Annotated in this window: 46 protein-coding genes and 3 tRNA genes (2 of these 49 running past the window's edge); 34 read left to right on the top strand and 15 right to left on the bottom strand. The window is 52.8% G+C overall.

Annotated elements, in window-relative coordinates; all coding sequences use genetic code 11:
* Positions 1-289 carry the 5' portion of a YfeC-like transcriptional regulator gene (locus tag ACN9MQ_RS16105; RefSeq protein ID WP_032678650.1) on the bottom strand. 104 nt of this gene lie to the left of the window's left edge, so only the first 289 of its 393 coding nucleotides appear in the window; the start codon lies at positions 287-289; the stop codon falls past the left edge of the window.
* Between the two features lies 1 nt (position 290).
* Positions 291-653: a YfeC-like transcriptional regulator gene (locus ACN9MQ_RS16100; RefSeq protein ID WP_014171072.1), complete on the bottom strand. Its 363-nt coding sequence runs from the start codon at positions 651-653 to the stop codon at positions 291-293.
* A 217-nt stretch (positions 654-870) separates the two neighbouring features.
* On the opposite strand from ACN9MQ_RS16100, the gene ACN9MQ_RS16095 reads away from it, so the two are divergent.
* From ACN9MQ_RS16095 to ACN9MQ_RS16085, 3 genes are all read left to right on the top strand, one after another.
* A tRNA-Ala gene (locus ACN9MQ_RS16095) sits at positions 871-946 on the top strand.
* Positions 947-988: 42 nt separating this feature from the next.
* Positions 989-1064: transfer RNA gene (locus tag ACN9MQ_RS16090), tRNA-Ala, on the top strand.
* A 213-nt stretch (positions 1065-1277) separates the two neighbouring features.
* Positions 1278-3467 carry a sensor domain-containing phosphodiesterase gene (locus tag ACN9MQ_RS16085; protein WP_025203504.1) on the top strand — a complete coding sequence of 730 codons (2190 nt, stop codon included), beginning with the start codon at positions 1278-1280 and terminating at the stop codon, positions 3465-3467.
* Between the two features lie 44 nt (positions 3468-3511).
* Here the strand turns inward: ACN9MQ_RS16085 and ACN9MQ_RS16080 are convergent, their stop codons facing one another.
* Complete coding sequence (locus ACN9MQ_RS16080) at positions 3512-4699, bottom strand: NupC/NupG family nucleoside CNT transporter (protein WP_014171069.1); 1188 nt, start codon at positions 4697-4699, stop codon at positions 3512-3514.
* A gap of 350 nt (positions 4700-5049) precedes the next feature.
* Here ACN9MQ_RS16080 and ACN9MQ_RS16075 point away from each other — a divergent pair, with 350 nt between their 5' ends.
* Positions 5050-6288 carry an Nramp family divalent metal transporter gene (locus ACN9MQ_RS16075; RefSeq protein WP_121339195.1) on the top strand — a complete coding sequence of 413 codons (1239 nt, stop codon included), beginning with the start codon at positions 5050-5052 and terminating at the stop codon, positions 6286-6288.
* A gap of 75 nt (positions 6289-6363) precedes the next feature.
* On the opposite strand, the gene ACN9MQ_RS16070 is transcribed toward ACN9MQ_RS16075, so the two are convergent.
* Positions 6364-6711, bottom strand: a complete 348-nt coding sequence (locus ACN9MQ_RS16070; protein ID WP_014171067.1) for a DUF2502 domain-containing protein — start codon at positions 6709-6711, stop codon at positions 6364-6366.
* A 127-nt stretch (positions 6712-6838) separates the two neighbouring features.
* Complete coding sequence (gene mgrA, locus ACN9MQ_RS16065; protein WP_426021538.1) at positions 6839-7837, bottom strand: L-glyceraldehyde 3-phosphate reductase; 999 nt, start codon at positions 7835-7837, stop codon at positions 6839-6841.
* A gap of 184 nt (positions 7838-8021) precedes the next feature.
* Between mgrA and ipdC the strand changes: the two genes are divergently transcribed.
* Positions 8022-9680, top strand: a complete 1659-nt coding sequence (gene ipdC / locus ACN9MQ_RS16060) for an indolepyruvate decarboxylase (RefSeq protein WP_106503383.1) — start codon at positions 8022-8024, stop codon at positions 9678-9680.
* On the opposite strand, the gene ACN9MQ_RS16055 is transcribed toward ipdC, so the two are convergent.
* Positions 9681-10916, bottom strand: a complete 1236-nt coding sequence (locus tag ACN9MQ_RS16055) for an ion channel protein (protein ID WP_020883101.1) — start codon at positions 10914-10916, stop codon at positions 9681-9683.
* 205 nt (positions 10917-11121) lie between these two features.
* Between ACN9MQ_RS16055 and glk the strand changes: the two genes are divergently transcribed.
* Positions 11122-12087, top strand: coding sequence for a glucokinase (gene glk, locus ACN9MQ_RS16050; RefSeq protein WP_014171063.1), 966 nt, complete (start codon positions 11122-11124; stop codon positions 12085-12087).
* Positions 12088-12119: 32 nt separating this feature from the next.
* On the opposite strand, the gene ACN9MQ_RS16045 is transcribed toward glk, so the two are convergent.
* Together ACN9MQ_RS16045 and ACN9MQ_RS16040 are read right to left on the bottom strand one after the other, a co-directional pair.
* Positions 12120-12851, bottom strand: coding sequence for a LytR/AlgR family response regulator transcription factor (locus ACN9MQ_RS16045; protein WP_025203509.1), 732 nt, complete (start codon positions 12849-12851; stop codon positions 12120-12122).
* 13 nt (positions 12852-12864) lie between these two features.
* Positions 12865-14562 (bottom strand): sensor histidine kinase, encoded by a 1698-nt coding sequence (locus ACN9MQ_RS16040; protein ID WP_025203510.1) that lies wholly within the window; start codon positions 14560-14562, stop codon positions 12865-12867.
* A gap of 385 nt (positions 14563-14947) precedes the next feature.
* Here ACN9MQ_RS16040 and alaC point away from each other — a divergent pair, with 385 nt between their 5' ends.
* Entirely contained in the window at positions 14948-16186 is a 1239-nt protein-coding gene (gene alaC / locus ACN9MQ_RS16035) for an alanine transaminase (protein WP_025203511.1), read from the top strand.
* Positions 16187-16238: 52 nt separating this feature from the next.
* On the opposite strand, the gene ypdK is transcribed toward alaC, so the two are convergent.
* From ypdK to ACN9MQ_RS16020, 3 genes are all read right to left on the bottom strand, one after another.
* Positions 16239-16310: a membrane protein YpdK gene (gene ypdK / locus ACN9MQ_RS16030; RefSeq protein ID WP_099458937.1), complete on the bottom strand. Its 72-nt coding sequence runs from the start codon at positions 16308-16310 to the stop codon at positions 16239-16241.
* Positions 16311-16664: 354 nt separating this feature from the next.
* The gene (gene lpxP / locus ACN9MQ_RS16025; protein ID WP_025203512.1) at positions 16665-17585 is read right to left on the bottom strand and encodes a kdo(2)-lipid IV(A) palmitoleoyltransferase; all 921 of its coding nucleotides are present in this window, start codon (positions 17583-17585) and stop codon (positions 16665-16667) included.
* A gap of 283 nt (positions 17586-17868) precedes the next feature.
* Positions 17869-18345 carry a WbuC family cupin fold metalloprotein gene (locus ACN9MQ_RS16020; protein ID WP_426021540.1) on the bottom strand — a complete coding sequence of 159 codons (477 nt, stop codon included), beginning with the start codon at positions 18343-18345 and terminating at the stop codon, positions 17869-17871.
* Positions 18346-18519: 174 nt separating this feature from the next.
* Here ACN9MQ_RS16020 and ACN9MQ_RS16015 point away from each other — a divergent pair, with 174 nt between their 5' ends.
* From ACN9MQ_RS16015 to ACN9MQ_RS15910, 22 genes are all read left to right on the top strand, one after another.
* Positions 18520-19188: a helix-turn-helix domain-containing protein gene (locus tag ACN9MQ_RS16015; protein ID WP_426021541.1), complete on the top strand. Its 669-nt coding sequence runs from the start codon at positions 18520-18522 to the stop codon at positions 19186-19188.
* 856 nt (positions 19189-20044) lie between these two features.
* Positions 20045-20545, top strand: a complete 501-nt coding sequence (gene tssB / locus ACN9MQ_RS16010; protein ID WP_025204527.1) for a type VI secretion system contractile sheath small subunit — start codon at positions 20045-20047, stop codon at positions 20543-20545.
* 33 nt (positions 20546-20578) lie between these two features.
* Complete coding sequence (tssC, locus tag ACN9MQ_RS16005; protein WP_426021542.1) at positions 20579-22126, top strand: type VI secretion system contractile sheath large subunit; 1548 nt, start codon at positions 20579-20581, stop codon at positions 22124-22126.
* Positions 22127-22144: 18 nt separating this feature from the next.
* Complete coding sequence (tssK, locus tag ACN9MQ_RS16000) at positions 22145-23482, top strand: type VI secretion system baseplate subunit TssK (protein WP_426021543.1); 1338 nt, start codon at positions 22145-22147, stop codon at positions 23480-23482.
* Positions 23479-24132, top strand: coding sequence for a type VI secretion system protein TssL, short form (tssL, locus tag ACN9MQ_RS15995; RefSeq protein WP_032678639.1), 654 nt, complete (start codon positions 23479-23481; stop codon positions 24130-24132). The genes tssK and tssL overlap by 4 nt, the downstream gene beginning before the upstream one ends.
* Before the next feature lie 3 nt (positions 24133-24135).
* Positions 24136-25860: an OmpA family protein gene (locus ACN9MQ_RS15990; RefSeq protein ID WP_426262654.1), complete on the top strand. Its 1725-nt coding sequence runs from the start codon at positions 24136-24138 to the stop codon at positions 25858-25860.
* Positions 25861-25864: 4 nt separating this feature from the next.
* A complete protein-coding gene (gene hcp / locus ACN9MQ_RS15985; protein WP_032678638.1) occupies positions 25865-26356 on the top strand; it encodes a type VI secretion system effector Hcp in 492 nt (163 codons plus the stop codon).
* 170 nt (positions 26357-26526) lie between these two features.
* On the top strand, positions 26527-29187 hold the full coding sequence (gene tssH, locus ACN9MQ_RS15980; RefSeq protein ID WP_426021545.1) for a type VI secretion system ATPase TssH: 2661 nt from the start codon (positions 26527-26529) through the stop codon (positions 29185-29187).
* Between the two features lie 4 nt (positions 29188-29191).
* Positions 29192-29824 carry a hypothetical protein gene (locus tag ACN9MQ_RS15975; protein ID WP_426021546.1) on the top strand — a complete coding sequence of 211 codons (633 nt, stop codon included), beginning with the start codon at positions 29192-29194 and terminating at the stop codon, positions 29822-29824.
* 551 nt (positions 29825-30375) lie between these two features.
* Positions 30376-32895, top strand: a complete 2520-nt coding sequence (locus ACN9MQ_RS15970) for a type VI secretion system Vgr family protein (RefSeq protein WP_426262653.1) — start codon at positions 30376-30378, stop codon at positions 32893-32895.
* 1 nt (position 32896) lies between these two features.
* Positions 32897-34903 (top strand): lipase family protein, encoded by a 2007-nt coding sequence (locus tag ACN9MQ_RS15965; protein WP_426021346.1) that lies wholly within the window; start codon positions 32897-32899, stop codon positions 34901-34903.
* Complete coding sequence (locus tag ACN9MQ_RS15960) at positions 34896-35687, top strand: hypothetical protein (protein ID WP_426021347.1); 792 nt, start codon at positions 34896-34898, stop codon at positions 35685-35687. The genes ACN9MQ_RS15965 and ACN9MQ_RS15960 overlap by 8 nt, the downstream gene beginning before the upstream one ends.
* Before the next feature lie 230 nt (positions 35688-35917).
* Positions 35918-36184 carry a hypothetical protein gene (locus ACN9MQ_RS15955; protein ID WP_426021348.1) on the top strand — a complete coding sequence of 89 codons (267 nt, stop codon included), beginning with the start codon at positions 35918-35920 and terminating at the stop codon, positions 36182-36184.
* 329 nt (positions 36185-36513) lie between these two features.
* Positions 36514-36780 (top strand): PAAR domain-containing protein, encoded by a 267-nt coding sequence (locus ACN9MQ_RS15950; protein ID WP_426021396.1) that lies wholly within the window; start codon positions 36514-36516, stop codon positions 36778-36780.
* A 3-nt stretch (positions 36781-36783) separates the two neighbouring features.
* Entirely contained in the window at positions 36784-37944 is a 1161-nt protein-coding gene (locus tag ACN9MQ_RS15945; protein ID WP_426262652.1) for a hypothetical protein, read from the top strand.
* A gap of 181 nt (positions 37945-38125) precedes the next feature.
* Complete coding sequence (locus ACN9MQ_RS15940; RefSeq protein ID WP_426021350.1) at positions 38126-41344, top strand: ImcF-related family protein; 3219 nt, start codon at positions 38126-38128, stop codon at positions 41342-41344.
* Positions 41344-42939, top strand: coding sequence for a type VI secretion system protein TssA (gene tssA, locus ACN9MQ_RS15935; RefSeq protein ID WP_426021351.1), 1596 nt, complete (start codon positions 41344-41346; stop codon positions 42937-42939). Before ACN9MQ_RS15940 ends, tssA begins: the two co-directional genes overlap by 1 nt.
* 19 nt (positions 42940-42958) lie before the next feature.
* Entirely contained in the window at positions 42959-44722 is a 1764-nt protein-coding gene (gene tssF / locus ACN9MQ_RS15930) for a type VI secretion system baseplate subunit TssF (RefSeq protein WP_044857139.1), read from the top strand.
* The gene (tssG, locus tag ACN9MQ_RS15925; RefSeq protein WP_426021352.1) at positions 44677-45780 is read left to right on the top strand and encodes a type VI secretion system baseplate subunit TssG; all 1104 of its coding nucleotides are present in this window, start codon (positions 44677-44679) and stop codon (positions 45778-45780) included. The genes tssF and tssG overlap by 46 nt, the downstream gene beginning before the upstream one ends.
* Positions 45761-46297: a type VI secretion system lipoprotein TssJ gene (tssJ, locus tag ACN9MQ_RS15920; RefSeq protein WP_252069884.1), complete on the top strand. Its 537-nt coding sequence runs from the start codon at positions 45761-45763 to the stop codon at positions 46295-46297. The genes tssG and tssJ overlap by 20 nt, the downstream gene beginning before the upstream one ends.
* A complete protein-coding gene (tssE, locus tag ACN9MQ_RS15915) occupies positions 46290-46742 on the top strand; it encodes a type VI secretion system baseplate subunit TssE (RefSeq protein ID WP_040018058.1) in 453 nt (150 codons plus the stop codon). The genes tssJ and tssE overlap by 8 nt, the downstream gene beginning before the upstream one ends.
* A gap of 104 nt (positions 46743-46846) precedes the next feature.
* Positions 46847-48238, top strand: coding sequence for a VasL domain-containing protein (locus ACN9MQ_RS15910; protein WP_426021353.1), 1392 nt, complete (start codon positions 46847-46849; stop codon positions 48236-48238).
* A gap of 308 nt (positions 48239-48546) precedes the next feature.
* On the opposite strand, the gene ACN9MQ_RS15905 is transcribed toward ACN9MQ_RS15910, so the two are convergent.
* Positions 48547-48621 (bottom strand) — tRNA-Arg (locus ACN9MQ_RS15905).
* A 75-nt stretch (positions 48622-48696) separates the two neighbouring features.
* Positions 48697-49626 carry a formate/nitrite transporter family protein gene (locus ACN9MQ_RS15900; RefSeq protein ID WP_250369150.1) on the bottom strand — a complete coding sequence of 310 codons (930 nt, stop codon included), beginning with the start codon at positions 49624-49626 and terminating at the stop codon, positions 48697-48699.
* A 315-nt stretch (positions 49627-49941) separates the two neighbouring features.
* On the opposite strand from ACN9MQ_RS15900, the gene mlaA reads away from it, so the two are divergent.
* A complete protein-coding gene (mlaA, locus tag ACN9MQ_RS15895; RefSeq protein ID WP_020883108.1) occupies positions 49942-50694 on the top strand; it encodes a phospholipid-binding lipoprotein MlaA in 753 nt (250 codons plus the stop codon).
* 63 nt (positions 50695-50757) lie between these two features.
* Here mlaA and fadL read toward each other — a convergent pair whose 3' ends face one another.
* Complete coding sequence (gene fadL, locus ACN9MQ_RS15890; RefSeq protein ID WP_020883109.1) at positions 50758-52086, bottom strand: long-chain fatty acid transporter FadL; 1329 nt, start codon at positions 52084-52086, stop codon at positions 50758-50760.
* Between the two features lie 372 nt (positions 52087-52458).
* Here fadL and ACN9MQ_RS15885 point away from each other — a divergent pair, with 372 nt between their 5' ends.
* From ACN9MQ_RS15885 to sixA, 4 genes are all read left to right on the top strand, one after another.
* Positions 52459-52743 carry a YfcZ/YiiS family protein gene (locus tag ACN9MQ_RS15885; RefSeq protein WP_014171053.1) on the top strand — a complete coding sequence of 95 codons (285 nt, stop codon included), beginning with the start codon at positions 52459-52461 and terminating at the stop codon, positions 52741-52743.
* 239 nt (positions 52744-52982) lie between these two features.
* On the top strand, positions 52983-54293 hold the full coding sequence (fadI, locus tag ACN9MQ_RS15880) for an acetyl-CoA C-acyltransferase FadI (protein ID WP_426021354.1): 1311 nt from the start codon (positions 52983-52985) through the stop codon (positions 54291-54293).
* Positions 54293-56440: a fatty acid oxidation complex subunit alpha FadJ gene (gene fadJ, locus ACN9MQ_RS15875; protein WP_426021355.1), complete on the top strand. Its 2148-nt coding sequence runs from the start codon at positions 54293-54295 to the stop codon at positions 56438-56440. Before fadI ends, fadJ begins: the two co-directional genes overlap by 1 nt.
* Before the next feature lie 209 nt (positions 56441-56649).
* Positions 56650-57135 (top strand): phosphohistidine phosphatase SixA, encoded by a 486-nt coding sequence (sixA, locus tag ACN9MQ_RS15870; protein WP_014171048.1) that lies wholly within the window; start codon positions 56650-56652, stop codon positions 57133-57135.
* Between the two features lie 48 nt (positions 57136-57183).
* On the opposite strand, the gene smrB is transcribed toward sixA, so the two are convergent.
* A protein-coding gene (gene smrB / locus ACN9MQ_RS15865; RefSeq protein WP_014171047.1) for an endonuclease SmrB crosses the window boundary here: on the bottom strand, positions 57184-57671 show its 3' portion. It continues 64 nt past the right edge of the window; 488 of the gene's 552 nt are visible here — the last part of the coding sequence; the start codon falls outside the window, past its right edge; its stop codon occupies positions 57184-57186.

The raw sequence follows: 57671 nt of genomic DNA, 5'->3' as shown, positions 1-57671 counted from the left end.
CCAGCGTCTCGATGATCCCAGGACGCAAAGTAGAGGAGGGGTCACTGTACAACGATGTCACCTCCGCCAGATGGTACACCGCCTGACGGTTACGGACAGCCGGGAGGCTCATGATGTGCTCCTTCACGCGGGCATCAATGTGAATCAGCCGTGCACGTCCGCCTTTCACCCCATTGACGCCCTCGGTTTTCCATCCCTGCTGGCGTATCCAGCGGTTCACCGTTTGCCGTGCAACACCCAAATTTTCTGCCAGCTCTTCGGTGGTCATTTTGCTACGGAATCTTTTCATATCAGTTCTGGTCGCGTATCCCTAAACGTTGCAACAATCCGGTAATCCCTTCCCGCAGTAACAGTGATGTCATCTGCCTTTGCTCTTCCGGCGTCATTTCATTTGCCAGCGTCAGGAGCAGGGAGTGAAGCGAGCCATCATGGCTGGCACTTTCTGGTATCTCAGACGTTTCACTTGCCCGGCGCGCGCTGCGGATAAACTCACGCACTTTTTCATTAACGTGCACCAGACGCGCTTTGCCGCCCTGGACTCCTGGTTTTGGCGATGTAATCCAACCCTCTTTGCGTACCCATTTATTGATGGTCTGGCGGCTATAGCCAGTGAGCAGGGCTAACTCTTCTGGCGTCATTCGTTCCTTGATCATGCAATTTCCTGAATATTCGTGGGGTTAATTAACGGCTCATTTTATAGCACCGTTTTAGAGGAAAATGTGACAGGCTTAACTCATGACTGCGAGCAGACTCGCAAAGTGATTCATTTGCATGATTTTTCGGCGATTGAACCGCCGTCATTGATTTTGCCGTTGACACTCCGCAGCGGAATTCATATTATGCCGCCCGTCAACATGACAGCTTTACGATGGGGCTATAGCTCAGCTGGGAGAGCGCTTGCATGGCATGCAAGAGGTCAGCGGTTCGATCCCGCTTAGCTCCACCACACTCTGAACCCAACAGAGTGCGGTCAGTAAAGTCAACATGTGGGGCTATAGCTCAGCTGGGAGAGCGCTTGCATGGCATGCAAGAGGTCAGCGGTTCGATCCCGCTTAGCTCCACCAAAATTTGAACCCTCGTCGAAAGACGGGGGTTTTTTTATGCTTTTGTAAAACTCTTCACCCTGATTTGTTGCTGAAATAGAGGTATTTTTGTACCTCACCTCAATCAAAATCAATAAAGCGGTCTATAAATAGACTTCAACTTGATTCGCGCAATTAATAAACCTATTATCCATCCGGTCAATGATACGAATGGAAAATAGATTATCTAACTTAATGAATAGAAAAACTTACAATAATGTAAAGATATTTATAACTGCCCTGGCGCTTTGCCTGGTTGCGGTGCCATTCTCCCGTTATATCTCTCCGCGCGCTGTTGTTAATGGTCATGACGTATATTTAGCATGGCTGCCTTTAAGCGTAATGCTGGCGGTTATTCTGGTATTTGGGCGTCGGGCGGTTATTCCTGTTCTGTTAAGTTTTACTATCACTAATATATTCAGCATTGATTTAGCACCGCTACAATATTCAGTTTTATTGTTCTGTCAGACGTTCTCGGTGTTTGCGGGGTGCGGCATCCTCAGGATCATACTGGGCAAGCGCTGGCGCTACTGCGTGCCGAACAAGCATATTGGGTTACGGATATTTTGGCTCGGCTTTATGGTACCGATAGGCATAAAAGTGTCGATGTACCTGGCAGGTTATTTGTTCCATTTCCCGGTTACTATCTCAACCTTCTTCGGTGAAGGTACCGCAATTTATAACGTAGTCGATATACAAAGTCTGATCTGCGCGGCGTTGATATTTACCATGATGTTCTATTACCCGTTAAGAATGATAATTAATCCACGTTATGCCATCACCTTCTGGCGACGCAGTGTGAAGCCCGTGTTTTTTCAAAAGAAATCGCTATATATATTAGTCTGGCTGATGCTTTTAATCGTCATCCTCGCAATTTTATGTGCTCCTTTTGAGTCACCTATTATTGCGGGCTATTTAATGCCAGTGATTTTTATTCTCTTTACGTTAGGGATCAGTCGCCTGAGCTACGCGCTCATTTCTCTTTTCTGGGCGGCATCCGCACTTCTGCTGTTGACCTATAACTATAATTTCCTCAATGGCGTGGAGTCAGGCCATTCGCTCTCCTTTATTTTGTCTGTCCTTATCTCTTTCGCCATCTGTTTGCTCTATATGTCGCGGATTTATCAGCGCAGCGAGTGGCTGAAGCAGGACTGGCAGGACAGGGCGCTAACCGATCCGCTGACCGGTTTACCGAACATTCGTGCACTGGAAGATTTTCTGCAGGACCACCCTGATGCCAAAGTGTGCTGTCTGCGAATGGACAACCTCGAGTTCTTGAGTCGTCACTACGGCATTCTTATGCGGGTGCATTGCAAACGGATGGTGACCACCTCGCTGCAGCCATTTTTGCAAAAAGATGAGCGGCTTTTCCAGCTCCCGGGCAGCGAACTGGTGCTGGTATTGCTGGGGCCGGGAACCGCTGAGCGCCTGCAGCATATGGTCGATCAGCTGAACAGCCGTAAGATTGTCTGGAACAACACCGGGTTGGATATTGAATTTGGCGCTTCCTGGGGAATGGTTGAAAACGGTGAGAAGTTACACCATACGCTGGGGCAGCTCAGCTGGCTGGCTGAGCAATCTTGCGGAGCGCATAATGTACTGGCGCTCACCAATAGCCTCGAGGTGGCATCAGGACAAACAACCGAGCGGGTTTTGATGTTAGCACGCATTAAACATGCTTTGGATGCCGGACAGTTTCATTTATACGCCCAGCCAATCCAGAAGGCAGATGGTAGCGGGTATTACGAAATACTGACGCGCATGGAAAGCGAGGGCGAGATCATCACCCCAGACCGCTTTATACCGCTGATTGCCCAGTTTAACCTGAGCCACCGCTTTGACATGTGCGTGATGGAAAAATTACTGGTGTGGCTGCGCGATCATCCAGCGACGCATGCCGGTGTGCGTTTTTCTGTCAATCTGATGCCCCTGACGTTGATGCAAAAAGAGGTGGCCATCGAGATTTGCTCGCTCTTTGAACGCTATGGCGTAGCACCACAGGCGGTGGTGATTGAGATCACCGAAGAGCAGGCTTTCTCTAATTCGGGCAGCAGTATCAAAAACATTCAGCAGTTGCGGGACTGCGGTTTCCGGATCGCGATTGATGATTTCGGCACCGGATATGCCAACTACGAACGTCTCAGACGTTTGCAGGCGGACATCATCAAAATTGACGGGTGCTTTGTGAAAGATATCTGTACCGACGATATGGATGCGATGATCGTGCAGTCGATTTGCAACCTGGCGAAGACGAAATCACTGAGTGTGGTGGCCGAATATGTTGAAACGCCGGAACAGCGGGAGAAGCTGCTTCACTTCGGGGTCGACTATCTGCAGGGTTACCTGATTGGCAAACCCAAACCGCTTAATGAATTACGGACATAAAAAAACCGGGAGCTGAGCTCCCGGTTTTTATTTCGCTGCAGGTGTTACAGTACCAGTGCCGCAATAGAGGCAGACAGTACGCTCACCAGCGTAGAACCGTAAACCAGCTTCAGACCGAAGCGAGAAACCACGTTACCCTGTTCTTCATTCAGACCTTTAATCGCACCGGCGATAATACCGATGGAAGAGAAGTTAGCGAAGGAGACCAGGAACACGGACAGGATGCCTTCCGCGCGTGGCGAGAGCGTGCTGGCAATTTTCTGCAGATCCATCATCGCAACGAATTCGTTAGAGACCAGTTTAGTCGCCATGATACTGCCTACCTGCAGCGCTTCATGTGCAGGAACACCCATCACCCAGGCAACCGGGTAGAAGATGTAGCCCAGAATGCCCTGGAAGGAGATACCCAGAACCGCTGCGAACAGGGCGTTCAGAGCAGAAATCAGGGCAATAAAGCCGATCAGCATCGCCGCAACGATAATCGCCACTTTGAAACCAGCCAGAATGTACTCACCCAGCATTTCGAAGAAGCTCTGACCTTCATGCAGATTTGCCATCTGCAGGTTTTCTTCGCCTTCGTCAACACGGTACGGGTTGATCAGAGAGAGAACGATAAAGGTACTGAACATGTTCAAGACCAGCGCGGCAACCACGTATTTAGGTTCCAGCATCGTCATATACGCACCCACGATAGACATGGAGACGGTAGACATTGCGGTGGCTGCCATGGTGTACATGCGGTTGCGGGACATCTTACCGAGGATGTCTTTATAGGCGATGAAGTTCTCAGACTGACCCAGGATCAGGGAGCTGACGGCGTTGAACGATTCCAGTTTACCCATGCCGTTAACTTTGGAGAGTACGGTACCAATGGCGCGGATAACGACGGGCAGCACACGAATGTGTTGCAGAATACCGATCAGCGCAGAGATGAAGACGATAGGGCACAGTACCTTCAGGAAGAAGAACGCCAGACCTTCGTCGTTCATTTTACCGAAGACAAAGTTCGTCCCTTCGTTGGCGAATCCGAGCAGTTTTTCGAACATTTCGGAGAAGCCTTTTACGAAGCCAAGCCCCACGTTGGAGTTCAGGAAGAACCACGCGAGCAAAACTTCAATAACGAGAAGCTGAACAACAAAGCGGATGCGGATTTTTTTACGGTCATGGCTGACCAGTAACGCAAGCGCAGTAACGACAACGAGTGCCAGGACAAAATGAAGGACGCGGTCCATATTTGCTCCAAATATGAGGCAGGTTTAATTTTCGTGCACATTCTATGTAACAAGCGAAAAGAAAACGAGATCAAGGACACACTATAGTTACATCCTGTGACGAGTCTCAAAATTAGTGATCCACAATACATTTTTGTTATGTTAGGTAAATGCGTGAAAAGTTAAGTTTGTGTGCTAGTCTTCACAAAAGCGTGCGCGATTGCAGGTTTTGTTAGATCGCCCCACCTTACCCGCCCGTCTATTGTTCAAAGCTATCAGAGAAATCACTATAAACTCACTAAATGATCTTGATAATCATTCTCATTTTGATAGCATTAAACATAGCAAAGGCTATATTTCCAGAGGCAGAAATGACAAACAGTCGCGTAGAGGGTAGCAATGGCAGAGCAGCGCGCAAGTTGCGGTTCGCGTTAATGGGACCTGCGTTCATTGCTGCCATCGGCTATATCGATCCAGGTAACTTTGCGACCAATATTCAGGCCGGGGCCAGCTTCGGCTATAAGCTGCTCTGGGTGGTCGTGTGGGCTAACCTGATGGCCATGTTGATTCAGATGCTGTCCGCGAAGCTGGGGATTGCCACGGGCAAAAACCTGGCTGAACAAATTCGCGATCACTATCCGCGTCCGGCGGTATGGCTTTACTGGGTTCAGGCGGAAATTATCGCCATGGCAACCGACCTCGCCGAATTCATCGGGGCCGCGATTGGTTTTAAATTGATCCTCGGCGTCTCGCTGCTTCAGGGCGCGGTGCTCACCGGGATTGCCACTTTCCTGATCCTGATGCTGCAGCGTCGCGGTCAAAAACCGCTGGAAAAAGTGATCGGCGGGCTGCTGCTGTTTGTGGCGGCGGCCTATATCGTCGAGCTGATTTTCTCTCAGCCGAATCTGGCACAGCTCAGCAAAGGGATGATTATCCCGAGCCTGCCAACCTCTGAAGCGGTGTTCCTGGCCGCCGGGGTGCTGGGCGCAACCATCATGCCGCATGTCATTTACCTGCATTCCTCGCTGACACAGCACCTGCACGGTGGGACGCGCAAAGAGCGTTACTCTGCGACGAAATGGGATGTGGCGATCGCCATGACCATTGCCGGTTTTGTGAACCTGGCGATGATGGCGACCGCTGCCGCCGCTTTCCATTTTAACGGTCACACCGGTATTGCCGATCTCGACCAGGCATACCTTACGCTGGAACCGTTACTGAGCCACGCTGCTGCCACGATATTCGGGCTGAGCCTGGTGGCGGCCGGTCTCTCGTCAACGGTTGTGGGGACGCTGGCAGGGCAGGTGGTGATGCAGGGCTTTGTCCGTTTCCACATTCCGCTTTGGGTTCGTCGCTCCGTGACCATGCTGCCCTCCTTTGTTGTGATTCTGATGGGGCTGGATCCCACGAGAATTCTGGTCATGAGCCAGGTACTGCTGAGTTTTGGTATCGCGCTTGCACTGGTGCCGCTGCTGATCTTTACCAGTGACAAAAGCCTGATGGGCGAACTGGTGAACAGCACGCTGGTGAAACGAACCGGTTGGGTCATTGTGGCGGTAGTGGTGTCGTTGAACCTGTGGCTCCTGGTCGGCACTGCTCTGGGGTTATAGCGTCGCGTTGAACCAAAGAAAAAGGAGCCGGGAGGCTCCTTTTTGCATTACTGATGATGCATTAGTGATGACGCATTAGTGATGATGGCCGTGACCACCGTGTCCTCTGCCACCGTGACCCCAGCCACCGCGGCGGTCGTCACGATCGTTCCAGCCTTCACGGTAACCACGTTCATAGGCGTTGTTTTTGTACCAGCCGCGATGCAGGCCATTATCATGTCTGCGCCAGCGGTCGCCGCGCCACTCATAGTGACGGTTCCAGTAATCACGGTCGCGCCAGTAGCCACCGTCCCAGTATCTGCCGTAGTCGTCACGATCGCCAATTTGTAATTTAACTGATGGCAACAGGGTGATTTCGCCCGCAGTGGCGATCAGCGGGGCCGAAGCCAGTAATACCGCTGCAAGAATCAGTGACCTGAACATACTCTTTCTCCTTCACGATCGGGGCCTTTGTGGGGCCTGTTAACGCAATATTACGAGTTGGTAAAGGCTCGTTTCATCGCCTCAACTCCTAATTCATGAATGAGAGCACTTTTTGCTAAAAGTGATTTTATTTTGAGCTGTTCAGGATCCCATCAATGATTGCCAGTTCTTCCGCCGAGAAATGGCGGTTTTCCAGCATTGCCACGGCATCGTCAATCTGGGCGGTTTTACTGGCCCCAATCAGCACTGACGTTACCGACTCGTGGCGTAAAATCCACGCCAGCACCATCTGTGACAGTTTCTGGCCGCGGTTTTCCGCCAGCGCGTTCAGTTGACGAACCTTCTCCAGCTTCTCTTCGGTGATCTGATCGGGATTAAGGAACTTACTGCCGCTTGCCGCACGCGAGTCTGCAGGAATACCGTTCAGGTAGCGGTTAGTCAGCTGTCCCCCCGCCAGCGGCGAGAAGGGAATGCAGCCGACGCCTTTTTCCTGCAGCACGTCCAGCAGGCCTTCCTCTGGCGCACGTTCAAACATCGAATATTTCGGCTGGTGGATCAGACACGGCGTCCCAAGGTCGTTCAGGATATCGATAGCCTTGCGGGCCTGTTCTGCAGGGTAATTTGATAACCCGACGTAAAGGGCTTTTCCCTGACGCACCACATGGTCAAGCGCTTTCATGGTTTCCAGCAGTGGCGTTTGTGGGTCAGGACGGTGATGATAGAAGATATCCACATATTCCAGCCCCATACGCTTCAGGCTTTGATCCAGGCTGGCAACCAGATATTTGCGTGACCCCCAGTCGCCGTAGGGGCCATCCCACATGGTATAACCCGCTTTGGTCGAGATGATCAGCTCGTCGCGCCATGGCAGGAAATCTTCCTGCAAAATGCGACCGAAGTTACGTTCGGCTGAGCCGGGAGGAGGACCGTAATTATTGGCAAGGTCGAAATGCGTAATACCCAGATCGAACGCGCGTTGTAAAAGTTGACGGCTGTTTTCGACAAGCGTGGCGTCGCCAAAATTGTGCCACAACCCGAGTGAGATGGCAGGCAACCTGAGTCCGCTTTGCCCACAGCGGCGATACTGCATTGTCTGATAACGATTTTTGTCCGGCTGGTAACCCATTCTGATGCCCTCTGGCGCTGAAAGGAAAAATCAGTGTATACGTTTACATTTACATGAAAAAAAAGAGCATAGCGCAGCCTTTTTTGTAAAGCATTCTTTCCATGCCCTTCTTACGACCAATTCTGGACAGCCATCACGCTTCTTTAATACTCAAAGTGAGGTCAACGTCAGAAGGACACCTGTTATGCGAACCCCATACTGCGTCGCCGATTACCTGCTGGACCGTCTTACAGATTGTGGTGCCGATCATCTGTTTGGCGTGCCGGGCGACTATAACCTGCAGTTTCTCGACCACGTAATAGACAGCCCGGATATTTGTTGGGTGGGCTGTGCCAATGAGCTGAACGCATCCTATGCCGCTGACGGATACGCCCGATGTAAGGGCTTTGCCGCGCTGCTGACCACATTCGGCGTTGGGGAGTTAAGTGCCATGAACGGTATTGCCGGCAGCTATGCCGAGCATGTCCCGGTTTTACATATTGTGGGGGCGCCGGGTACGGCGGCACAGCAAAGGGGAGAGCTGCTGCATCATACGTTGGGGGATGGGGAGTTCCGTCACTTTTATCATATGAGCGAGCCGATCACCGTCGCACAGGCGGTCCTTACCGAACAAAATGCCTGTTATGAAATCGACCGTGTGTTGACAACCATGCTTCGGGAACGCCGCCCCGGTTATCTGATGTTACCCGCCGATGTGGCAAAAAAAGCCGCTACGCCGCCTGTAAACGCTCTCACTCATAAGCAGGCTCATGCCGATAGCGCCTGCCTGAAAGCGTTCCGGGATGCTGCTGAGAACAAACTGGCGATGAGCAAACGTACCGCGCTGCTGGCCGACTTCCTTGTTCTGCGCCATGGCCTGAAGCATGCGCTACAGAAGTGGGTGAAAGAGGTACCGATGGCCCATGCCACCATGCTGATGGGGAAAGGGATATTCGACGAGCGTCAGGCGGGTTTTTACGGCACATACAGTGGTTCAGCCAGCACCGGTGCGGTAAAAGAGGCGATTGAAGGGGCTGACACGGTATTGTGTGTTGGCACGCGTTTTACCGATACCCTGACGGCCGGGTTCACGCACCAGCTTACCCCGGCGCAAACCATTGAAGTTCAGCCGCATGCCGCACGCGTCGGGGATGTCTGGTTTACCGGCATCCCAATGAACCAGGCGATTGAGACGCTGGTCGAACTCTGCAAACAGCACGTGCACACTGGCCTTATGTCGTCATCATCCGGCGCAATACCGTTCCCGCAGCCGGACGGTTCGCTTACCCAGGAGAATTTCTGGAGAACGTTGCAAACCTTTATTCGCCCGGGGGACATTATCCTTGCCGACCAGGGAACATCGGCCTTCGGCGCGATTGATCTGCGTTTACCGGCTGATGTGAACTTTATCGTCCAGCCGCTGTGGGGCTCGATTGGTTACACGCTGGCGGCGGCGTTTGGTGCACAAACCGCATGCCCGAACCGGCGCGTGATTGTGCTGACGGGGGATGGCGCGGCCCAGCTCACCATTCAGGAACTAGGCTCGATGCTGCGTGATAAACAGCACCCCATTATTCTGGTGCTCAACAACGAAGGCTACACGGTTGAGAGGGCTATCCATGGGGCGGAGCAGCGGTATAACGACATTGCTTTGTGGAACTGGACGCACATTCCGCAGGCGTTGAGCCTCGATCCTCAGTCTGAGTGCTGGCGGGTCAGTGAAGCGGAACAGCTGGCGGACGTACTTGAAAAAGTGGCGCACCACGAGCGGCTCTCGTTGATTGAGGTGATGCTCCCGAAAGCGGATATCCCGCCGCTGCTCGGGGCGCTTACCAAAGCTCTGGAAGCGCGTAATAACGCCTGATTACTTGTCGTTTCGCCAGGCCATCATCATCGGTTTGCCCGCCAGCAGGAGCCAGGCGGGCAACATCACGATACAGAGCAGGGGGAAGAGCGTTGAATCCGGCACCACTACCGCCGCCATAAACAGGCTCAGCCACGCATCGCGCGTCACCACCAGCACCAGCCCCAGAATTGAGCAAGAGACCGTTATCGCTGCCGGCACCGCATCCACATGTTCATGCAGCATCAGCCCCAGCGCCACGCCGATAAACACCGCCGGGAAGATACGCCCACCGCGGAACCCACATGCTGCAGCTACCACCAGCGCCGCCAGTTTAACCAGCGCAAACAGCAGGTAATCAGACACGCTGAACACCTGGCTGAAAGCCAACTGCTGCATTTCATCAAGGCCTTTAAACAGCGTTACCGTTCCGCCGATAGCCCCTAATACGCCCAGCATCAGACCACCCGCCCCCAGAATCAGCACCGGGTGCTTCAGCCGGTGCATCAGACGGTGCAGGCGCGGAAGGCACCATACCGCAATCATCCCGAGTGCAATGGCGATCGCGACGACGATGGCACCGCTGAAAATATCGGCAATATGCATCTGACCGTAGTGGGGCAGAGAGAGTGAGAAATGAGGATGGAAAAACAGACTGGTCGTGAGCGCACCAGCCGCAGCGGCCATCAGCGGCGCAAAGAGTTTATCCCAGAGCGGGACGTCGTTATTGCTGGTAAGCGTCTGAGAAAAAATAAGGGCGGCGGCAACGGGCGTGCCGAAAAGCGCCCCGATGGTGCCTGCAGAGGCGAGGATGGTCCAGTCCAGCGCACCGACCCGGGGTAAAATGCGCGAACCGAGAAAGACCGCCATACCAATGTTTACCGCCATGATGGGGTGTTCAGGACCAAGGCTGACACCGCCCGCCAGACCCAGGATCAACGCGATAATCAGCCCCGGCAGCGCCGAGGGGGGAACGGGCGCACCGATCAGTGGCTCAAGCGCCGGATCAGGCCCGGCGTGCCCGGGGCTAAAGCGGATCACCAGACCCACCGCAACGCCGGTGAGCGTCAGCATCAACATGATCCATCCCGGCGAATCCACGCTGACGCCCAGTTGTGCAGGAAGCGCCGTCCATAACATCGCCTGCAACACCGACGCGACTTTCATCACGACAATGAGCACCAGACTTGAGGCAACGCCAATGATCAGCGCCGGTATTGCCAGTAAGAGCATGGTTCTGGCTCGCGGATGGAGCATGATGATTTCCTTGTACAAAACGCTATTACGTTACTTTGCACAATCAGCTTTATGGCAATAGTGCAAAAGGTGCTGAAACGGTAAAGTTATTCTGTGACGAAGATCGATAATCCACGGGCATTCACCTTCCGGTCGTTGTTGTTATCACGCCTTGAACTTACAGTGTCCCAAAGATTTATTCTGACTTTAGCGGAGCAGTAGAAGAATGACAAAGTATGCTTTGGTAGGCGATGTGGGCGGCACGAATGCTCGCCTTGCCCTATGCGATGTAAATAGCGGTGAAATTTCCCGGGCGAAAACCTATTCAGGGCTGGATTATCCAAGTCTTGAGGCCGTTGTTCGGGTCTATCTTGAAGAGCAACAGGTGAGCATCGAAGACGGATGTATCGCCATTGCCTGCCCGATTACCGGTGACTGGGTGGCGATGACCAACCATGTCTGGGCATTTTCCATCGCTGAGATGAAAAAAAACCTTGGTTTTTCGCATCTTGAAATCATCAATGACTTTACTGCCGTGTCCATGGCGATCCCGATGCTGAAGCCAGAGCATCTGATTCAGTTTGGCGGTACAGCGCCAGTAGAAGGTAAGCCGATTGCGGTCTACGGTGCCGGTACCGGTCTTGGCGTTTCACATCTGGTTCACGTCGACCAGCGCTGGGTAAGCCTGCCGGGTGAGGGCGGTCACGTGGACTTTGCGCCCAACAGCGAAGAAGAGGGCATTATCCTCGAAGAGTTGCGCGCTGAAATCGGCCACGTCTCCGCCGAGCGCGTGCTTTCCGGTCCGGGTCTGGTGAATCTGTACCGTGCGATTGTAAAATCAGACGGTCGTCTGCCGGAGAATCTGCAGCCAAAAGATGTGACCGAGCGCGCGCTGGCGGACAGCTGCATCGACTGTCGCCGTGCGCTGTCGCTGTTCTGTGTGATCATGGGACGGTTTGGCGGCAACCTGGCGCTGACGCTGGGCACCTTCGGGGGAGTCTATATCGCGGGCGGGATCGTACCGCGTTTCCTCGACTTCTTTACAGCCTCAGGCTTCCGTGGTGCGTTTGAAGACAAAGGTCGCTTCAGAAGCTATGTGCAGGACATCCCTGTGTACCTGATTGTGCACGATAACCCTGGCCTGCTTGGCTCGGGCGCGCACCTGCGTCAGGTACTGGGTCAAATCCTCTGAGGACTATCCCTCTCCTGCGGGAGAGGGGATTTTTACAGATGCATCAGCTGGCGGAACTCTTTCACCTTGCTGCGACTCACCGGGACCTGAAAATCAAGATCCTTCAGACGCAAAATATAGGTGTTGTTAAACCACGGTTCGATCTCGCGGATCTTGTTTAGATTGACGCAAAACGAACGGTGGCAGCGGAAAAAGTGCGCCGCCGGCAGTTTGTTGCAAAACTCGGTGATGTTCATTGCCATCACGTACGATTCACGCCGTGTATAGACAAACGTCATCTTCTCGTGCGCTTCGGCATAGTAGATATCGTCGATAGGCGTCACGATGATGCGTTCATCCTTGACCAGATTTATGGTGTCGTTTTCACGTATCGCCGGGCTTGCGTTAGCAGGCGTGGCCTGTTGTTGCCATGCGGCTTCCAGCTTTTGCAGCATGCTGACAATACGCGATTCCTGGTAAGGCTTCAGAATATAGTCAAACGCTTCCAGTTCGAAGGCTTCTACGGCGTGCTCTTTCCAGGCGGTGACGAAAACAATAAACGGCTTATGAGCAAACTGATTAATATTTTGCGCCAGTAATACGCCGTCCAGTGATGGAATGTTGATATCCAGAAAAATGGCGTCGACCCGGTTATGCTGCAAGAACTTGAGCACGTCCAGACCATCCTCAAAGGTACCCACAATCTCCATCTGGCTGTGCGTTTTGATAAGCCAGCTCAGCTCCTGTTGAGCCAGAATTTCATCTTCCACGATGATGACTTTCATTGATTACTCCGGCCTATGGCAACAGTGATGTCGCCGCATGAACGGGGGAGCGTTCATTCGGGACGTAAAAAGCAATTTCGGTGCCGGGTTCGAGACGGTGAATGTGCAGTCCGTCGCCGAATAAGAGCTTGACCCGATGGTGCACGTTCAGCAGTCCAATTTTATTGCCCGGCATTTCGTTAGACTCCACGCGCTCAATGACTTTTGGATCAATACCGTGGCCGGTATCGCGCACGGCAATGCGCACGCGGTTACCGCTTTCGGTTACGCTGATGGTGACCACGCCTTTACCTTTACACGGCTGAATGCCGTGAACAATCGCGTTTTCCACCAGCGGCTGGATCAGCAGGCTTGGGATCACACAGTTGACCTCTTCATCGATATCGTAAATCACCGTGAGCTTGTCACCAAAACGGGCCTGCTCAATCGCGATATAGTCCTTGATCTGATACAGCTCTTTTTTGATGTCGATCTGCTCGTCATCGTTCAGTTCAATGTTATAGCGCAGGTAGCGCGACAGATTGAATATAAGCTGACGCGCGGTGTCCGGATTCATCCGGATGGAGGACGAGATGGCGTTCAGCGCGTTAAACAGAAAATGAGGATTGATTTTGCTCTGAAGCGCGCGCAGTTCTGCCTTATTTGCCATCTCGCGCAGCTGTTCTGCACGGGAAACTTCCAGCTGGGTAGAGATAATCTGCGACAGGCCGATGGCCATCTCCTGAAGCGTGGAGGTGATCTGGTGCGCGTGGCAGTAGTAGATTTTTAGCGTGCCCGTTACCACGCCTTTTTCCCACAGCGGAATCACCAGCATGGAGTGGATTTCCGGCGTTCGGTGAGCTTCATCATTGTTCTTAATGATGATTTTACCGTAGTTGATCGCCTGTCGGGTGGTGGGGCTAATGGTATCGTCATTATCGCGGTAATTGTGTTCCCCGACGCCGACGTAAGCCAGTACGTGGTCGTTATTGGTAATGGCGACCGCATCGGCATGAATATCGCGGCGGATAATATCGCAGACCTGACGTAACGACTCCGCGTTCACATGGCGGAAGAGTGGCAGCGTTTTGTTGGCGATATCCAGCGCCAGCTTGGCCTGACGTGCGGCGCTGGCCTCTTTTTCTCCCTCAACGCTTTGTACCAGCAGCACGATAAAACCGATGCAGACGCTGCCGAGGATCATGGGAATACCGATTTTCGAAACGATATCCAGCCCCAGTGCGATAGTGGGGGCCCACACCACCACCAGGATCATGGTCAGCGTTTCGCACACCATGCCGGCGATGATCCCGGCGCGCCAGCGCTGCTTTTTCGGGATCTTGCGGTTAATCCATCCTGACAGTACCCCGGCGATAATACTGGTAATAAAACAGGGAATTGCCGTCACGCCACCGATATCAATCAGGTAACGGTGCGTACCGGCAATCAGTCCGGTGATGACGCCGACCCACGGGCCAAACAAAATCCCGCCGGACATGACGGCAATGATACGCACGTTAACCAGCGATCCCTCGACCGGCACGCCGGACCAGGTGCTGAACAACGCGAACAGCGAGAAGATAGCGGTGACGGCCAGCAGCTCTTTTGGCGAGTGCGCAGACTTGTGCAAAAGCTCGCGGAACAGGCGAATGCGGATGAGGAAAAACAGGCAAATCAGCATTAATGCCGCGCGGTCAAAAACCGCCAGCAGCATATTGAATATTTCGTGCACGAGTAGACCAGGAAAAACGGGAAAGAACCATGATAAAAAACCTGGCGCGTATTGACCAGCTATCCGTCAGGTTTATCAAATGGGGAAAACCCTGTTTTTCAAAGGGGATTATCAGGAGAGGGCTGAAGTCTCCCGATTTTTTTGTGATAACGCCTGAGCAGGTAACGGTTTTGATATCATCGTGTTACACAACAGATATCAGAAAGAGGCTGTCACTTCGGACGCTTCCGCTTTTCAAGGCAGCAGGGTTCCGATTTTAGCGCGCACTCTTTTTTTTCATTTCCCTCTCGACAGCATGATTTTTTTCAGGTTATTTTCTAAACATGCCACATCGGTGGCAGCGTCGCTCGGACGGTCCGGGCGCTAACGTTAATCTGAGGAATCTATGGCTGAATTCAGTCCTGAACGCCGTTTTACGCGTATCGATCGTCTCCCCCCTTATGTATTCAACATCACTGCTGAACTGAAAATGGCTGCGCGTCGGCGCGGCGAAGACATTATTGATTTCAGCATGGGTAACCCTGACGGCCCAACACCGCCGCATATTGTTGAGAAATTATGTACGGTTGCTCAGCGTCCGGATACGCACGGCTACTCTACCTCTCGCGGTATTCCTCGATTACGTCGTGCAATTTCTCGCTGGTATCAGGATCGCTACCAGGTCGATATCGACCCTGAAAGCGAGGCGATTGTCACCATCGGCTCAAAAGAGGGTCTGGCGCACCTGATGCTGGCGACTCTGGATCATGGTGATACCGTACTGGTGCCCAATCCGAGCTACCCGATTCACATTTATGGCGCCGTGATTGCCGGAGCGCAGGTTCGCTCCGTACCACTGGTGGAAGGGGTCGATTTCTTTAACGAACTGGAACGTGCGATTCGCGAAAGCTATCCGAAACCTAAGATGATGATCCTCGGTTTTCCGTCGAACCCGACGGCGCAGTGCGTAGAGCTCGATTTCTTTGAAAAAGTGGTCGCCCTGGCTAAACGTTACGACGTGCTGGTGGTGCATGATTTAGCCTATGCCGATATTGTCTATGACGGCTGGAAAGCCCCTTCGATTATGCAGGTTCCTGGCGCACGCGATGTGGCGGTTGAGTTCTTTACGCTGTCGAAAAGCTACAACATGGCTGGCTGGCGCATCGGCTTTATGGTGGGCAACAAGACGCTGGTGAATGCCCTGGCGCGCATCAAGAGTTATCACGACTACGGTACCTTTACCCCGCTTCAGGTCGCGGCTATTGCAGCCCTTGAAGGCGATCAGCAGTGTGTGCATGAGATTGCTGCGCAGTATAAGCGTCGCCGTGATGTGCTGGTCAAAGGGTTGCATGAAGCTGGCTGGATGGTGGACATGCCGAAAGCGTCCATGTACGTCTGGGCTAAAATTCCGGAGCCGTATGCGGCAATGGGATCGCTGGAGTTTGCCAAAAAGCTGCTGCAGGACGCGAAGGTATGTGTCTCGCCGGGCATTGGCTTTGGTGATTATGGCGACACCCATGTGCGATTCGCTCTGATTGAAAACAGTGACCGCATCCGGCAGGCGGTGAGGGGCATCAAGAGTATGTTCCGCGCCGACGGACTTCTCTCATCGAAAAGCGTCACCGAACATCACGCGTCATCATGACATAAAAAAACAGGAGCCATCGGCTCCTGTTTTTTTGACTGCATGTTCTTCACTAGATCATCAGGGCAAACGTTCCGGCCCAGACTAAAACAATCACCGAAATGCCCATAAAGAAATATTTCACGTTTCATCGCTCCGCGTATCTTGTGGTACGCATTTAAAAACAGAGTCCACCTGATTATAGAGAGCTGAAGTTGGCTTATAGCGGAAATAAGATTTTTCCCGTAATACCGCTGACTCCCGCTCAGAATTCTGTGCTTTCCTGTTGCCAGACGGCGCTAATGTACGCCTAAAAATGGGGGGTGACAAGAGGGATTTTTTTAAATAATTTCCGTCACTTACGGGTGTCGTGGAACGGCGACAGTTTGATTTCAGAACGCAATAAATTCACTTTGAGCGACGCAAAGAAAGACAGTACACAGCGTGATTACAGGTCATTGAAAAGGTTAGTTTCTTAACGAAACTAACCTTCTGGAATTTAGATGTACAGCGAGGCTTCGCCAAGAGGGCGTGTTTTGAAACGGCGATGCATCCAGAGATATTGCTCAGGCGCACGCATGATTTCCATTTCGATAACTTTATTGATGAACGTAGCGGCTTCGCCTTCGTTTTCCGGATAGTTAGCCATCTCAGGGGAGATATGCAGGCGATAACCTGATTTATCCGCTTTTCTGACCATCGTGACGGTCAACATGGAGGCACCGGAAAGACGTGAAATCACAAAGGTACCATTGGTCGTGGCGACATCTTTCACCGCAAAGAACGGAGCGAAGCTACTGCCTTTACGCCCATAATCCTGGTCCGGTGCGAACCAGACGGCCTCACCTTTTTTCAGTGCGCCAACCATGCCGCGCAGGTTGTTACGGCTGATCATCGCCTTATTCGAGCGCATACGACCACGTGTCTGCACCCATTCCATCACAGCGCTGTTGTGCGGACGGTAGGTTGCCATCATCGGCTGGCAAAGCCCCATGACGCGACCCCCCAGTTCCAGAGACATAAAGTGAACGCCGACCACCATCACGCCGCGGTTTTGCAACTGGGCACGTTTCAGGTTATCCAGGCCTTCCACATCAAACCATTTACGAACACGTTCATCAGACCAGAACCATGCCATACCGGTTTCAAGCAGAGCCATGCCGATAGATTTAAAGTTTTCAGCAATCAATTTTTCGCGCTGTTCCGCATTGTACTGTGGAAAGCAAAGTTCGAGATTTTTACGCGCAATAGACTCACGACGTTTAAGGAAGTGGCGCGATGCGCTGCCAAGCCTGGAGCCCAGAATGCGGATTACGGGATAAGGAAGCTGAACCAGTAACCAGAGCACGCCAAGACCAAACCATGTGAACCAGTAACGCGGGTGCAGAAACGCGCGTTTGAATTTGGATTGTGACAAAATAATGGGAACCTATATAAAGTCGGTGAAAGTCACGCATTGCGTAACCACGTACCTGTTAGACCGTAGTACAAGGTCATGGTTGCAGGCTTTACCGATCTTTACGGCGTTGCCTGGCCATTGCTGACGTTGGGTGGGCGGTATAATGTAGCACCCTTTATACGGTATGTGCTATTACTCGTTCTTGATTAAAAAAGCGGCAATTCGAAAGGTCTTTGATTTTTCTGTTTTTATAAACCAGAACAGATGCGCGACGGCATCTGTTTGGATATTTTGAAAGCAGTCGTTATGCTTTCCAGGCCGCATCGACAGGCTGTACCTGTTTATACCATGCCATCAGCGCGGCTGTACCGGGCTCTCCCTCGGCGGGGGCCCAGGTAACGAAATCCTCATCAGCCACCGGTTGATAGCCACCGTGTTTAACTTCAAAAATAACGCCGCCGTGATCCAGTGACAGCACGGCATGCCAGGTTCCCGCCTCCATCTCCAGCGCCATACACGCTTCACCTAATACGACGCGACGGGTGACGACGCCCTGGTCGTCAAAATTCAGCACGACAAAACGCCCGCGAAGGGGAAGTAACAGCTCAAAGGTATGCGGATGACGATGAGGGCGAACATAGGTGCCAGGTTCCATCGCGATGGCCAGTCGCTGAACCGGGTCGCTCAGTTCAGGATGAAAGTTACGATGTGCGCGTAAACGCGGGGCGTTAGCCGCCGCTTCACTTTGTTGCTTCAAATCGGAGAGCGTGATTTGTTTCATGATGGTTGCCTGAAAGAGAAGAGGGCCTGTGGAGTAAAGCTGTGGAATTGTAATACGGAATAACATAACCCGTATAAATGAGGGTTCAATCACTGCACATCACCTATGGAGCATAATAACCTCTGCTGCTAAATTCTCTTTAGCGGCTAAAACGTGACTGACAGGGAAAAGCGGGTGACAGAGCAAATCGATTATCAGATTGAAAAATACAGATTTACCGAGGCGAATGAACCTCCGCGTCTTACCCGTCAGTGGGCCGACGTTTTAAGCGAGTGCAAGGCGATGCAGGCCGGGGCCGAGGCGCGTCTGCGTATTGCCCTGACCAATGTCGATTACGTTACCAGCTTTGAGCTGCCTTTCCGCCTGCTGCTCGTGCGGACTCCTCAGTTAATTGCCGGGTTGCGTGATGAACTGCAGCTCAGCCAAAAGAATGTCATTTTTAACGGGAAACGGTTTGGCTGTGTCTGGAGCGTGAAGTCCGATTTGAGCGATGTACCTGACGTTTTTCAATATCATCTGTCCACACGTATACGGCGAATGGAAGCGACACAATTGACCGCGGAACCTTTTCTGCAGATAGCCAAAGAAATTAAGCCCCCCACGGAACGTCTGAAGCGTGCTCTGTTAAGTGGTCTGGAGGTAACCGCGCTTGATGCGCTGTTCTGGTTTGGGATCCAGCGGATTGCTGCTGAGGTGTCGCGTTTGAGAAAGGCCGGAATGAGAATTACCACTGCGGAAAAACAGGTATTTGATAATCTTACCGGAACCACTCGCCTTGTGCCGGTGTATCGGCGCGCCGATGAGAGCATGGTGTCCTCTGCAGGAATGCAACGGCAGGAATGACCCTTTATTGTGTAAAGTGAGAGCATGCTTTGGGTTACAGAGGGGGGCCCGGTTAAGGGCGTGATGATATCTTTCAGGAAAGTTAAATCAACAACGTTGCACCAGACGGTGTTATACAGATTTCAAAACCAACTTTAATGACGTCATGTCAGCGTCGTCCCCTCTGTATCCCCGGAACCCTGATTTTAGCAACAAGATAGGGTTGTTGTTCAAGGTTGTGCCCACTCCTCGATTGATGCCTGAAATTTACCTATCACTGGTACTGGGATGAGGCATCCATAAAGTCCCGTGATATTTACTTTTCTGATGAAAATAATAAAAATCATTTAAGTAAATAATAAAAAATGGTGAAGGCCTGTAAATGTCGCCAATTTTTTCACATAGGCAGGCATGTTCTGCCTTTAATTTTTGATAAAAGTACAAAATCAGATATTTCATGTGATTGATGAGATTTTATACAAAATCACCCCTAAATTAAATTGATCACTTGCTGTACACCCTTATTTCATAAGGGTTAAAGGGGTATGCAAGAAAATTCTTATAAATCAGAAAGATGATCTTTGGTTGTTAAGATTTTTAGCGGCAACGTTTTGTTACATTTTTTGGTTTCCGATCGGGCAGGGAACGTTCCTACACTCCGGCTATTGGGTCTTATCCGAAATTTTTTCATTTCAGACAAATGCTCAAAAACACAATGTCGATATGCTGGTGAATGGAATGTGCCCGCTTTTAATTCCGGGGTTTTGATTTTCGTCCGATGACGTGAACCTGGAAGCTGTTCTGGCTGGGTTTGCCTTTCTTATTAATTTCTCACTGGCATTGACCGTTTTTATAACTCCATAAAACAGGGATAGCCATGTCTAACTCTTCTTTTCAGTCCGAAATACCCAAGGCACGTATTAATTTAAAGCTTGATTTGCATACGGGCGGAGCGAGCAAGAAAACTGAGCTCCCCCTGAAATTACTGGTGGCGGGAGACTTCAGTAATGGTCAGGAGACTGCACCACTATCGGAGCGCAAAAAAGTTAATCTGAATAAAAACAACTTTGACTCTGTACTTTCCGAATATTCCCCAATCGTAAATATTACCGTTAAAAACACGCTTGCTGGTGATGGCAGTGAAGACAACATCAATCTGACATTCCAGAGTATTAATGATTTCTCTCCGGAGCAGGTTTCGCGGCAAATACCTCAGCTGAAGGCCATGCTCTCCATGCGCAATTTGCTTCGCGATTTAAAAGCAAACCTGCTTGATAACCAGGCTTTCCGAAAAGAGCTGGAAAAAATTCTTCTCGACCCTGCATTAAGTGCAGAACTCAGAGCCGAACTCTCAGCCCTGGCTCCGAAACAGCCATAACGGCCATATGCTTTTAACGGATTAATAAGGAATATGTTGATGTCTGTAAAAAATGAGAATGCCGCGGGTAACGAGAGTGTAGTGCTTGAACGTCCTGCAGCAGGCGGGGTATATGCGTCCCTGTTTGAAAAAATCAATCTTAACCCTGTCTCTGAGCTAAGTGCGCTTGATATCTGGCAGGATGCACAGGCGATGTCGGATGCAACAGCAGACGAACGTTTAACTGCCGGCATGAAGGTGTTCCTGGAATGTCTGACAAAAGCGGGCTCAAAAGTTGAGAAACTCGACAAAAACCTGATTGACCACCATATCGCGGAACTGGATTACCAGATCAGCCGTCAGCTTGATGCTGTTATGCATCATGAAGACTTTCAGGCGGTAGAAAGTCTGTGGCGCGGTGTGAAATCTCTTGTCGACAAAACCGATTTTCGCCAGAACGTGAAAGTTGAACTCCTGGATATGTCTAAAGAAGACCTGCGTCAGGACTTTGAAGACTGCCCGGAAATCGTCCAAAGTGGGCTGTATAAACATACATATATTGATGAGTATGATACCCCGGGTGGAGAGCCGATTGCTGCGCTGATTTCCGCTTACGAATTTGATGCGTCTGCGCAGGATGTAGCCCTGCTGCGCAACATCTCTAAAGTGTCTGCGGCTGCACATATGCCGTTTATCGGTTCTGCCGGCCCGAAATTCTTCCTGAAAGACAATATGGAGGACGTGGCGGCCATTAAAGATATCGGTAATTACTTTGACCGCGCTGAGTACATCAAGTGGAAATCCTTCCGCGAGACGGATGATTCCCGCTATATCGGTCTGGTCATGCCGCGTGTACTGGGGCGCCTGCCTTATGGTCCGGATACCGTACCTGTGCGTAGCTTCAACTACGTCGAAGAAGTGAAAGGTCCGGATCACAATAGATATTTGTGGACCAATGCTTCCTTTGCCTTTGCGACCAATATGGTACGCAGCTTTATCAACAACGGTTGGTGTGTACAGATACGTGGCCCGCAGGCTGGTGGTGCTGTACAGGATCTGCCTATCCATTTATACGATCTGGGCACTGGCAATCAGGTGAAGATCCCGTCTGAAGTGATGATCCCTGAGACGCGTGAATTTGAATTTGCCAACCTGGGTTTCATTCCATTGTCGTACTACAAAAATCGCGACTACGCGTGCTTTTTCTCTGCGAACTCCACGCAGAAACCGGCGCTTTACGATACCGCCGATGCGACGGCCAACAGCCGCATCAACGCCCGTCTGCCTTACATCTTCCTGCTGTCGCGTATCGCGCACTACCTGAAGCTCATTCAGCGCGAAAACATCGGCACCACTAAGGATCGTCGTCTTCTGGAGCTGGAGCTGAACACCTGGGTTCGCGGTCTGGTGACGGAAATGACCGATCCCGGCGATGAGCTGCAGGCGTCCCACCCACTGCGCGATGCGAAAGTGGTGGTAGAAGATATTGAAGATAACCCGGGCTTCTTCCGCGTGAAGCTGTACGCCGTGCCGCACTTCCAGGTAGAAGGGATGGACGTCAATCTGTCTCTGGTTTCTCAGATGCCGAAAGCCAAATCGTAAGGCGAGGGGAAATCAGGGATGAAAATTTATCGCCCGCTTTGGGAGGATGGGGCAGCTCTTGCCCCACAACAGTTCCAGCAGCAGGCACGCTGGAGTGAGTATGTTGCCGACATGGTCGCCCGAATGGGAATTTCGCATCCCTGGGGTGTGGTTGCGGCTGAATTTGATGATGCCGCACTGGTGCTCTCGCGCCTGAATGCCACCCGTCTGGTGGTTCGTTTTCAGGATGGCACGATTGTTGATACGGGCCTGGCGGATAATCTTCCGCCGGTCTGTGATTTATCCGCCGCAAACGGTTCTGAGGCTGTTGACGTGGTTGTCGCACTACCCCTGCTGAGCGCCAGTGGCGGCAACCTCGATAACGGGCAGGACAGTGAACGCCCGCGTCGCTGGAAAGCCGAACGTATAGTGGTGCAGGAACTGGCTGGCCATGAAAGCGGAGAACTCGCCATTCTGCGTAATGCGCTCACCCTGCGTCTGTCCAGTCAGGAAAACACGGCCTGGCTGACCTGCCCGGTGGCACGTCTGGTACGTAATGCGCAGGGACAGTGGAGCAGGGACCCGGCTTTCATCCCGCCGATGCTTTCCGTTTCTGCAAGCCCACTGCTGACCACCGAACTGGGCGACCTGGTGGTCCGGCTGCAGGCCCGCCGCCGACGTCTGATGGCGATGCGTCGTGAGAGCAATGAGCGGATGGCCGACTTTGCGGTTGCGGATGTCTCCCTGTTCTGGCTGCTTAATGCCCTGAACAGCGCCGAGCCGGTGCTGACGGAACTCCTGCAGACACCTGCACGGCACCCGGAACTGCTGTATCGCGAACTGGCCCGTCTGGCCGGCAGCCTGCTGACCTTCTCACTGGAGCACGATGCCGGAGACATTCCTGCTTATCAGCACGATACACCGGAACGGGTATTCCCACCGTTGTTGGCACTGCTCGATAAGCTGCTGGAAGCGAGCCTGCCGTCGAGAGTAGTGAGTATCCACCTCGAACATCAGGACCAGATCTGGAAGGGTGTCCTGCACGATGCGCGTCTGCGCGAAGGGGCGGACTTCTATCTCTCCGTACGCTCCACCATGCCGAACCATGAACTTCAGACGAAGTTCCCGCAGTTGTGTAAAGCGGGCAGCTTTGATGATGTTTCGGATGTAGTGAATGTGGCCCTGAGCGGGATGATTATCAAGCCTCTGACGCATGTTCCGGCCGCTATCCCGTTACGTCTTGAGAACCAGTATTTCTCTCTTGATCTCAATACTCAGGCGGCAAGAGCGATGCTTGAAATGGGCAACTGCACCTTCTATACCCCGCGTTCGCTGGGGGATGTGAACCTTGAACTCTTTGCGGTGCTGCGCACATGAACAAATCCGAACTCAGCCAGTTAGAACGTATCTTCTACCCTGGCTGGCTGATGGCCAGCCAGCTACGCGGTGGGCAGGAAGTCCGTGATGGAGAAGGGCTCTATCGCCGGGCCAGCCGTCTGGTGCAGGAGGCGAAGATTGCGCTCACGGAGGCAGGCTACAGCAATATCAGCCGCGACCATATGGTGTATGCCCTGTGTGCACTGCTTGATGAGAGCGTGATGAACAGGGGAACCACCGATGATGGATACCTGACCTGGCGGCGTGATCCGTTGCAGGCACATTTTTTTGGCACCCTTAATGCCGGGGAGGAACTGTGGGAACGGATCCGGAAACTGCTGAAAGAAACCGCCCCTGATGCCGCCGTCCTGACCTGCATGTACCGGACCCTGCAGCTGGGATTCGTTGGTCAGTATCGCGCCCAGGACGACGAGCGTCGCGAGGATATTGTTCGCGCGCTCGCTGAACGGGTACCGGCCTTCACGTTGGCACAGGACGCCCCCATTGTTTCCCGCGCTTCACGCCTGCGCAGCGGCCGTCGGTGGTACTGGCTGTCCTGGATTGCGGCCACTGTTGCCCTGGCGGCTCTCTGGTTCTTCCTTTCGTCTTCGCTTGCCGAGCTGGTAAGCCAGACTGTCAGGCCGGGGTAAGCGATGCGGGATGTGTACCGAAGTCTGTTAACTGCCCTGGGTGCCGTGCTGGCGCTGTGGCTCATCCTGGGATTCTGGCCACTGTCCACGGGCAGCCGTGTGGCGCTCAGCCTGCTGGTTGTTCTGGTGTCCGGGGTAATGTTCTGGCGTCAGCATCAGGCTTCTCAGATCCGCGTCACCGCTGTCCGGGGGATTATGGATGAAAACCTGCCGCCGGAAGATTTTCAGGGGGCGGTGATCCTCGCCTGTGGTGATAACGTCCTGCTGTTTATGTCTGGATACCGTCACCGGGAAACCCGACAGGGCTGGTATTTATGGGTGAAGGATGCGGAACAACTGCCTCTCTTTGCACAGCACCTGAGTCTGGTTCGCCCGGCACTGGTATCGCAAACCTCCGTCATGCTGGCGGTGGCACCCGAGCTACACACATCCGGTGATGATTTTACACAGTCTCTGCGGGGCTGGCAGCGTGCTGTCGTCCAGTGCCGTGCGGCATTCGGCACGATCCCTCTACTGTGGACCGTGACCTGGGTATCGCCACCAGCGGCCTGCATGGATGCAGAGTCCGTCTGGTTTACCTCCGTAAGTCAACGGAGCGGTATTCAGGTATATCAACCCGGTCAGGGAAATATGTCACTGACGGAATGGACCCGCGAGACCGAAACAGACGGACGACTTTCCCGTCTGAGCCAGAGCCTGTGGCTGGACAGTCTGCTTGCCTGGCAGAGTTGTGCGGTCAATGACCTGCTGTCGGTACGACAGGGCGAGCTGCCGGTGATGACGCCCTGCGTGCAGGGCATATGTATGGCGCCGGTGAACGGTATCACGGGCAATCTCTGGCAACAGCACATCACCGCCGTGACGGCGCTGCCACCGGATACTGCCGTTACCCCAGAACCCCTGCCGCTGCCTGAATTACTGCTGGCGGCGTTACCGCGCCGACGTGGCGTCAGCCGCAGGATGGTGTTCTGGCGTTATGCCGGGCTGCTGGGGGGCATTTTCCTTGCGCTGGCTATGCTGGCGTCCTGGGTGAACAACCAGCGCTTGATCCGCAATGTCAGCGACCATCTTGCATTATACCAACAACTGACCGGCACACCGGCTGCGCCGAAATTGCGGGCGCAGCAGCGGTTGCGGGCTGATCGGGCATTGCTGGACGACTGGCAGCGCCGTGGGGAGCCGCTGCGTTATCGCCTGGGTCTGTATCAGGGACTGCGGCTGGTTCCGCCTGTTGAGGCAGCCGTCAGCGACTGGGCACCTCCGCCACCGCCTCCACCGGTCATTAAGAAAATCATTCAGGGTCCGAAAACCATTCGACTCGACAGTATGTCGTTGTTTGATTCCGGTAAATCGGCGCTGAAGGCCGGGTCAACCAAAATGCTGGTGCTTTCTCTGGTCGGCGTTAAGGCGAAACCGGGCTGGCTGATTGTCGTGTCCGGACATACCGATAACACCGGCAATCCGCAACTGAACCAGACGCTGTCACTGAAACGTGCTGAAGCGGTGCGCAACTGGATGCGTGACACCGGCGATGTGCCGGAAAGCTGTTTTGCGGTGCAGGGCTATGGCGAAAGCCGTCCTGTCGCAACCAACGACACTGTGGAAGGGCGTGCGCTCAACCGTCGTGTCGAAATCAGTCTGGTACCGCAGGCCAATGCCTGTCAGATACCGGGCAAACACCCGGCGCCATCGCAGGATGATGGCGCATCACAATTAAATGGAGAGTAATTCCATGGCAATTCCTGTTTATCTTTGGCTGAAAGACGACGGCGGTGCGGACATTAAAGGGTCTGTAGACGTCCAGGATCGCGAAGGCAGCATCGAAGTGGTCGCTCAGGAACATAATCTGTACATCCCTACCGATAACAACACCGGCAAGCTGACTGGCACCCGTATCCACACGCCGTTTCTGTTCACCAAAGAAATCGATTCGTCCAGTCCGTACCTGTACAAGGCTGTGACCACCGGTCAGACCCTGAAATCTGCAGAATTCAAGTGGTACAAAATCAACGATGCGGGCCAGGAAGTGGAGTACTTCAACACCAGACTGGAAAACGTGAAAGTGGTGAAAGTAAATCCTGAAATGTATGACATCAAGGATCCTGCAAAAGAGAAGCACAACCACCTTGAGCGTATAGAACTGCGTTACGAAAAAATCACCTGGACCTACAAGGACGGCAACATCATTCATTCCGATTCCTGGAACGAACGCGCCACCGCGTAAGTCACGAAGCGGACAGGGCTTTTCTGTCCGCTTTTTTGCCGAGCGTCTGTCATTACGGGCGCTGAGCAAAGAACCCCACAATCTGCCTGCCCGACTGTATGCGCTTTGGTCCCCTGAACGGGAAGCAGCGAAGGGCGGTAGCGTGCCCGGAGCCATCAAGAGAGAGAAAAATGGAAAATCCAGCCATCCTGTTACGTCGTCTGAATCCGTACTGTGCCCGCGCGATGGAAGGGGCGGCTTCACTCTGCCAGACCCGTGCCCATGCAGAAATCCTGCCTGAGCACTGGCTGCTGAAATTGCTGGAGCAGGGGGAGGGAGACCTGACGGTACTGGCACGTCGCTACGAGTGGGATATGGACAGCATCTGGCAGGGTTTGCTCGGCTGGCTGGATAATCAACCGCGTTCGGTGCGCACCCGCCCGCAGTTATCCGCCGAGCTTCAGAAATTGATGCAGGAAGCCTGGATGCTGGCTTCGCTGGCAGGTGAAGAGCACATCCGTAGCATTCACCTTCTTATGGCGCTGACGGAAAATCAGCGACTTGCTCACTGTGACGGGCTGTGGCCTTTGCTGACGCTGGGCCAGAGTCAACTTGCACGCCTTCGTCCTTTGCTGGATGCGCAGTCAGACGAACGCCCGGAGGTGCAACACGAAGAGCAACTGGCACAAGAACATGGTGGTGAAGTGGAGTTTGTCGGCCGTCCGGTCGGTGCAGAACTGAGAGAAGGCGAACTCAGCCCGGCGCTGCAGAACGCACTGGATAAATTCACCCTCGATGTCACCGCCAAAGCTAAAGAGGGCAAGATTGATCCGGTGTTCGGGCGTGATACGGAAATCCGTCAGATGGTCGACATTCTCTCGCGCCGTCGTAAGAACAACCCGATTCTGGTCGGTGAGCCGGGCGTGGGAAAAACCGCGCTGGTGGAGGGGCTTGCATTACGCATCGCCGGGGGCAACGTACCGGAAGCCCTCAAGCAGGTTGTTCTGCGCACGCTTGACCTCGGTCTGCTGCAGGCGGGCGCGGGCGTGAAAGGAGAATTTGAACAGCGTCTTAAAAATGTCATCGATGCTGTGCAGCAATCGCCAGTGCCGATTTTACTGTTTATCGATGAAGCTCACACTCTTATCGGTGCCGGTAACCAGGCGGGCGGGGCAGATGCGGCCAACCTGCTAAAACCTGCGCTGGCTCGCGGCGAACTCAGAACCATTGCTGCCACCACCTGGTCTGAATATAAACAATATTTTGAGCGCGATGCCGCGCTGGAGCGCCGCTTCCAGATGGTGAAAGTGGACGAACCGGACGACGATACCGCTTGCCTGATGCTACGTGGCCTGAAATCGCGCTATGCCGAACATCATAATGTGCATATCACTGATGACGCGGTCCGTGCCGCGGTCACGCTATCTCGTCGCTATCTAACCGGTCGTCAGCTGCCTGACAAGGCCATTGACCTGCTGGACACCGCCGCTGCCCGCGTGCGTATGAGCCTCGATACCGTACCCGAACAGTTGACCCGCATTCGCGCGCAGATGACCTCGCTTGAAATGGAGAAGCAGGCGCTGCTGGAAGATATCGCCGTCGGCAACAAGGGCCATGGTGGTCGACTGACCGCCATCGAGCGGGAAGAAAATACCCTTATCATTGCACTTGATGAACTTGAAACCCAGTACGGCCAGGAACTGAAACTCACCGAACAACTGCTGGAATACCGTCAGGATATATCCCGCCAGAGTGAGGCCCATAAGCTGCAGCAAGCGCTGAATGGTATGCAACACGACAACCCGCTACTTTCCGTTGATGTGGATGTGCGTACCGTGGCCACCGTTATTGCCGACTGGACAGGCGTGCCGCTGTCTTCCTTGATGAAAGACGAGCAGACTGAACTGCTGAGTCTGGGAAACGAAATGGGCAAGCGCGTGGTCGGCCAGGATAGGGCGCTTGAAGCCATCGCCCATCGCCTGCGTGCCGCGAAAACCGGGCTTACGTCGGAGAACGGCCCTCAGGGGGTATTTCTGCTGGTTGGCCCGAGCGGTGTGGGGAAAACCGAAACAGCGCTGGCGCTAACCGATGTGCTGTACGGCGGCGAAAAGTCGCTGATTACCATCAACCTTTCTGAATACCAGGAGCCGCACACGGTTTCCCAGCTGAAGGGCTCGCCTCCGGGCTATGTCGGTTATGGCCAGGGCGGCATTCTGACCGAAGCGGTGCGCAAGCGTCCGTACAGCGTGGTGCTGCTGGATGAAGTGGAAAAGGCGCACCGCGACGTCATGAACCTGTTCTATCAGGTCTTTGACCGCGGCTTTATGCGCGACGGAGAAGGGCGAGAAATCGACTTCCGTAATACCGTAATTCTGATGACCTCCAACCTCGGCAGCGACCACATCATGCAACTGCTGGACGAACAGCCGAAGGCCAGCGAAAGCGATCTACAGGAACTGCTGCGCCCGATTTTACGTGACCACTTCCAGCCGGCGCTGCTGGCCCGTTTCCAGACGGTGATTTACCGCCCGCTACATGAGGCTGCCATGCGCACCATCGTGGAAATGAAACTCACGCAGGTGAGCAGGCGCCTGCATCGTCATTACGGCCTGACCACGCAGATTGATGAGAGCCTGTATGACGCGCTGACTGCCGCCTGTCTGCTGCCGGATACCGGCGCGCGTAACGTTGACAGTCTGCTCAATCAACAAATTCTGCCTGTGCTGAGTCAACAACTGCTGACTCACATGGCCGCGAAACAGAAACCAACGTCTCTGACTATGGGTTGGAGTGAGGAAGAGGGTATCGGGCTGGAGTTTGATGTGCGCTCTGGTTCTGTAATTGATGGGTAGTGATATGGACAGCGCAAAAGAGATTGCCAGAGATATGCTTGAGGCCATTAATATCGATGGATCCGGTTTTGTCGGCGCCGTGGCTAAAGGCGTTATTTCCTTACCCGTTAGCTTTGCCTATCTTGGCTATGATTTTATAGACACTGAACACTGCAGAGAGAATCAGGATGATAAATTTCGGTTAGCAAGGCTGATCAAAACTATCACTTTTGATAAAGAAACTGTTTATAACATTATCAAGCCATTTATCGATGATTTCATCTCTCGGGTTGATATATCTGCTGTCGGTCTTCAAATTACTGGCAGTAGTGTGGGGAAAGCACTTTTTTCACAATTGACCGGCGTGCAGCTAGGATATGTGATTTCGGATCGAGCAACAACGGCACTGTTTGCGGGGACCGTCATTGGATCATTACTTTCGATTGGTGCAGAAGCATCACGTGCTATTTATACGTCACGATATTTACGAGGCAGGAATCCTAAGATTTATTATAAATTAAAAGGTATGGGGGGTGTGGACCTTTTATATTTTCTCGTTGAAGATACAGTAAAGCCATTTGAAATGGCATGCGCCATTGGTGAATGCAACTCAGAAGAGTTTAATGAGATTTGTAAATACTTTTTTGGTGACTTATGAATTTTAAAAGCACTATTATTTTTGTCATTTTTAAGGGTGCTTGTGCTGTTGGTGCAACTTTAGTGCTTGTGGGACTCATTATGTCTTGTTGGTTCTTTTTTGTATCAGAGCTAGAGAACAAATTCTACTGGGGAGGGCTGGCTTTTGTTGTTACATGCGTTGGATATGTAATCTATCTATATGCATTCCCAAAAATTCATAAGAAATGGGAGGAACATTATTAGTTTTATTAGGCGCCTGGTTTAAATTGGACGTTATGAACATAAAAGATTTCATACTTATCATTGTTTCACGGATCATTGCCAGCCTCGGGATGACACCAGGAACTATCAGTATAGTTATACTCTGTATAATGCTACTTCTTTTCTGCCAATTCTTACCGCTTTATTCCAGGTGGGGAAGGTGTAGTGGACTTGCTCATAGGCTCTGGACTTTACAAACTCGCCCTGAAATATATTTATGTTGAGTGGAAGCATTATAGATAGTATTCATCATACTGTGGAGTTTGATTTTATTCAATATCATTCTGGCCCGGGACAGGAGCTATAGAAATGGAAGATATATTTAAAATGACAGAGGGTATCCTTAATCGCTATAAACTCGATATTCCTTCCTGTCCTTATCCATTAGATGTGGAACGTTTTGACGGTTTAGAACAAATGAGTGCTCTTTATCATTATACTATTCGATTTACCAGTTCACATCCGGACATTACGGCTGAAATGATGTTGAGTAAAACCGTTACGCTGAGCATGGGGGTGGGGGAACTATTTAATTCTATGGTCGGTAAAATTGTTCATGGTGTAGTGACAAATTTCCGACGCCTGACCGGTTCACGCGATCAGGTTACATATGAAATTATTCTGGAACCTTTTATATCCTTACTGGACAAGCAGTTTCGTACTCACCGTTTCTTCGTCAACAAATCAGTGCCGGAAGTAGTAGAGCAAATTCTTGGCGAGCATGGTTTGAAGGGATGGGAGTATGAGTTCAAGCTTAAACAAACTTACCCAAAACGGGAACAGATAAACCAGTACCAGGAAAGTGACCTGGAGTTTATCGAACGCCTGCTGGCCGAGGCGGGAATTTTCTACTTCTTCACTCTGCAGCCGGACACGCAAACTGAAGTGGTGCACTTTGCTGACAAGCAGAGCGCCTGGACGTTTGGCAAATCGCTACCTCTCAGCAGCCCGTCAGGGATGAATGATAATGCTGCCGAATCGGTGTGGGGCGTTAACGTTCAACAGAACGTGGTGGAGCGTTCTGTCACGGCCAGTGACTATAACCACCGTGAAGCCCAGAACATCCTGACTTCAGTACCGGCTGACATGACCCGCGGGGACGGGGAGGGGAACACTTACGGTGATGTGTATCACTACCGGCCACGTCACCTTGAACGTGGCGATAAAATTACGCCGGCGGCAGAAACCGGTAACTTCTGGGCGCGCCTGGAGCATGAGCGCTTTCTGTCCACCCAGACCACGGTAACCGGCAGCAGCACCGACCACACCCTGGGGCCGGCGCAGGTGCTGACCATCACCGAAATGGCTATCCCACCAACACTGCCCCGCGAAACGGAGAACGGTGTTGTTATTATCCGCACTGGCTACTCTGCAAGCCGTAAGAATGCCCTGAAGGTGGCATGGGTAGCGGTGCCTTACTACGAGAACCGCTGCTGGCGTCCTGCTGCTAAAAAGCGCCCGGTGGTCAGCGGCACCCTGACGGCCCGCGTGACCAGCGCCAAAGATAACGACATCTACGCCTGGCAGGATGCATCAGGCATGTACCGGGTGAAATTTGATGCTGACCGTGACGACAAGCGTCAGGGCATGGAAAGTATGCCGGTACGTTTTGCCAAACCTTATGGCGGTGACAAATACGGCTTCCACTTCCCGCTGATACAGGGTACTGAAGTCGCCATTGCGTTCCATGAAGGTGACCCGGACCGTCCTTATATAGCGCACGCAATGCATGACTCCCGCCACGTTGACCACGTCACTGAAGCCAACAGTACGCGCAACGTTATCCGCACAGCTGGCCTGAATAAACTGCGGATGGAGGACAAGCGCGGCGAAGAGCACGTTAAGCTCAGTACAGAATACGGAGGTAAGACCCAACTTAATTTAGGGCACAACGTCAATGCTTCCAGGGTTCTTCGTGGTGAAGGGGCAGAGTTGCGCACTAACGACTGGGTCAGCGTTCGTGGTGGTAAGGGCATTCTGCTTACTGCAGATGCTCAGCCTGACGTCGGCAGTAAAATGCTTGAAATGGACAGGGCTGTAGAACAACTGGAGCAGGCACTCACGCTGGCAAGAAGCCTCCAGGCTGCTGCGAAAGGGGCACAGGCGACAGTATCTGACATCGACAGCCAAAAGACGCTAAACAGCTCACTGAAATATCTGAAAATGCCAGGAATGCTGGCCAGTGCTCCCGCTGGAATAGGCATTCTCAGTCCTGAGGCTGTCCGGCTTGCTTCAGGCGGGGCAAGTATTGGCCTCATGTCAGGTAAAAACACGGATATCAGTACCGGGCAATCGTTCACTGTAGCGGCAAGCGAGGCTGTAAGTTTGTTTGCACAGGCTGCAGGAATGAAAATGTATGCTGGGGCAGGGAAGGTTGATATTCAGGCGCAGGCGGATGCCATGAATGTCTCGGCGCTACAGGACATCACCATCACCAGTGGTCAGGGAAGTGTAAAGGTGAATGCCAGCCAGGAGCTGGTTTTAAGTTGTGGGGGCGCTTATATAAAGCTTAGCGGCGGGAATATTGAACTGGGATGTCCGGGAAATATTTTGCTGAAAGCGGCCAATGTTAATCAGACCGGTCCTGCCAGTTTAGATACTCCGCCTGTAACTTTTCCTAAAGGGTACAGTGAAGGGTTTATCACAACATCATCGGCCAGCGGAGCAGTCAAGCCTTTCACCACATATAAAATTACAACGGCTGAAGGGGAGGTTTATGAGGGCATTTCCGGTGCAGAAGGAGAGACTTCTCCAATATTTACGTCTATGCCATCGCAGTTAAAAATCGAATATCCGCGAAATATAGCTGATAGCCAGGAGGGCGAATAAAATGACTACAGCTGTATCCTCACTCTGCCGTAAAAACCCCCATGCTCCATGCGAAGAGCAGAAGCCCTACTGGGTAGAATTTCAACTGGTTGATGAGCAGGGCGAACCTGTGGCGAATATGCCATGGACTGCTGAAAGTTCACACCCTGTTTCCGGGCCAGTCGATAACTTTACGTATACAGGTCAAAGTGACTCAGATGGGCTTATTCGCATTGATATGCCGCATGGACTTGAATTGGCTCTGAAATTAGAATCGACTGCTTTAGTAAATGAAATGGAGAAGAGAGCGCTTCGCCCAGGTAGAGATGCAGAAAACGATTCTTTAGTTAGACAGCCTGCAGTAGATGCCGGTCATATCTGGCATTACGCCGTGGTCGGTGAACTTAGTTCAGGTTATCCTAATATCGAATTGCATAAAGGCGAAACCTTACCATCCTTCCATTTTCCATCTAACAAGTCTTTCAAAGGGCTTACCGTCCGGACAAATGAACTTGAAAAGCGACATATTATTGAAATTTGCCCTTTTAGAGCATGGGAGTTGGTATTACATCACCAGGATGAATATTCAATGGCAAATGCCATCAACCTCGGAGCAAGTGCCTCTCTAGCTTATGCCGATGATAAAGCACTCCGGCCGGAATCAATAACACGATTTTATATAAACCAGTGCCAAGATTTATCGCGTTTACCTCAGCTCCATAAAGGCGGTTTTAGTTACAATACACTAGTGCAGGATGTACCATTTAGCGAGCGATATAATCCTCCTGTTTTCATGGATACCTCTAGAGACACCTCGAAGACTGATAATAAAAGTGGCAGCACCTCTGGAGGGGGGAACTCAGCAAAACCAGAAGGCGATACTCAACTATATTATGTTTACAATACAGATAAAGTCATTGTCGCATGGAGAGGGACTGCAGGGTTGTATGATGTCGGAACGGATCTGGCATTTAGTCCTGTTAGCACTGAGGTATGTGATGTAAATAAAACTATGTGCACAAACTTGAGTCCTGCTGGAAAAGTGCACGATGGATTCCTAAGTGGATATAGTAGATCTGAACGGCTTTTTTCTTCTGAGTTTGATGAGCTCTTAACTTTAATTAGAGCACGAAATTTATTTGTTTGCGGCCATAGTTTGGGGGGAGCGCTTGCATTAATTTACTCTTCTGCACTAAAGTCTGAAAAACCTTTGCTCTACACATATGGTATGCCCCGTACCTTTACCAAGGAGGCAGTTCAGCAGTTATCCGAAATCACCCATTTCCGTCATGTAAATGATAATGATCCCGTTCCAGCAGTTCCACCCGAAGCGAGTCTAGATAATGCGTTATATAACCTCTGGGGACCACTTGGGAAAACTTTAGGGATGCTGTGGTCTATTGGAGAACTTCTGGCTTACCAAGCTATATCTTGGGGGGATTGCTTTTGGCACCATGGTAATCCAGTTGTATTTCTAACTGCGACACAAAGTCGTGAGTGGCAAGAATGTAAAACAAGTTTGCCCGTACCTGCTGGTTGCATAAATTTAAAAAGGCTTCTTCCGATAAAAGCTAAATTATATCTTGTTCCTTCTTTGTCGGACCAAGAGATGCAAACTGCAGGCCGTAAACAAAAGGAGTTCAGAAGGTCACTAACGGCTAGTAAGCTGGAAGAGATTTTTCCTGAAGGACAAAATCCCGACCGTGGAGCAGATTTAACATTTGGCGATCATTTCATGACGTCGTATATGCCTTACATGAATAATAAATTATTGGAACTAATAGATAACGAAGGATTGGTTGAGAACCGGAATTTTACTGAGCATCTATATAATGTAGATCGTTTTAAAGAGCAAATGTCGGAACATAAAGATGAAATTCCTGAAAAGGAATATGAAAGAAATGAGATATTCCTTGGCATAGAAGGGTTATTGAAGGCATCACTATCTCCTACTCTGTCTGAATCTTATGGGAATGATGCGCTAGTTCGATTTGCCATTTATGGTGATGAGGTGATTGAAAATGCTTAATAAAAACAAATTCATTTTTTTACCGCTTGTCTTTTTTATAGTCGGAGGTTGTAGTCATGCCACAAGCAATGCAATTTCCCCTCCAGCGGATACCAAATGGGTGACTGTTGAGGTTAGTAATCCTTCAAAATACACAAGACCATTTCCTCTTGAAGTTAGATATATTTCACGTGAATGCCAGAAAAAAAGAGTGAACGGATTTGATGGTTCTGTGGATGCGGAATTAAGCTATAACGTTATTAAAGTACCTTTACAACAGCAGAATGGTGATAAATGGAAAGGTACAGTCGCTATTACTGGCGGGGGGGAGTGTGTATGGAGCTTAAGCGCAATCAATGTGGGTATTGAATATATAGATGCTACACATCTTGGGAATGATTTAGTGCCTGGAACTGCGGTTGGTGTAACTATTGCTTTTGATGCTGATGCTGCGCGGAATGGACAATTTGACACAGTGGCGGGGAATGATTTTAATTACACTCCAAAATACTATCCTTTTATAAAAAAATGGAATGATAGCCCACAGTCTACTATGCGGGATAAATTATATCTTTTCGGTAAGGAAGATGCGTTTTGGAAAGTGAAGTTGGACTATAAACCTAACGAAAATGTTTTAATAAATTACAATCCCTCTATAGACGAAAGTAAAAAAGTATTGATGATATTCCCTAATAAGAAGGGGAAAGATGCTATGTACTCTTTTGTCTATCCAGATGGGAGCGTCATTTCATCAAAAAACACAACGCCTGATTTTAGCAAAGTCAACGGATCTGGTGGGAAATAACCTGCTGATCAGCTTTGTTTTCCCTATTTGAGGGAGACGTGATTTTGCTTACTAAGATAAAGTTAATGATGCTGCTTCTGGCAGTTTTTATGGCTGGAGGGGGCAGTCGAGTGATCAATTGAGTACTCTTGCCGCCTGTAGATGCCAATTTTATAGCCATAGAAATTCACAATCCCCCTCATTACACTAAACAGTTTCCGCTTGAGGTCAGATACATCTCGCATGAATGCATGAAAAAAACAATCAGTGGATTTGATGGCTCAATTATCACAGAGCCAAGCTATAACGTTATTGGGGGCCTCATGCGGCAAGATAGCGGGGATATTTTGATAGCAAAAGTTGCTATGGCTGGTGGTGGTTCATGTAAATTGACGTTGAGTGCGGTCAATTTCGGTATCGAGTATACAGATGCGATACTTCTTGGCAAAGATCTTGTTACTGGCACGGTGGTTGGTGTGACTCTCGCCTTTGATAATTATGCTTCTCGCAATGGATAATTTACCTTTGTCATTGAGGATGTAGATTTATCCCCTAAACATTATCCTTATATAAAAAGAAAAGTTGAGGGGGGATGGCTTATCGCTATTTGGTAAGAGAGACTTTCTATCATTGCGTGTTGGTGATGTTAGTTCAATGAGCCCCCTTAAATAGATAAGGGGGAAATAACAAGGTTTGTCGAGTTAGAAAAGAAAATGAAAGGTGAATATCTAAATTTTATTTGTACGGATAGAAGTGTTGCTCCTGAAAGAACGTTTTTCCCTGATTTTGATAAGATCGATAAAATGAAAGTTAAATGATTTTTGTTTATTTTTTTCGAGGATTCAACATGACAAAAGGCTTGGTTTTGCTTGGTGACAAAACTTCTCATGGTGGAAAAGTGATCTCCGCCTCCTCCAATATTACTGTCGATGGGAAAAAAGCCGCGTTAGTTGGCGATATGGTCAGCTGCCCGGTAGAAGGGCATGGAACTAATCCTATCGTGGAAGGATCACCGCACCGCACCTTTAACGGTCGCGCTGTTGTCGTCGATTGCTGTAAATGTCAGTGCGGTTGTACTGTCATTTCAAGTGCTCAGAACAGCACAGTAGGATAATCAATGGGCTGGGAAAGGACGAAAGCAACAACAATGGAGTTGCCTCCTGAGCCATCATTTATTGGATGGCTGTTAGCAGGAGGTGTTGCCGCAGTTGTGGGGGTTTTGCTGTTTATCCTGCATGCGTCAGGCATGATTAAGGCTCTGGCTGCATTCAATATCTGGTGGCTGGCATCCAGCCCGGTTCTTGGCTGGTTTTTTCTGTTTTGTTTGCGGGGATGGCTGTGGGGCAGAACAGTCAATGAACATCTGTTTTTGCAGAAGGAAGCTGAATACGGACAGCAACAGTGGGAAGCCTGGGCTGGACGTTATCTGGCCGTCCTTGGAAGCAGCATACTGCTACCTTCCGGAGTGACCTCTGACGCCATTGCTAAATCAGATGCTGCAGATGCGCCGCAATTTCTTTCACTAACCTGCCATTTTGATGCGCAATCGGTGAATTCCACCTCTTTGCTCGAAATGGGGTTGGCCGGTGTACAAGAGGTGATATCAATGTTGCCTGCGACAGTACCATTCAACGTCACCATTGTGAGCGACATGATTTCGTCAGACTTCGAGACCCGGTTTCACAAATCATGGGGAAAAATTTATCCTGGGCGTGAGCTAACAGGTTCGATCTCATGTTTTGAAGCCCTTTCTTTTGTCTGGATCGAGGAGCGCCTTAAAAATCCCGTTTTCGATATTGATTTGATCCTGATATTGCAGAATCAGGGGGCTGAACAGTATTCCGATGCACTCGCAGCGATGGTACTTACCAGCGATGATGTTGCTGAAAAATACCAGCTTTCACACTCCGCCCGCATATTGCGACCGATGCCGCTGGACATGACAAATTTCAGGGCTGATATGGGGTTGTTCCTCGAAACACAAACGATCGCCTGCCAGACGTCAAACGTGTTCTGTGATTACGGGCACTGGAATGACGGGTTTGCTGATCTAATGACCGCGTCTCAATCACATCTGACACCGTGGGTGCCCCAGGAAATTGATGTACTGGAAAAATATAACGGAATTCCAGGGGGCGGGAGTGCGTGGCTTCTAGCCACATTACTGGCCGACATCGTGTCCGTCAGCAACAAACCTGTTTTAGGGTTGTTTACCTCAGGTGCTGATCGTTTTGTCAGTACTGTTACTTCAGGGAGTGAAAATAATGATGCCGGGTAGTACATGGAGCAGAGGAGGGCTTGCTGGCATAATAGCCTGCATCTCAGCGATTATAGTGGCCTTGATCCTTCATTTCGGCCCCTCGCATGGCCTTGATACCCGACCAATGCAAGTGCTTGCATTCGTTGCCGTATGGATAGTCCTGCTGATTGTTTTCTATACGCCGTTCATGTTCCGGTTTATGAAGGAAAGATATCATCGCTGGCGGGAACAGAAGAACAATGCATTGCCTTCTGATGAATCAAGAGTTGCCCGGACTCCACCACGCAATGTCACCGTTGATACCATCCGTGACGCCATGCGTAACCTCTACGGTCGGCGCTGGGGACGTAAAACACGCATCCTGCTGGTCACTGGCACCGTCACTGAGGTGGAGCAACTGACTCCGGGTCTTACGGACCAGCTCTGGCAGGAAGACCGTGGCACGCTGCTGTTGTGGGGCGGTGACCTCAACACGCCAGCAGACAGTGCCTGTCTGACCGCACTGCGCAAACTGCGCCGCCGTCCGGTGGATGGCATGGTGTGGGTCACCTCAGCCTTTGACCAGCTTTCAGCACCTGGGCTGGAGCAGCCGCTACCGGTACCGTCAGAAAGCACCATGGATTCCCTGTCTCATGCCATCAGCGCACGTATGGAAACGCTTGGCTGGCAGCTCCCGCTGTATGTCTGGTCCCTGCACCCGCGCGCCGGTAAGCCGGAAGGACGGGTTGTACAGGCAGCCGGCTGTCTGCTGCCTGCCGGTTGTCGCACCGAAGGACTGGCAGAGCAACTCTCCGCCCTGACGCCGGAACTGACCTCACTGGGCCTGCAACAGACCTGCGGTGAAGTGAAACATAACTTCTTACTGGCGCTTGCCGACCAGCTCATTCGTGAGCCACAGAGCGTGACCACACCGCTGTCGGTGATGCTCAATCCGTACCGACCGCTGCCGCTGGCCGGTGTGGTGTTCAGCCAGCCTTCTGCGGGGGCTGAGCGCGCAGTGGCGCATCACTGGGGCATGGATAATCGCTGGGAGGTTCTGCCGGAGTCAGTCCGGACACTTCCTGCCGGACTGCGTCCGCGCAAGCCAGGCATTCCATGGCGTAAGCTGTTGGCATCTGCTGTCGCCGTGGCAATGGTGGGCTGGGCGGCGTGGATGGGGACAGCGTACGTGACCAACCGCAGCCAGATTGACGGTGCGAATGCCCAGGCTGCACTTGCCGCACGACAAAACCAGCCGCTGGAACAGCGTCTGCACGCGCTGTCTGAGCTACAGAAAACGCTGGCCCGTCTGCAGTACCGGTCTGAACACGGCGTGCCGTGGTACGAGCAGGCTGGGCTGAGCCAGAATAACGCCCTGCTGGCAGCCCTCTGGCCACGTTATCAGGACAGCGCTCTGCCACTGTTGCGGGATGCGGCTGCTGACCATTTGCAGATGCAGGTCAGTGCCTTTAATGCGTTGCCGCCGGGTAGCCCGCTGCGTGAACAGATGGCAAAAAGCACGTATGACCAGCTCAAACTCTACCTGATGCTGGCGCGTCCGGAGCATATGGATGCCGCCTGGTTCAGCTCTGCTTTGCTGAACGACTGGCCGAAGCGTAACGGTGTGAAAGACGGTGTCTGGCTGGGGATGGCTCCGTCTCTGTTGTCGTTCTGGGGCGCGCAGCTGGTCGCGCACCCGGAGTGGAAACTCCGTGCCGATGAAAACATGGTCAGCCAGGCCCGCTCCCTGCTGGTTCGCCTGATGGGAGTACGTAACAGCGAATCGGCTCTGTACCAGAAGATGCTCTCCGGGGTGGCACACCTGTATGTCGATATGCGCCTCGAAGACATGACCGGCGATACCGATGCATCCCGTCTGTTCAGCACTCATGAAGTCGTGCCGGGGATGTTTATCCGCCAGGCCTGGGAGCAGGCGGTGCAGCCTGCCATCGAGAAGGTGGTGAAGGCCCGCCGGGACGAACTCGACTGGGTGCTCACTGACGGCAGGCGTCAGGCGAAAACGCAGGACGAAACCTCCCCGGAAGCACTGAAAAAGCGCCTGACGGAGCGGTACTTTGCTGACTTTGGCGGAGCCTGGCTGGCATTTCTGAACAGCCTGCGATGGAACCGGGCCACCACGCTGTCTGATTCAATTGACCAGCTCACCCTGATGGCCGATGTGCGTCAGTCACCTCTGGTTGCGCTGATGAACACCCTGAATGTGCAGGGGCGTACCGGGCAGACGGGCGAAGCCATTTCGGATTCCCTGGTGAAATCGGCCAAAAATCTGCTCGGCGGTGATAACAATGATGCCATTGACCAGAGTGCCGGCGTTCATGGTCCGCTGGATGCGACCTTTGGCCCGGTACTGGCGCTGATGGACAAGAACCGTTCAGGTATACAGGAGCAAAGTCTGCAGTCCTTCCTGACCCGCGTGACGCAGGTGCGTCTGCGCCTGCAGCAGGTGACCAATGCCGCTGACCCGCAGGCAATGACCCAGACCATTGCCCAGACCGTATTCCAGGGCAAAGCCGTGGACCTCACCGAAACCCGTGACTACGGCAGCCTGATGGCCGCCGGTCTGGGTCAGGAATGGAGTGGCTTCGGTCGCACGGTCTTTGTAAACCCGATGGAGCAGGCCTGGCAGCAGGTGCTGACCCCGGCGGCCGACAGCCTCAATACCCAATGGCAGCAGGCGGTGGTGGCGGAGTGGAACAGTACCTTTGGGGGCCGTTATCCGTTTAATAACTCCAGCAGTGATGTTTCTCTGCCGCTGCTGGCTAAATATCTGAATGCCGATTCCGGGCGTATCGCCCAATTCCTGCAGACCCGTCTTAAGGGCGTGCTGCATAAAGAGGGCAACCACTGGGTACCGGACAGCATCAATTCGCAGGGGCTGGTGTTTAATCCAGCATTCCTCAATGCCATCAACACCCTGAGCCACATCTCGGATGTGGCCTTCACGGAAGGCAATGCTGGCATGAACTTTGAGCTTCGTCCGGGCACCGCTGATGGCGTGATGCAGACCGACATGATTATTGACAGCCAGAAACTGACCTACGTGAATCAAATGCCGGTGTGGAAGCGCTTCACGTGGCCTGCAGATACGGAAGCACCCGGCGCGAACCTGAGCTGGATTAGTACTCAGGCCGGGACCCGTCAGTACGCGGATATACCGGGGCGCTGGGGCCTAATCCGTCTGCTCGATGAAGCCAGCGTTAAAGCCTATCCGGGCGTGGGCAGCAGCTACAGCCTGAGCTGGAAAGCGCAGGATGGTCGCTCGCTCAATTACACCCTGCGTACCGAAGCGGGAGAAGGCCCGCTGGCACTGCTGAAGCTGCGTAATTTCCGTCTGCCGGAAACCATCTTCAGTACCACCGGTGTCGCATCGCCAGACCCGGTGGCAGACGTGTCCAGTGACGACGGAGAGGTGTACTGATGAGCACGCTAAATGCCTTACTCAGCACCTGTCAGGCAGAGCAGGCACCACTGCTTGCCGCCACCCGTGAGCATGTGGCGCAGTGGGATAATTGGCTGCTGCCGCTGACCGGATCATCCCCCGTAGGCGAAGACCCGGGTTATGACGATGATTTCCAGCAGATGCGCGAGGAGGTTAACAAACTTTCCGGTGCGGATACTGAGCTCATCTGCCGGCTTGCAGAGAAACTGCTGACCACGACTGCCAAAGATATCCGTGTTGCCACCTACTACTGCTGGGCAAAGCTGCACCGCGAGGGTGAACAGGGGCTGGCAGAAGGACTCGAACTGCTGGGCGGTATGCTGGAGCGCTTTGGTACACATTTGCACCCGCAGCGTGATCGCAGCCGTAAGGCGGCGCTGGAGTGGCTGGCGGGTTCGCGCATGACTGACTCTCTTTTCCTGTACCCGGAAGTAGTCAGGGAAGAGGCTGTGCGTACTACCGGGGCGTTGCTGCTGATAGCGCAGCTGACTGAAAATGAGCCGGATGAAACACGGCCGGAACTTAATGCGCTGTACGGTGCGCTGGAGAATCGTCTGCAGAAAGCCGGCGGTGTGGATGCCGTGGTACCGCAGAATGCCAGCGCAGGAGAAAACCCTCCTCCGGTGAGTCACAGCGATGTGCCGTCAATCGGGCGAATCACTTCAGGCCAGGATTTGCTGGCCCAGGCCCGCACACTCACTGAATACCTCCGAGAGCAGCCTGATGGCTGGCTGTCAGCACACCATCTGATGAAAAGCCTGCGCCATGACACCCTGCGGGCCATTCCTGCCCCGGATGCGCAGGGTCGTACCCGCATCGAACCACCAAGAGCGGACCAGCGAGCGCTGCTCAAACGCCTCTACTTGCAACAGAACTGGGCTGAGATGCTGGAAACAGCAGACAGCACGTTTTCCCGCGGTGCCAATCACCTGTGGCTGGATCTGCAATGGTATATCCATCAGGCGCTGACGAAGTCCGGCAAGGAGGCGCTGGCCGACATCATTGCCGCTGACCTGAAAGGACTGCTGGCCCGGTTATCCGGGCTCGAAACGCTTGCCTTCAGTGACGGTACCCCGTTTGCGGATGAAGTGACGCTGAACTGGATCCAGCAAAGCGTGCTGGATACCAGTGGCGGGTGGGGTAATGACACAGCTTCGGCACGGATGTCCGGCGGCAACGATGACATTCTGGCACTGGAGCCGGAAGCGATGGCCCTGGCGGACAATGAAGGCCCGGATATGGCGCTGGCCTGGCTACAGAACCGCCCTGGCGTCACCACTGCCCGACAGCAGTGGCTGTTGCGCCTGCTGATGGGGCGTATCGCGGAGCAGTACGGAAAAAATGAACTGGCGGTGCATCTGTTTGCTGAGCTGGGCGTGCGCGCTGGCGAGGTCACTCTCACTGAGTGGGAGCCAGAACTGCTGTTTGAAGTCCACGCCCGCCATCTGAAACTCCTGCGCCTGAAAGCCGGTCGCAGTGAGGCTGATAAGGCCCGACTAATACCCATAATGGACCAGTTACTTGCCGGGCTGATCGCTGTCGATCCTGCCCGCGCCGCCGTACTTTGCGGTTAAATCAACAGGAATTGAATAAATGGAAGATTTGACCCTGCGTTATTACGACGCGGAAATGCGCTACCTGCGTGAGGCCGCGAAAGAATTTGCCCAAACCCACCCGGATCGCGCCGCGATGCTGGACCTCGACAAGGCCGGTACACCAGATCCGTATGTTGAACGCCTGTTCGAAGGCTTTGCTTTTTCGATGGGGCGCCTGCGTGAAAAGATAGATGACGATCTGCCGGAACTGACAGAAGGGCTGGTCAGCATGCTCTGGCCACACTATCTACGCACTATTCCGTCGCTCTCGGTAGTGGCATTTACCCCTGCGCCGCATGCGATGAAAATGGCAGAAGTGGTGCCAGCGGGTCTTGAGATATATTCCCGTCCGGTAGGGCCGAAGAACACCGTCTGTCGTTACCGTACCACCCAGGATGTGAGGCTTAATCCCCTGGGTGTTTCGGGCATTACCATGACAACCGAACCCGACGGTCGGTCGCTGTTGCGGATACGCTTTGCCTGCAGCAGCCAGGCAGACTGGTCCAGTGCTGACCTCAGCCGTCTGAGCCTGTATCTCGGGGCGGATGCCCCCGTCAGCAACCAGTTACATCTGATGCTCACCAAACGGCAGGCGGCGCTGTACATGCGCCTGCCCGGGCAGACTGATCGTATCCGGCTTGACGGTTATTTCTCGCCGGGCGGGTTTGCTGAAGAGGACGGCCTGTGGCCGAAAGGTGACGCCGCTTTCAGTGGCTACCAGCTGCTGCTGGAGTACTTCACTTTTCGCGACAAGTTTATGTTTGTCCACCTCAATGGTCTGGCCGGTATCACGCCACCTGCTGGGGCAGAGTACTTCGACATTGAGGTCGTGTTCAGTACGCCGTGGCCATCAGACCTGCCGGTCACCGATGACGCGGTTCGTCTGCATTGTGTGCCAGTGATTAACCTTTTCACGCTGGAGGCGGATCCGCTCACCATTACGGGGCTGGAAAGTGAGTACCTGCTGCGCCCTAAACGGCTGCAGGATGGACACACCGAGATTTATGCCGTCGATTCAGTCACCGGCTCAAACAGGACTCGTGATGCCGAATACGTGCCGTTCAGCAGCTTCCGCCACAAGGGCGGAATGATGCGCCGTCATGCGCCGCCCCGGTATTACCACACCCGTGTAAAGCGTGGCATCACTGGGCTATATGACACCTGGCTTATCCTTGGCGGGCACCAGTGGGAAGATGACCGCCTGTTTGAGCGCGAAGCTGTCTCGCTGCAAATCACGGGTACCAACGGTCAGTTACCGCGCCGGGCACTGCAGAGCACGCTGCTGGACCGCTGCGAGCAGGTGGTGGATACGCAACTGACGGTTCACAACCTCTGTAAGCCCACGCTGCCGGTATACCCGCCTGCGGAAGACCGTTTCCACTGGAGGGTATTGAGCCACCTGGGCTCCGGGTTCCTGAACATGATGAGCACCGCCGAAGTGCTACGCGGGACGCTTGCGCTCTATAACTGGCAGGAAGATGAGCTGAACACCCGGCGTCTGGAAGCGATACAGCATGTGGAGCACCACCGCCTTCAACGTTTTGAGCAGGGCTACCTGCTGCGGGGGCTGGATATCGAAGTGACCCTCGACAGCAACGGCTTCACCGGTGAGGGCGATATTCACCTGTTTGGTGAAATGCTTAACCGGTTCTTTTCGTTGTATGCCGATATGAATCAGTTCAACCAGCTCACCCTCATCGTTCAGCCAGAAGGAAAATGCATCCGGTGGAAAGAGAATCACAGTCCGCGCCTGCCAGGCTGATAAAGCGGCTGGGCGATCGGCTGCCATATATCAACTTTTACCGCTTCTGCCAGTTACTGGAACAGAGCCAGTCTGACAAACCGGTTACGGGCAGCACCTGGCAGGTACGTCATGAACCGGTACGCTTCCGGCCCCATCCGGGCATGGGCTTCCCGGCATCGGAAATCAAAGGGATTGAACAGTCTGAGCATTCGCATCTTCCACCGACGGTGCGTATCACCTTTATGGGGCTCTACGGCGTGGAGTCTCCGCTGCCGACACACTACATTGATGACATCACCCAGCGGCGGGAAGGGTATGAAGCCACTGCGGATTTCCTCGATATCTTTAACCACCGACTGATTGCCCAGTACTACCGCATCTGGCGGAAATATTCGTATCCGGCAACCTTTGAGGAAGGGGGGAAAGACAAAACCTCGCAGTACCTTCTGGGGCTTGCCGGACTAGGAATTGATGGATGCACAGACAGCATAGCGACGCCAGCCTCACGCTTTCTGGCGCTGTTGCCGGTCATGCTATTGCCGGGGCGGACTGGGGAAGGTATGACCTCGCTGGTGCGTCTGCTGGCACCCAACACGCAGGCGAAAATCTGGCACCATGATAAACGCCGTGTGCCGCTGAAGAAGCCCCTGACCATGAGCGTTAGCCAGCCTGTCACCCTGACAAATCGTCCGGTGATGGGCAGCTATGCCACCGAGGTGAACAGCCAGGTACTGATGCGTCTGGCCACTACCGACCCGGATGAAGTGCAGGGCTGGTTACCGGGTGGAGAGCTTCACACGGACCTGATGGCGCTGCTGCACGTGTATCTTGGGTCACGGCTTGATGTCCGCCTGCAGCTGTGTATCGACCGTAGCCTGCTGCCGGACGCGACGATGAGTATTCACCCTAAAGCTGGCGCAGTACAGTTGGGCCGCACTGCCGTTATGCGACCGCTGAATGCGGCGAACATCGCCGCGCACCCCAAAACCATAACCATCAATCTTGGCCGCTATGAGCGGGTACAAGAAAATATTCACCGCAGGGAGACCGATGAAGATGGCGATTATCGCTGGTAAATTTCCTCTGGCTGCGCTGGTCGCCGGTATCACAATGATACTCGCGGGCTGTGGGCTGACTCAAAAGGTGACAGACGGCACCGTTGCTGTGACCAGGTCGATTTTTTATAAGCAGGTAAAAACCCTGCATCTGGATATACGCGCCCGCGAAGGCGTGAACAGCAATGCCGGCGGAGTGGCATTGTCCACTGTTGTCAGAATTTATCAGTTGAAAGATCGAAAGACCTTCGACAGCACGGACTACCCGTCACTGTTTAAAACCGACAGTCAGGCTATCAGGGCTGACCAGGTGGCCGAAAAGGATATCCGCCTGCAGCCGGGCGGCGCGGTGACGGTCGATATGCCAATGGAGGAAGACGCTCAGTATGTGGCAGTAGCCGGGATGTTTATGTCACCGGATCAGGTGAACAATACCTGGCGCGTGGTACTGAGCCGCGATGACCTTGATCCGGATAAGGCCCGGGTGATTGAAGCGGGCAATAACCGGCTGACCCTGCAGGCGCTGAAAGATGAGTGAGTCAGCCCGTCCTTCGTTGTATGAAACGCTCTACGGCAACTTTACCGGCAGCCTCGACCTGCATCAGGTCAGTGAGCAGAACCAGGTCATTCTGTCCGTACTCGACAACATGCAGCGTATTCTCAGCAGCCGTGCGGGCTCGCTGGCGCATCTGCCGGACTATGGTTTGCCGGATATGGCAAAAATTCTGCAGGGCATGCCGGGCACTGCCCATGAGCTGATGGGCACCCTGTCGGCTGTTTTGCTCAAATATGAGCCTCGTCTGAAAAAAATAACGGTTGTCCTGCTGGAGCAGGACGTCCCGGGCGAAATGCGCTATGCCATTGATGCCGAACTCAAAGGTGTTGGTCTGGTGCGCTATGGCACCGAGTTTATGCCAGAAGGGCGGGTTCTCCTGCGACATCTTAAGCAACAGCATTATCTCGACACGACGACCCGCCTGTAAGATCAGACAGCCCGCGCAGGCTCCATCTGTCAGTAAAAGTCTGGCTGATATTGCAGAAACAATAACCTTCTATAGCTCCTTATATGTCAAATGGACAACTGGTCATGCATGACATCACTCCACGTAAACTAAAAACCGGTGGCGACCCGCGCACGTTAGCGGATTATGCCAGCCTGCGTGATGAACTGAGTAAACTGACACATCCGGCCCGTCCGGATGTGAACTGGCGTTATGCCGAAAAACTCTGCCTTTCACTGTTTGAGCAAAACGGTGTGGAGCTACAGACGGCGGCCTGGTACACGCTGGCACGGACGCAGCTGGCCGGCTTATTCGGCCTCAATGAAGGCCTGGCGATACTGGATGCGCTGATAAGCCATCAGTGGGGGACACTGTGGCCGCAGCCGGTACATGCCCGCATGGAAATCCTCAGCAGTCTGAACCAGCGTCTTCAGCAGCGGATGCGCTCGCTCCCGCTCAATTACAGCGACCTCAGACAACTGTATCGGGCTGAGCAACTGCTTGGCAGTCTGGGGGAGGTGCTTCAACGTCTGGAGCTTAAGCATCTGAGCCAGCTCGATACGTTGCGTTCCCTGATGCACAACAGTGCTATCCGGCTGGAAAACAGCAACGATACAACCAGTACCGGGTCGAATATTCAGTCTGGGATTGTCCTGCCTGCCACCGTAAAGAATGGTGCAGTCATATCAACAGGCTCTCATACCGGTAGTCTCTCTGAAGAGACCCCAGCGCCAGACAGCCCAGTGAAGTGGGTATTCGTTGCACAGCCAGAACATCACGCAAATGTGGAAGTACTGAGGGCAATGCCCACTCAGGTAAAAAAGTGGAAATACTTCGCTGCCGGAATGTGTACCATGCTGATAATAAGTACGGGCGCAGTGTGGAGCTGGCAATTTCTTCACCGGCCAGACCCGCTACAGACTCAGCTTGCTGCCTCACTGGCTCCGTTACCTGCACCTCTCGCGCCTGAAAAACTGGATATGTTGCGTCAGCAATCTCCGTCATCACAAACAATGATAGAACAAACACAGCAGCAGCTTGCCCGACTGGATAAATTACCTCCTGACTGGAGTATTACTTACAGCCGAAAACTTACAGAACAGGCTCAGGTGCTGTGGCCGGAGCAAGCAAAACCCCTGATACAACAGTGGCAGCAACATCTTAATGCTGCCGCATTACCGGTAGAACAGCTCAATGGCTGGTATAAGGGGATGTCAACGCTACAAAAATTGAGTGACCGGCTGAACGGGCTTGATGAGCAGAAAGGCAAGTACATGACGGTCAGTGAACTGAAGTCCGTTGTATTTTCCGTCCGGCAGTCTTTTAACCAGTCCATTCCGGCTGAAGAGCAACTGCGTATCTTGTCAGAAAATCCTCCTGGTGTACCTTTACCTGCAGCTGCGAGGTCTCAGCTGGAGATGCATCTGAAACAACTGGCAGCCCGATACGCTGAAATAAAACGGAATTCACCAGAGTAAAATGGTGCTAAAAATTTTATGCGATTCAGTCTGTTGCCGAGATGACTGAGTGACCAGAGCGGACTTCAGATGCGGTAGGGGTGATGGTGGAGACGTCTGGAGTGCAAAGTGGTCGTATCTGACGCGATGAGCAACTTGATATTCTTAAAGCGGACTATCCCTGAGTAGGCACAGCTGTAACCATCAGGACCAAAAGAGCGATTGAAAAAGCGCGAGGTCGGTTGAGATCGGGTAGCAAGAGGAGAGAGTGTATCACTGTTTATAAGGGAGTTTTCTTGAGTCTGGTAGACATCAGGAGAGGGGGTATATGGTGTCCCCTGCAGGAATCGAACCTGCAACTAGCCCTTAGGAGGGGCTCGTTATATCCATTTAACTAAGGGGACAAGGCGGCACGAGTATAGCCTCATTTACACTTTGCGTTAAGCTCATCGCCGCCTGACTGCTCAAAGAGTCACCATTCAGGTCGATTTTTTTGCAGATTTATCATCGTTTTCCCGCGCTTTCTGTTCGGCCTTGCGCTTATTAGACATGTCGTTACGGATTTGCGCATGGCTTAACAGTGCGAAGATAAACGTTCCGCCGCAGATATTGCCTGCAAGCGTCGGCAGGGCGAACGGCCAGAAAAAATCGCTCCAGTGAAGCGTACCATTAAAGACCAGATAGAGGATTTCAACGGTTCCGACCACGATGTGCGTGGTGTCAGCCAGCGCTATCAGCCAGGTCATTAATATGATCACGACAATTTTGGCACTGCCCGCGGAAGGAAACATCCACACCATGGTCGCGATTATCCAGCCGGAGATAATGGCATTCGAGAACATTTCGAACGGCGTGTTTTTCATTACGTCCATACCGATTTTCACGAAGGCATCCCGGGTGGGCTCATCGAATATCGGCATATATTCAAATGCCCATGCCGCCACGCCTGTACCGATGATATTCCCCAGCAGCACGACGCTCCATAAACGCATCAGTAAACCGAAATTACCGAGGGTAGGGTTTTGCATCACCGGGAGAACGGCGGTAACGGTGTTTTCAGTAAACAGCTGCTGGCGCGCCATAATGACAATCACAAAGCCAAAGGTGTAGCCGAGATTTTCAAGTAAAAACCCACCGGGTATCCCTTCCAGTTGCACATGAAATATGCCCTTGGCGAGGAGTGAGGCGCCCATCGACAAGCCTGCCGCGATGGCCGACCAAAACAGAGCCATGGCATCACGCTCCATCTCTTTTTCGCCATCCTGTCGGATATGTTCATGGATCGCCATCGCACGGGAAGGAAGGCGATCCTCATTGATTTCTATCTCCTCACCGCGCTCTTTTTCCTCACTTTCAATTTCAATTTCCTCATTACTCTCGCCAATTTTTTCTTCGCCCACTTCTTTCATAGCCACTCCAACACGATGATCTTTCTATAAAGCGTAGCGGCTTTTAATGAAATGCCCGTGGGGATGCTCTTAAATTGGCGGCAATGGCAACAAAGGCGATACATCTCATTAAAAGACATTATAAAATTGCCAGCGAAACGAATTCTAAAAGCCAGGCTATGCTGAGATCAGAGTGACGGTGGTTACTGCCCGTAATTGTGCTCGTAGACATCGGTAAACGTGCTGTTACAATCACTTGCACGTTTACAGGCGGAGCAACCCATGCTCCGTTACGGATGGCAATCAACGATAGCCATACTGAACAGGGAGATATTTATGAAACTTCGGCTGTCGGCGCTTGCGCTGGGCGCGACGATGCTTGTGGGCTGCGCCAGCTCTGGAGAGCAAACGGGACGCTCCGATCCTCTCGAAGGATTTAACCGCTCAATGTACAGCTTCAACTACAACGTGCTGGACCCGTATGTGGTTCGCCCGGTGGCAGTTGCATGGCGTGATTATGTTCCACAACCTGCGCGTAACGGGTTGAGTAACTTCACCAGTAACCTGGAAGAACCTGCGGTGATGGTGAACTACTTCCTGCAGGGCGATCCGTATCAGGGTATGGTGCACTTTACCCGCTTCTTCCTGAACTCATTGCTGGGGATGGGGGGCTTCATCGATGTTGCCGGTATGGCGAACCCGAAACTTCAGCGTGAGCAGCCGCACCGTTTCGGCAGTACGATGGGGCATTATGGCGTGGGTTATGGTCCGTATGTTCATCTGCCATTCTACGGCAGTTTCACCGTACGTGATGACGGCGGCGACATGGTGGATACGCTGTATCCGGTTCTGTCGTGGCTGACCTGGCCGCTGTCGGTAGGGAAATGGACGGTGGAAGGGATCGAGACGCGTGCGCAACTGCTTGATTCGGACGGTCTGCTGCGTCAGTCTTCTGACCCGTATATTATGGTCCGCGAAGCTTACTTCCAGAATCACGACTTTATTGCCAATGGCGGCAAGCTGAAGCCGGAAGAGAATCCGAACGCGAAAGCAATCGAGAACGAATTAAAAGATATCGACTCGGAATAAAGATATCGACCCGGAATAAAGAAAAAAGGTGAGCCATGCTCACCTTTTTTAATCCCTGCGCGATTAGAACGCGTAGTTGAAGTTCATGCCATACAGCCAGGCTTTACCTTCAGAAGAGAACTCATACGGCCCCTCCTTAAAGTTAACTTTTTGACCGTGCATGTAAGAGATGCCCGCATCGATAGAAGCATCTTTATTGAAGGCATAGGTTGCACCTGCGCTCAGCCAGAAGCGGTCCTGGTCCGGAATGGAGATGGAACGCTTGTCAGCCGGTACCGGACTATCATCGAAGGCAATACCGGTACGGAATGTCCAGTTGTCATCCATATAGTAGGTGGTACCCAGCGCGATACGGTAGGCATCACGGAAGCTTTCATCTTTATAGAAGAGCGTGTCACCATTGCTGTTGGTCGCTTTCAGCTCCTGGAACTGACTCCAGCTGGTATAAGTCAGGCTATAGTGAACCGCCCACTGCGGCGCCACTTTGTTATAACCCGACAGTTCCCACATTTCTGGCAAGTGCAGGCTCAGAGAACCGCCAGTGGTACGGCCGTCGGTGCCCATTGGCAGGCCGAAGCTACCCAGAATCTGGTTATAGGCTGAAGGCAGGCTGCTCTTATAATCGCCATCGAAGTCAATTTTCACTTCGGAACGGTAGGTTAAACCGTAGCGGTTATTTTTATCGATTTCATAAAGGATACCGGCGTTCCAGCCGAAGCCCCATTCGTCACCCTTGAGGTAAGCAATCTGGGTATCTGCCGGAATACCTGCAACCTGCTGTGCCAGACCCGGAATCGGCGGCAGAGCGCCTGAGCCAGCAACGACTTTACCCAGGTCACCCGCGTAGCGCTCGATCTTCGCTTTAGCATAAACCGCATCAAAGCCGACGCCGAAGCTCCAGTGGTTGTCCAGACGGTAAGCACCGCTCAGGTTCAGGTTCAGGGTTTCAAGGTCGGTTTTACCGCCATACGCCCCTGCGGCGTAGTTATTATTAAACTCGGTAGCCAGACCGTAGTTAGACGTCACGGAAGCGCCCCAGCCGAACTGGTCATTAATTGGCGCAACGAAGTGGAGGTTTGGCACCCAGGCTGTTGGCGCGATGTTGTCTGCCTTCAGGCTGGCGCCTGTTGGAGAGCGGCCCGAGATATCAACACCCGGATCAACAAAGATTGCACCAGCAGAGAAGGTCGGACGATCGAACATCATGATCAGTGCAGGGTTACGACTCGCGTTGCCCGCATCATCAGCAATTGCGCCTTCCCCGGAATACGCACGGCCAAGGCCAGAGGAAGAAAATTCGTTTAACTGAAAGCCCGCGGACCAGGCGGACGTAGAGACGATTGCCACTGCGACTGCCAGCGCAGTCTTTTTGAACAGGGTTTTCTGGCTCATGACCATAACCTCATTGAGTTATTTTTATTCAATAATTGTTACATACCGTAACAGGAGCGCGAAGTGTAGGGTCTGAGGTATGACATACAAATCAGACCAGTGGCGAGAGTATAGGTCTGACCAGCCAGAATGTTGCAAGTTTGTTTATTAATATTTTCAAACATGTTTCTTGAAACGAGATCTGGTTGGCAAAATTGTGACCATTGCGAATCGTCTGAAAGGGTGATTTTTGTTCTAGATCATTTTTTAGTGTGATATTGGTCACTTATCCGCTTTTGCGCCATTAACGGCTGGAGAGAGCCAGCCCCGGGGCGTAAAATAGCAGCATCGTGTTTATCTCGCGCCTTGCGCGAATACAGAGGAAATTGAGCTATGAGTAAATGCAGTGCTGATGAAACCCCGGTTTGCTGCTGTATGGATGTTGGTACCATCATGGACAACTCCGATTGCACCGCCTCTTACAGCCGTGTATTCAGCAACCGCGCCGAGGCGGAAGAAACCCTGGCCGCGCTGAGCAAACGTGCACGTGAAGTCGAATCCGATCCGTGCGAAATCAAATCCACCTTTACTGACGTGGACGGCGGTGTGAAGCTGGATATCGACTTTGTGTTCGCCTGCGAGGCGGAAACGCTGATTTTCCAGTTGGGTCTGCGCTAACCTCAACGGCGTAATGCCCTCATCCTGGCCCCTCTCTCACAGAAGAGGGTGCACACTAAAACGGTAACCTTCGGGTTACCGTTTTGCTTTTGTTTTCGCAGAGACATTTTCTTTTTCTTCTCTGTGCCTTAGCTCGCACTTTTTCGTTTCCCTGATTGGCTGAATGTAAAAAAATGGTTAAGACTGTTATCAGGTCAGACCACTTTATGTTTGAGTAAAAAATTTTACAGGGGAAGGTTATGAGTCAGGCGTTACCGCTTATTACCCGTCAGGGCGATCGCATTGCCATTGTCAGTGGATTACGTACGCCATTTGCACGTCAGGCGACAGCGTTTCATGGCATACCGGCTGTCGATCTGGGGAAAATGGTGGTGGGGGAGATGCTGGCTCGCAGCGAAATTCCGCCTGAGGTCATCGAGCAGCTGGTTTTTGGCCAGGTTGTGCAGATGCCTGAAGCACCCAATATTGCGCGCGAAATCGTCCTCGGTACGGGGATGAACGTCCACACTGATGCCTACAGCGTCAGCCGGGCATGTGCTACCAGCTTCCAGGCGGTGGCTAACGTGGCTGAAAGCCTGATGGCAGGTACCATTCGCGCTGGGATCGCCGGCGGGGCGGACTCCTCTTCGGTTCTGCCGATTGGGGTCAGTAAAAAGCTGGCCCGGATCCTGGTTGACGCCAACAAAGCCCGTACCGTCGCTCAGAAACTCAAACTTTTCTCACGCTTACGCCTGCGTGACCTTATGCCTGTACCGCCCGCAGTGGCGGAGTATTCCACCGGTCTGAGAATGGGCGATACCGCCGAGCAGATGGCAAAAACTTACGGGATCACCCGTGAGCAGCAGGATGCGCTGGCTCATCGCTCACATCAGCTGGCGGCGAAAGCCTGGTCGGAAGGCAAACTGGCTGATGAAGTCATGACGGCGTACATCCCGCCATACCGTGAACCGCTGTCAGAAGATAACAATATTCGCGGCAGTTCGACGATGGCGGATTACGCCAGGCTCCGTCCGGCATTTGACCGCAAACACGGTACCGTCACGGCTGCCAACAGTACTCCGCTGACGGACGGTGCCGCCGCAGTGATCCTGATGACGGAATCCCGTGCCAAAGAGCTGGGCATAAAACCGCTGGGCTACCTGCGCAGCTACGCCTTCACGGCGATAGATGTGTGGCAGGACATGTTGTTAGGGCCGGCGTGGTCCACACCGCTGGCGCTGGAACGCGCGGGACTTACCCTCGCGGATTTAACCCTCATTGATATGCACGAAGCATTTGCCGCACAAACCCTGGCAAACATACAACTGCTGGCGAGTGAACGTTTCGCGCGCGATGTTCTTGGCCGGGCGCATGCCACTGGCGAAGTGGATCAGAGCAAATTTAACGTCCTGGGTGGTTCCATCGCCTACGGTCATCCATTTGCGGCGACGGGGGCGAGGATGATCACCCAGACATTACATGAGTTACGCCGCCGGGGCGGTGGTTTTGGTCTCGTAACCGCCTGCGCAGCGGGTGGTCTGGGCGCGGCAATGGTTCTGGAGGCTGAATAATGGATATGCCATCTGCATTTAATCTGACGGTACGCCTCGATAACGTCGCCGTTATTACTATCGATGTTCCCAACGAAAAGATGAACACCCTGAAAGCCGAGTTCGGCGTTCAGGTGCGCGCGATGCTAAAGCAGATCCGCGAGAACAAAGCGATTCGCGGCCTGGTGTTTATCTCAGCGAAACCGGACAACTTTATTGCCGGAGCCGATATCAACATGATTGCCCGGGCGCAAAACGCACAGGAAGCCGAAGAGCTGGCGCGTCAGGGGCAACAGGTCATGGCGGAGATCCATGCGCTGTCTATCCCTGTTATCGCGGCGATCCACGGTGCCTGTCTGGGCGGTGGGCTGGAGCTGGCGTTGGCCTGTCACAGCCGCATTTGTACCGACGATACGAAAACCGTTCTGGGCCTGCCTGAAGTGCAGTTAGGCCTCCTGCCAGGCTCCGGCGGAACGCAGCGTCTGCCGCGTCTGGTTGGGGTCAGCACTGCGCTGGAAATGATATTAACCGGCAAACAACTGCGTGCCCGTCAGGCGCTGAAAGCCGGCCTGGTCGACGAGGTGGTTCCTCACGCCATTTTGCTTGAGGCGGCGGTTGAACTGGCGCTCAAAGGACGGCAGGCAAAACGTCCTCTGCCGGTGCGTGAGCGCGTGCTGGCCGGGCCACTGGGCCGCACACTCCTGTTCAGCATGGCGGGCAAGAAAACCGAACAAAAAACCAAAGGTAACTACCCGGCGGCGAAACGTATCCTTGAGGTTATTGAAGTGGGCTTATCTCAGGGCAGCAGCAGCGGCTATGCCGCAGAAGCAAAAGCCTTTGGCGAGCTGGCGATGACGCCGCAGTCTCAGGCGCTGCGTAACATCTTTTTTGCCAGTACAGAGGTAAAAAAAGACCCCGGCAGCGAGGCGCAACCTGCCCCGCTGCATGCCATTGGCGTACTGGGTGGCGGGCTGATGGGGGGCGGAATATCTTTTGTTACCGCCAGCAAAGGCAAATTGCCTGTACGTATCAAAGACATCAATGCGAAGGGAGTCAATCACGCGCTGCAGTACAGCTGGCAGAACCTTGATCAAAAGGTTAAACGCCGCCATATCAAGGCCAATGAGCGTGATAAAACCCTGGCACTGATCTCCGGCACGACAGACTACAGCGGTTTTGCCCATCGCGATCTGGTGATTGAAGCGGTGTTTGAAGACCTGGCGCTTAAGCAGCAGATGGTGGCTGACGTTGAGCAACATTGCGCACCCCATACCATTTTTGCGTCGAACACCTCGTCATTGCCCATTGGCGATATTGCGGCCAGGGCCCAGCGTCCGGAGCAGGTGATTGGCCTGCACTATTTCAGTCCGGTTGAAAAAATGCCGCTGGTGGAGGTTATCCCGCACGCCAGCACCAGCCCGCAAACCGTTGCTACCGTGGTTAAACTGGCCAAAATGCAGGGGAAAACACCGATAGTGGTGGCGGACAAAGCCGGCTTTTACGTTAACCGCATTCTGGCGCCTTATATAAATGAAGCGATGCGGCTGCTGACGGAAGGGGAGAAGATCGAACACGTCGACGAGGCGCTGGTGAAGTTTGGGTTCCCCGTTGGCCCAATCCAACTTTTGGATGAGGTGGGAATCGACACCGGCACTAAAATTATACCTGTGCTGGAAGATGCTTATGGAGATCGTTTTAGCCCGCCTGCAAACATTGTTTCTGCAATTTTGAAGGACGATCGCAAAGGCAGAAAAAATGAACGCGGTTTCTATCTTTACGGCGCGAAAGGGCGTAAAAGCAAGAAACAGGTCGACCCTTCGGTTTATGGGCTTATTCCGACAACCGGTCAGGGGAAACTGTCACCCGTTCAGTGTGCTGAACGGTGTGTGATGATGATGCTTAATGAAGCGGCACGCTGCTTTGGTGAGCAGGTGATTAAAAGCGCGCGCGATGGTGACATCGGTGCGGTATTTGGCATTGGTTTCCCGCCGTTCCTCGGCGGCCCGTTCCGTTACATGGACACTCTCGGTGCGGGTGAAGTAGTTGCAATCCTGCAACGTCTGGCCTCGCAATACGGTCCGCGGTTTACACCGTGTGACGAATTATTGCAGATGGCGGAACGGGGCCAGACATTTTGGCCTTCAAGGGAAACTGTCCTCGTAAGTTGAGGTCAAAAAAGGGTAAATCCTGAAGTGTATGAACCTGTTTTGGCGATTTTGTAAACAGAGATTGACTATACTTACGCCATTGAGGTAAAAAACAGCGTTTCATTCACCGAATGGATCAGGCACAATGCCCGACCATCGGGTTTTCTACCTCGGAGCGGTAATCGCGGGTAGTCAACGCCGGTGATTCTGGTTAACAAAAGCGGTGCAATATGCAAGTTTTTATCATGCGTCACGGCGACGCGGCACTCGATGCCGCCAGTGACTCAGTACGTCCTTTGACCGTCTGTGGCTGCGACGAATCTCGTCTGATGGCGACCTGGCTTAAAGGTCAAAAAGTGGACATCGAACGCGTTCTGGTGAGTCCGTTCCTGCGTGCAGAACAGACGCTGGAAGTGGTGGGGGAGTGTATGAACCTGCCAGCCAGTGTGGATGTTCTCCCGGAACTCACCCCGTGCGGTGATGTCGGCCTTGTCAGCGCTTATCTTCAGGCGCTGTGCAATGAAGGTGTCGCTTCCGCGCTGGTCATTTCCCACCTGCCACTGGTTGGCTATCTGGTATCTGAGCTGTGCCCGGGCGAGACGCCGCCGATGTTCACGACTTCCGCCATTGCCAACGTCGCTCTCGACGAAACGGGCAAAGGGGTCTTCAACTGGCAAATGAGTCCGTGCAATCTGAAGATGGCAAAAGCTATCTGATGTGACGTGCGATATGGCGGGGAGCAGAACATGCCTCCCGCCGTCCTGTCAGGGTAATTCTGGCGGCTGCCACTCTTCTACTTCAATCAACACCAGTAATGCGGCATCTCCGCCGTACTCTTTGGGTGCCTGATGAAACGCCATCACGTGGGGATGCTGAGCCAGCCATAGCGGTGTTTGCTGCTTCAGAATATGTTTGCCGTGGCCGTGCATCACGCAGGCGCAGAAAACATGTTCGCGACGACAGGCGGCAATTAACGCGCCCAGCTCCTGCTTCGCCTGCATCTGCGTCAAACCGTGCAGATCAAGAAACAGTTCGGGCGAGTAATCCCCCCGGCGTAATTTTTTCAGCTCAAAGTGGCTGACATCTTCCCGTACGTACTTCACCGCGCCCTGCGTATTGAGCAGGGGCTGAAATTCATCTGAAAAATAGTGGCTATTATCCGCCTGCTCCTGGAGCAATCGCTTGACCGGGACTTCCGTGATTTTTTTGCGCATCGGACGGTGGACAATGATGTCCTGCTTGATTTGACGCG

The sequence above is a fragment of the Enterobacter sp. R-25 genome (genome assembly GCF_049913205.1).
GTDB lineage: Bacteria > Pseudomonadota > Gammaproteobacteria > Enterobacterales > Enterobacteriaceae > Enterobacter > Enterobacter ludwigii.
Note: the sequence above shows the minus strand (reverse complement) of the source record. Positions and strands in the feature narration are given on the sequence as shown.

Bases quoted from the DNA above. Each gene is read 5' to 3' on its own strand.
- ACN9MQ_RS16100 (WP_014171072.1), bottom strand. From the start codon at position 653: ATGATCAAGGAACGAATGACGCCAGAAGAGTTAGCCCTGCTCACTGGC.
- ACN9MQ_RS16085 (WP_025203504.1), top strand. From the start codon at position 1,278: ATGAATAGAAAAACTTACAATAATGTAAAGATATTTATAACTGCCCTG.
- ACN9MQ_RS16080 (WP_014171069.1), bottom strand. From the start codon at position 4,699: ATGGACCGCGTCCTTCATTTTGTCCTGGCACTCGTTGTCGTTACTGCG.
- ACN9MQ_RS16075 (WP_121339195.1), top strand. From the start codon at position 5,050: ATGACAAACAGTCGCGTAGAGGGTAGCAATGGCAGAGCAGCGCGCAAG.
- ACN9MQ_RS16070 (WP_014171067.1), bottom strand. From the start codon at position 6,711: ATGTTCAGGTCACTGATTCTTGCAGCGGTATTACTGGCTTCGGCCCCG.
- mgrA (WP_426021538.1), bottom strand. From the start codon at position 7,837: ATGGGTTACCAGCCGGACAAAAATCGTTATCAGACAATGCAGTATCGC.
- ipdC (WP_106503383.1), top strand. From the start codon at position 8,022: ATGCGAACCCCATACTGCGTCGCCGATTACCTGCTGGACCGTCTTACA.
- ACN9MQ_RS16055 (WP_020883101.1), bottom strand. From the start codon at position 10,916: ATGCTCCATCCGCGAGCCAGAACCATGCTCTTACTGGCAATACCGGCG.
- glk (WP_014171063.1), top strand. From the start codon at position 11,122: ATGACAAAGTATGCTTTGGTAGGCGATGTGGGCGGCACGAATGCTCGC.
- ACN9MQ_RS16045 (WP_025203509.1), bottom strand. From the start codon at position 12,851: ATGAAAGTCATCATCGTGGAAGATGAAATTCTGGCTCAACAGGAGCTG.
- alaC (WP_025203511.1), top strand. From the start codon at position 14,948: ATGGCTGAATTCAGTCCTGAACGCCGTTTTACGCGTATCGATCGTCTC.
- ACN9MQ_RS16020 (WP_426021540.1), bottom strand. From the start codon at position 18,345: ATGAAACAAATCACGCTCTCCGATTTGAAGCAACAAAGTGAAGCGGCG.
- tssB (WP_025204527.1), top strand. From the start codon at position 20,045: ATGTCTAACTCTTCTTTTCAGTCCGAAATACCCAAGGCACGTATTAAT.
- tssC (WP_426021542.1), top strand. From the start codon at position 20,579: ATGTTGATGTCTGTAAAAAATGAGAATGCCGCGGGTAACGAGAGTGTA.
- tssK (WP_426021543.1), top strand. From the start codon at position 22,145: ATGAAAATTTATCGCCCGCTTTGGGAGGATGGGGCAGCTCTTGCCCCA.
- tssL (WP_032678639.1), top strand. From the start codon at position 23,479: ATGAACAAATCCGAACTCAGCCAGTTAGAACGTATCTTCTACCCTGGC.
- ACN9MQ_RS15990 (WP_426262654.1), top strand. From the start codon at position 24,136: ATGCGGGATGTGTACCGAAGTCTGTTAACTGCCCTGGGTGCCGTGCTG.
- hcp (WP_032678638.1), top strand. From the start codon at position 25,865: ATGGCAATTCCTGTTTATCTTTGGCTGAAAGACGACGGCGGTGCGGAC.
- tssH (WP_426021545.1), top strand. From the start codon at position 26,527: ATGGAAAATCCAGCCATCCTGTTACGTCGTCTGAATCCGTACTGTGCC.
- ACN9MQ_RS15975 (WP_426021546.1), top strand. From the start codon at position 29,192: ATGGACAGCGCAAAAGAGATTGCCAGAGATATGCTTGAGGCCATTAAT.
- ACN9MQ_RS15970 (WP_426262653.1), top strand. From the start codon at position 30,376: ATGGAAGATATATTTAAAATGACAGAGGGTATCCTTAATCGCTATAAA.
- ACN9MQ_RS15965 (WP_426021346.1), top strand. From the start codon at position 32,897: ATGACTACAGCTGTATCCTCACTCTGCCGTAAAAACCCCCATGCTCCA.
- ACN9MQ_RS15960 (WP_426021347.1), top strand. From the start codon at position 34,896: ATGCTTAATAAAAACAAATTCATTTTTTTACCGCTTGTCTTTTTTATA.
- ACN9MQ_RS15955 (WP_426021348.1), top strand. From the start codon at position 35,918: ATGAAAAAAACAATCAGTGGATTTGATGGCTCAATTATCACAGAGCCA.
- ACN9MQ_RS15950 (WP_426021396.1), top strand. From the start codon at position 36,514: ATGACAAAAGGCTTGGTTTTGCTTGGTGACAAAACTTCTCATGGTGGA.
- ACN9MQ_RS15945 (WP_426262652.1), top strand. From the start codon at position 36,784: ATGGGCTGGGAAAGGACGAAAGCAACAACAATGGAGTTGCCTCCTGAG.
- ACN9MQ_RS15940 (WP_426021350.1), top strand. From the start codon at position 38,126: ATGAAGGAAAGATATCATCGCTGGCGGGAACAGAAGAACAATGCATTG.
- tssA (WP_426021351.1), top strand. From the start codon at position 41,344: ATGAGCACGCTAAATGCCTTACTCAGCACCTGTCAGGCAGAGCAGGCA.
- tssF (WP_044857139.1), top strand. From the start codon at position 42,959: ATGGAAGATTTGACCCTGCGTTATTACGACGCGGAAATGCGCTACCTG.
- tssG (WP_426021352.1), top strand. From the start codon at position 44,677: ATGCATCCGGTGGAAAGAGAATCACAGTCCGCGCCTGCCAGGCTGATA.
- tssJ (WP_252069884.1), top strand. From the start codon at position 45,761: ATGGCGATTATCGCTGGTAAATTTCCTCTGGCTGCGCTGGTCGCCGGT.
- tssE (WP_040018058.1), top strand. From the start codon at position 46,290: ATGAGTGAGTCAGCCCGTCCTTCGTTGTATGAAACGCTCTACGGCAAC.
- ACN9MQ_RS15910 (WP_426021353.1), top strand. From the start codon at position 46,847: ATGCATGACATCACTCCACGTAAACTAAAAACCGGTGGCGACCCGCGC.
- ACN9MQ_RS15900 (WP_250369150.1), bottom strand. From the start codon at position 49,626: ATGAAAGAAGTGGGCGAAGAAAAAATTGGCGAGAGTAATGAGGAAATT.
- mlaA (WP_020883108.1), top strand. From the start codon at position 49,942: ATGAAACTTCGGCTGTCGGCGCTTGCGCTGGGCGCGACGATGCTTGTG.
- fadL (WP_020883109.1), bottom strand. From the start codon at position 52,086: ATGAGCCAGAAAACCCTGTTCAAAAAGACTGCGCTGGCAGTCGCAGTG.
- ACN9MQ_RS15885 (WP_014171053.1), top strand. From the start codon at position 52,459: ATGAGTAAATGCAGTGCTGATGAAACCCCGGTTTGCTGCTGTATGGAT.
- fadI (WP_426021354.1), top strand. From the start codon at position 52,983: ATGAGTCAGGCGTTACCGCTTATTACCCGTCAGGGCGATCGCATTGCC.
- fadJ (WP_426021355.1), top strand. From the start codon at position 54,293: ATGGATATGCCATCTGCATTTAATCTGACGGTACGCCTCGATAACGTC.
- sixA (WP_014171048.1), top strand. From the start codon at position 56,650: ATGCAAGTTTTTATCATGCGTCACGGCGACGCGGCACTCGATGCCGCC.